At 66.2% G+C, this 57,528-nt stretch carries 48 protein-coding genes, 1 pseudogene and 1 CRISPR repeat array (1 of these 50 only partly in view); of the genes and pseudogenes, 18 read left to right on the top strand and 31 right to left on the bottom strand.

The window, feature by feature from the left end:
- The 5 genes and pseudogenes from cas3 to FHW97_RS13375 all read right to left on the bottom strand — a co-directional run.
- Positions 1-1,297, bottom strand: the 5' portion of a protein-coding gene (gene cas3, locus FHW97_RS13395) for a CRISPR-associated helicase Cas3' (RefSeq protein WP_253941804.1). The gene continues 536 nt to the left of window position 1, outside the view; only the first 1,297 of its 1,833 coding nucleotides appear in the window; it begins with the start codon at positions 1,295-1,297; its stop codon lies beyond the left edge, outside the window.
- Between the two features lie 105 nt (positions 1,298-1,402).
- Positions 1,403-2,056, bottom strand: a pseudogene (locus tag FHW97_RS22085) (CRISPR-associated endonuclease Cas3''); the annotation flags it as partial.
- 119 nt (positions 2,057-2,175) lie between these two features.
- A CRISPR array of direct repeats spans positions 2,176-2,509; the repeat unit is 29 nt; unit sequence GTTTCCCCCGCACGCGCGGGGATAGTCCC.
- Positions 2,510-2,632: 123 nt separating this feature from the next.
- Positions 2,633-2,971 carry a hypothetical protein gene (locus FHW97_RS13385; protein WP_168353190.1) on the bottom strand — a complete coding sequence of 113 codons (339 nt, stop codon included), beginning with the start codon at positions 2,969-2,971 and terminating at the stop codon, positions 2,633-2,635.
- 142 nt (positions 2,972-3,113) lie between these two features.
- Positions 3,114-4,130 (bottom strand): RNA 3'-terminal phosphate cyclase, encoded by a 1,017-nt coding sequence (gene rtcA / locus FHW97_RS13380; RefSeq protein ID WP_168353189.1) that lies wholly within the window; start codon positions 4,128-4,130, stop codon positions 3,114-3,116.
- Between the two features lie 35 nt (positions 4,131-4,165).
- A complete protein-coding gene (locus FHW97_RS13375) occupies positions 4,166-5,392 on the bottom strand; it encodes an RtcB family protein (protein ID WP_168353188.1) in 1,227 nt (408 codons plus the stop codon).
- 330 nt (positions 5,393-5,722) lie between these two features.
- On the opposite strand from FHW97_RS13375, the gene rtcR reads away from it, so the two are divergent.
- Complete coding sequence (rtcR, locus tag FHW97_RS13370) at positions 5,723-7,324, top strand: RNA repair transcriptional activator RtcR (protein WP_168353187.1); 1,602 nt, start codon at positions 5,723-5,725, stop codon at positions 7,322-7,324.
- Here the strand turns inward: rtcR and FHW97_RS13365 are convergent.
- Genes FHW97_RS13365 through FHW97_RS22225 form a run of 5 tightly spaced genes read right to left on the bottom strand, consistent with a single transcriptional unit; the run spans position 7,321 to position 10,444 of the window.
- On the bottom strand, positions 7,321-8,007 hold the full coding sequence (locus FHW97_RS13365) for a phytanoyl-CoA dioxygenase family protein (protein WP_369801291.1): 687 nt from the start codon (positions 8,005-8,007) through the stop codon (positions 7,321-7,323). The two genes, rtcR and FHW97_RS13365, sit on opposite strands and share 4 nt — an antisense overlap.
- The gene (locus FHW97_RS13360) at positions 7,995-8,537 is read right to left on the bottom strand and encodes an HD domain-containing protein (protein ID WP_197279250.1); all 543 of its coding nucleotides are present in this window, start codon (positions 8,535-8,537) and stop codon (positions 7,995-7,997) included. Before FHW97_RS13360 ends, FHW97_RS13365 begins: the two co-directional genes overlap by 13 nt.
- 55 nt (positions 8,538-8,592) lie before the next feature.
- The gene (gene prfH / locus FHW97_RS13355; protein WP_054132027.1) at positions 8,593-9,216 is read right to left on the bottom strand and encodes a peptide chain release factor H; all 624 of its coding nucleotides are present in this window, start codon (positions 9,214-9,216) and stop codon (positions 8,593-8,595) included.
- Entirely contained in the window at positions 9,213-10,313 is a 1,101-nt protein-coding gene (locus tag FHW97_RS13350) for an RNA ligase RtcB family protein (protein WP_168353186.1), read from the bottom strand. The genes prfH and FHW97_RS13350 overlap by 4 nt, the downstream gene beginning before the upstream one ends.
- Entirely contained in the window at positions 10,310-10,444 is a 135-nt protein-coding gene (locus FHW97_RS22225; RefSeq protein WP_255352208.1) for a hypothetical protein, read from the bottom strand. Before FHW97_RS22225 ends, FHW97_RS13350 begins: the two co-directional genes overlap by 4 nt.
- A gap of 185 nt (positions 10,445-10,629) precedes the next feature.
- Between FHW97_RS22225 and FHW97_RS13345 the strand changes: the two genes are divergently transcribed.
- A complete protein-coding gene (locus FHW97_RS13345) occupies positions 10,630-10,959 on the top strand; it encodes a low molecular weight protein tyrosine phosphatase family protein (RefSeq protein ID WP_022676330.1) in 330 nt (109 codons plus the stop codon).
- A gap of 86 nt (positions 10,960-11,045) precedes the next feature.
- On the opposite strand, the gene FHW97_RS13340 is transcribed toward FHW97_RS13345, so the two are convergent.
- A complete protein-coding gene (locus FHW97_RS13340) occupies positions 11,046-13,046 on the bottom strand; it encodes a DUF4153 domain-containing protein (protein WP_171799248.1) in 2,001 nt (666 codons plus the stop codon).
- A gap of 559 nt (positions 13,047-13,605) precedes the next feature.
- Here FHW97_RS13340 and FHW97_RS13335 point away from each other — a divergent pair.
- Both FHW97_RS13335 and FHW97_RS13330 read left to right on the top strand, forming a co-directional pair.
- Positions 13,606-14,052, top strand: a complete 447-nt coding sequence (locus FHW97_RS13335; protein WP_168353184.1) for a MarR family winged helix-turn-helix transcriptional regulator — start codon at positions 13,606-13,608, stop codon at positions 14,050-14,052.
- Positions 14,049-15,341: an MFS transporter gene (locus FHW97_RS13330; RefSeq protein WP_168353183.1), complete on the top strand. Its 1,293-nt coding sequence runs from the start codon at positions 14,049-14,051 to the stop codon at positions 15,339-15,341. The genes FHW97_RS13335 and FHW97_RS13330 overlap by 4 nt, the downstream gene beginning before the upstream one ends.
- A 39-nt stretch (positions 15,342-15,380) precedes the next feature.
- Here the strand turns inward: FHW97_RS13330 and FHW97_RS13325 are convergent, their stop codons facing one another.
- The gene (locus tag FHW97_RS13325) at positions 15,381-16,463 is read right to left on the bottom strand and encodes an NmrA family NAD(P)-binding protein (RefSeq protein WP_054132032.1); all 1,083 of its coding nucleotides are present in this window, start codon (positions 16,461-16,463) and stop codon (positions 15,381-15,383) included.
- A 98-nt stretch (positions 16,464-16,561) separates the two neighbouring features.
- Here FHW97_RS13325 and FHW97_RS13320 point away from each other — a divergent pair, with 98 nt between their 5' ends.
- Positions 16,562-17,104, top strand: a complete 543-nt coding sequence (locus tag FHW97_RS13320) for a helix-turn-helix domain-containing protein (protein WP_107718663.1) — start codon at positions 16,562-16,564, stop codon at positions 17,102-17,104.
- 47 nt (positions 17,105-17,151) lie between these two features.
- On the opposite strand, the gene FHW97_RS13315 is transcribed toward FHW97_RS13320, so the two are convergent.
- Positions 17,152-17,904, bottom strand: coding sequence for a FadR/GntR family transcriptional regulator (locus tag FHW97_RS13315; RefSeq protein ID WP_054132034.1), 753 nt, complete (start codon positions 17,902-17,904; stop codon positions 17,152-17,154).
- 105 nt (positions 17,905-18,009) lie between these two features.
- On the opposite strand from FHW97_RS13315, the gene manD reads away from it, so the two are divergent.
- From manD to FHW97_RS13295, 4 genes are all read left to right on the top strand, one after another.
- The gene (manD, locus tag FHW97_RS13310; RefSeq protein ID WP_168353182.1) at positions 18,010-19,218 is read left to right on the top strand and encodes a mannonate dehydratase; all 1,209 of its coding nucleotides are present in this window, start codon (positions 18,010-18,012) and stop codon (positions 19,216-19,218) included.
- Between the two features lie 91 nt (positions 19,219-19,309).
- Positions 19,310-21,949, top strand: coding sequence for a glycoside hydrolase family 2 TIM barrel-domain containing protein (locus tag FHW97_RS13305; protein ID WP_168353181.1), 2,640 nt, complete (start codon positions 19,310-19,312; stop codon positions 21,947-21,949).
- Positions 21,950-21,952: 3 nt separating this feature from the next.
- Positions 21,953-22,885 carry a sugar kinase gene (locus FHW97_RS13300; protein ID WP_168353180.1) on the top strand — a complete coding sequence of 311 codons (933 nt, stop codon included), beginning with the start codon at positions 21,953-21,955 and terminating at the stop codon, positions 22,883-22,885.
- A gap of 17 nt (positions 22,886-22,902) precedes the next feature.
- Entirely contained in the window at positions 22,903-24,132 is a 1,230-nt protein-coding gene (locus FHW97_RS13295) for an MFS transporter (RefSeq protein ID WP_168353179.1), read from the top strand.
- 64 nt (positions 24,133-24,196) lie between these two features.
- On the opposite strand, the gene FHW97_RS13290 is transcribed toward FHW97_RS13295, so the two are convergent.
- Together FHW97_RS13290 and glpD are read right to left on the bottom strand one after the other, a co-directional pair.
- Entirely contained in the window at positions 24,197-24,964 is a 768-nt protein-coding gene (locus FHW97_RS13290) for a DeoR/GlpR family DNA-binding transcription regulator (protein WP_022678048.1), read from the bottom strand.
- 53 nt (positions 24,965-25,017) lie between these two features.
- Positions 25,018-26,544 (bottom strand): glycerol-3-phosphate dehydrogenase, encoded by a 1,527-nt coding sequence (gene glpD, locus FHW97_RS13285; RefSeq protein WP_168353178.1) that lies wholly within the window; start codon positions 26,542-26,544, stop codon positions 25,018-25,020.
- A gap of 376 nt (positions 26,545-26,920) precedes the next feature.
- On the opposite strand from glpD, the gene FHW97_RS13280 reads away from it, so the two are divergent.
- The 3 genes from FHW97_RS13280 to FHW97_RS13270 all read left to right on the top strand — a co-directional run bounded on the left by FHW97_RS13280 (position 26,921) and on the right by FHW97_RS13270 (position 32,787).
- Positions 26,921-27,709, top strand: coding sequence for an MIP/aquaporin family protein (locus tag FHW97_RS13280; RefSeq protein ID WP_054132038.1), 789 nt, complete (start codon positions 26,921-26,923; stop codon positions 27,707-27,709).
- Positions 27,710-27,753: 44 nt separating this feature from the next.
- Complete coding sequence (gene glpK / locus FHW97_RS13275; protein ID WP_107718674.1) at positions 27,754-29,262, top strand: glycerol kinase GlpK; 1,509 nt, start codon at positions 27,754-27,756, stop codon at positions 29,260-29,262.
- A gap of 111 nt (positions 29,263-29,373) precedes the next feature.
- The gene (locus FHW97_RS13270; RefSeq protein WP_210427006.1) at positions 29,374-32,787 is read left to right on the top strand and encodes a S41 family peptidase; all 3,414 of its coding nucleotides are present in this window, start codon (positions 29,374-29,376) and stop codon (positions 32,785-32,787) included.
- 65 nt (positions 32,788-32,852) lie between these two features.
- On the opposite strand, the gene FHW97_RS13265 is transcribed toward FHW97_RS13270, so the two are convergent.
- Both FHW97_RS13265 and folE read right to left on the bottom strand, forming a co-directional pair.
- On the bottom strand, positions 32,853-33,812 hold the full coding sequence (locus FHW97_RS13265; protein ID WP_168353175.1) for an NAD(P)/FAD-dependent oxidoreductase: 960 nt from the start codon (positions 33,810-33,812) through the stop codon (positions 32,853-32,855).
- Positions 33,813-33,830: 18 nt separating this feature from the next.
- Entirely contained in the window at positions 33,831-34,517 is a 687-nt protein-coding gene (gene folE, locus FHW97_RS13260) for a GTP cyclohydrolase I FolE (protein ID WP_253941782.1), read from the bottom strand.
- A 150-nt stretch (positions 34,518-34,667) separates the two neighbouring features.
- Here folE and FHW97_RS13255 point away from each other — a divergent pair, with 150 nt between their 5' ends.
- Positions 34,668-35,273 (top strand): PAS domain-containing protein, encoded by a 606-nt coding sequence (locus FHW97_RS13255; RefSeq protein WP_022677006.1) that lies wholly within the window; start codon positions 34,668-34,670, stop codon positions 35,271-35,273.
- Positions 35,274-35,331: 58 nt separating this feature from the next.
- On the opposite strand, the gene FHW97_RS13250 is transcribed toward FHW97_RS13255, so the two are convergent.
- Both FHW97_RS13250 and FHW97_RS13245 read right to left on the bottom strand, forming a co-directional pair.
- Positions 35,332-35,685, bottom strand: a complete 354-nt coding sequence (locus FHW97_RS13250; protein WP_156306613.1) for an energy transducer TonB — start codon at positions 35,683-35,685, stop codon at positions 35,332-35,334.
- 152 nt (positions 35,686-35,837) lie between these two features.
- On the bottom strand, positions 35,838-37,748 hold the full coding sequence (locus FHW97_RS13245) for a methyl-accepting chemotaxis protein (RefSeq protein ID WP_168353174.1): 1,911 nt from the start codon (positions 37,746-37,748) through the stop codon (positions 35,838-35,840).
- A 160-nt stretch (positions 37,749-37,908) separates the two neighbouring features.
- On the opposite strand from FHW97_RS13245, the gene FHW97_RS13240 reads away from it, so the two are divergent.
- Positions 37,909-38,625 (top strand): peptidylprolyl isomerase, encoded by a 717-nt coding sequence (locus FHW97_RS13240; RefSeq protein ID WP_168353204.1) that lies wholly within the window; start codon positions 37,909-37,911, stop codon positions 38,623-38,625.
- Here FHW97_RS13240 and FHW97_RS13235 read toward each other — a convergent pair whose 3' ends face one another.
- Positions 38,626-40,410: a hypothetical protein gene (locus FHW97_RS13235; protein ID WP_168353173.1), complete on the bottom strand. Its 1,785-nt coding sequence runs from the start codon at positions 40,408-40,410 to the stop codon at positions 38,626-38,628.
- A gap of 257 nt (positions 40,411-40,667) precedes the next feature.
- Here FHW97_RS13235 and FHW97_RS13230 point away from each other — a divergent pair, with 257 nt between their 5' ends.
- The 3 genes from FHW97_RS13230 to FHW97_RS13220 all read left to right on the top strand — a co-directional run bounded on the left by FHW97_RS13230 (position 40,668) and on the right by FHW97_RS13220 (position 42,758).
- On the top strand, positions 40,668-41,936 hold the full coding sequence (locus FHW97_RS13230) for a hypothetical protein (RefSeq protein ID WP_168353172.1): 1,269 nt from the start codon (positions 40,668-40,670) through the stop codon (positions 41,934-41,936).
- A gap of 297 nt (positions 41,937-42,233) precedes the next feature.
- Complete coding sequence (locus FHW97_RS13225; protein ID WP_210427005.1) at positions 42,234-42,392, top strand: hypothetical protein; 159 nt, start codon at positions 42,234-42,236, stop codon at positions 42,390-42,392.
- Between the two features lie 120 nt (positions 42,393-42,512).
- Positions 42,513-42,758 (top strand): hypothetical protein, encoded by a 246-nt coding sequence (locus FHW97_RS13220; protein WP_022677013.1) that lies wholly within the window; start codon positions 42,513-42,515, stop codon positions 42,756-42,758.
- 13 nt (positions 42,759-42,771) lie between these two features.
- Here FHW97_RS13220 and FHW97_RS13215 read toward each other — a convergent pair whose 3' ends face one another.
- From FHW97_RS13215 to bioB, 4 genes are read right to left on the bottom strand one after another with little or no spacing between them, the layout of a single operon-like run.
- A complete protein-coding gene (locus FHW97_RS13215) occupies positions 42,772-44,040 on the bottom strand; it encodes an adenosylmethionine--8-amino-7-oxononanoate transaminase (RefSeq protein ID WP_168353171.1) in 1,269 nt (422 codons plus the stop codon).
- Positions 44,037-44,657: a dethiobiotin synthase gene (bioD, locus tag FHW97_RS13210; protein ID WP_168353170.1), complete on the bottom strand. Its 621-nt coding sequence runs from the start codon at positions 44,655-44,657 to the stop codon at positions 44,037-44,039. The genes FHW97_RS13215 and bioD overlap by 4 nt, the downstream gene beginning before the upstream one ends.
- On the bottom strand, positions 44,657-45,796 hold the full coding sequence (locus tag FHW97_RS13205; RefSeq protein WP_168353169.1) for an 8-amino-7-oxononanoate synthase: 1,140 nt from the start codon (positions 45,794-45,796) through the stop codon (positions 44,657-44,659). Before FHW97_RS13205 ends, bioD begins: the two co-directional genes overlap by 1 nt.
- A gap of 4 nt (positions 45,797-45,800) precedes the next feature.
- A complete protein-coding gene (bioB, locus tag FHW97_RS13200; RefSeq protein ID WP_168353168.1) occupies positions 45,801-46,862 on the bottom strand; it encodes a biotin synthase BioB in 1,062 nt (353 codons plus the stop codon).
- A 203-nt stretch (positions 46,863-47,065) separates the two neighbouring features.
- On the opposite strand from bioB, the gene FHW97_RS13195 reads away from it, so the two are divergent.
- Positions 47,066-48,373, top strand: coding sequence for a nucleotide sugar dehydrogenase (locus FHW97_RS13195; protein ID WP_370525405.1), 1,308 nt, complete (start codon positions 47,066-47,068; stop codon positions 48,371-48,373).
- Here FHW97_RS13195 and FHW97_RS13190 read toward each other — a convergent pair.
- The 7 genes from FHW97_RS13190 to FHW97_RS13165 all read right to left on the bottom strand — a co-directional run.
- Positions 48,327-49,742 (bottom strand): capsule biosynthesis protein, encoded by a 1,416-nt coding sequence (locus FHW97_RS13190; RefSeq protein ID WP_168353166.1) that lies wholly within the window; start codon positions 49,740-49,742, stop codon positions 48,327-48,329. The two genes, FHW97_RS13195 and FHW97_RS13190, sit on opposite strands and share 47 nt — an antisense overlap.
- 235 nt (positions 49,743-49,977) lie before the next feature.
- Positions 49,978-50,997, bottom strand: a complete 1,020-nt coding sequence (locus FHW97_RS22375; protein ID WP_210427004.1) for a glycosyltransferase — start codon at positions 50,995-50,997, stop codon at positions 49,978-49,980.
- Positions 50,994-51,989 carry a hypothetical protein gene (locus FHW97_RS21955; protein ID WP_210427003.1) on the bottom strand — a complete coding sequence of 332 codons (996 nt, stop codon included), beginning with the start codon at positions 51,987-51,989 and terminating at the stop codon, positions 50,994-50,996. The genes FHW97_RS22375 and FHW97_RS21955 overlap by 4 nt, the downstream gene beginning before the upstream one ends.
- On the bottom strand, positions 51,986-52,834 hold the full coding sequence (locus FHW97_RS13180; protein ID WP_168353164.1) for a hypothetical protein: 849 nt from the start codon (positions 52,832-52,834) through the stop codon (positions 51,986-51,988). The genes FHW97_RS21955 and FHW97_RS13180 overlap by 4 nt, the downstream gene beginning before the upstream one ends.
- Before the next feature lie 32 nt (positions 52,835-52,866).
- On the bottom strand, positions 52,867-53,898 hold the full coding sequence (locus tag FHW97_RS13175; protein ID WP_168353163.1) for a GSCFA domain-containing protein: 1,032 nt from the start codon (positions 53,896-53,898) through the stop codon (positions 52,867-52,869).
- A complete protein-coding gene (locus FHW97_RS13170; protein WP_168353162.1) occupies positions 53,898-54,944 on the bottom strand; it encodes a hypothetical protein in 1,047 nt (348 codons plus the stop codon). The genes FHW97_RS13175 and FHW97_RS13170 overlap by 1 nt, the downstream gene beginning before the upstream one ends.
- On the bottom strand, positions 54,941-57,528 hold a 2,588-nt coding region (locus FHW97_RS13165; protein WP_168353161.1), incomplete at its 5' end, for a glycosyltransferase. The genes FHW97_RS13170 and FHW97_RS13165, both read right to left, overlap by 4 nt.

Here is a 57,528-nt window from a genome sequence, read left to right as displayed (position 1 = left end):
GCCCATGTCGCTCGCGCAGGCGGCGCGCCATGAACCGCGCCAGATCGCGCTCTGCAGGCACCAGGATGCGCGCCTGCGCCCGCGCAAACGCGCCGCGGTCGGCGCGATCGTGCCGGTGCAGGCGGCCGATGCGCTGCAACAGCACGTCAATCGGGGCCAGGTCGGTCAGCAGCAGGTCGGCATCGATATCCAGGCTCTGTTCCAGCGTCTGGGTGCCGCACAGGATCTGCCCACGGCTCGCCCGGCCCTTGCCGAAGGCCGCCTCTACGGCGCGATCCAGCAGCCGGCGATCGTCGGGGGCAAACCGCCCGTGGTGCAGCGTGGCCACGCCATCGATGCCAAAGGCCAGATCGGGCGCGGCCGCTGCCACCGCCTGGGCCACGGCCACGGCGCCGGCCACGCTGTTGCGGATAACCAGCACACTGGCGCCTGCGCGCGCCGCGGCGATGGCCTGTGCGGCAATGGCGGCGGCATCGGTGATGATCGGCTGTGCGGTCCAGGCCACCACTTTGGCCCGCGCGTCTGCCTGGCGCACCGGGCGGGGTGCGGCCGCCATGCCCGACAGCGCGGGATAGGGCGCGGCTTGCGCCTCTGCCAGATCGGGCAGCGGCGGCGCGGGCGAAAACGGATCAAGCAGCCGCCCGCGCATTTCGGCCGAAAGCGTGGCTGATAGCAGCAGGGCGTGCCCGCCCAGCGCCAAATGGTTGCGCAGCACCGCGCGCAAGGTTTCGCCCATGAAGTGGTCTGAGGCATGCACTTCGTCCACCACCAGCAGGCTGCGCGCCAGCATGGTGGCGCGAAAATGGGCGTGGCGCAGCTGCAACCCGGCCATCAACGCCTGGTCGATCGTGCCCACGGCCACGCGCGCGGCCAGATAGCGTTTGGGCTGTTCGGCCGCCCAGCGCGCCTCGCTGGCGCCGCCATCGGGCCAGGTCACGGCAAAGCCCGGCAGCAAGCCCGCTTCGTCGGCCGCGCGCCGCCCATCCTGCATTCCGGCGCGGATATAGCCGGGCACTGCCAGCACCGCTTCCACCGTGCCGCCGGTCAGCCGTTGCAGCATGGCATTGACGCGGCCATGCAATTGCACCGCCGCCGATCGGATCGGCAGTGCGAAATAGAGCCCATCTACCGCCCCCGCCGCGCGCAGGGCCAGCCAGCGCCACAGTGCCGCCTCGGTCTTGCCCGAACCGGTTTCCGCCTCGATCACGGCAATCGCGCCCAGGTCTGTCGCATCGCTTTCGCTCTGTGCGCCGCGCGGGGGATAGCCGAACAGCGCCTCGAACGTGGCAGCGGGCATTGCGCAATCGCCCAACCCGCGCGTTTCAATGGCCCGCGGACCATGATCGCGGCGCAACGCTTCGCGCGCCGCATCATGCGGGCCGGCCACGGGAAACAGCGCGGTGTCTGATCCCAGCCAATCGGCCAGGGTTACCAATCCGCCCAGCAGCGCGACAAAGGCCGGTGCCGGCGGCAGCGGCGGTCCCGGCGCAAAGGCCAGAGGAAAGCGCGCCGCCACATCACCAAGCAACGCAGCCAGTTGCGCCAGCGGATCATAGCCGTCGCGCGCGGCCCATTCGCTCCGCATCCGGGCAATGATCGGCTGCTCTACCGCCAGGGCGCCTTCGCGTTTCGAATAGGCATTCAGCGGCGTGCCATGGTGCGCCATCACAGCGGCAAAGTGTTCGCCACAGCCTCAGTCGCGCAGCATGGCAACCAACGGCGCCACTTCGGGCCTTTGCCGCAAGTCGGTGCGCAGCAAGGGCGCTGTTTCGCGGGTGTGCCCAACCAGGCGCGCGCCGGGAAACTGCCGCAACCAGAAACCCCGGTTGGCCTTGCCCAGATCGTGCAGATAGGCCAGCACGCACAGCCGCGCGACATCGTGCGCGCCCAGTTCCCGCTCCGCCGCGCGGTTCAGCAAGCGTTGCCAATGCCCTTGCGCCACCAGTTGGGCAAACACTGCCGCCACATCGCCGCCGTGATCCGTCAGCGGCAGGGCTGACCGATGCGCCAGCTCATCAGCCAACTTGGCCCAGGCGCGTGGAATGGGGCTAGACATGCCCCCCACTTTGCCGCGAAACAACGCTACCCGCCACCCGCTTTTGCACAAGGGTCGACGGCACCGCTTGCACAATGCGTCGGCTCTTTCCCTTTGTGAACAGAATGTTGTATAGCAGGGTTTCCCCCGCACGCGCGGGGATAGTCCCCTTCTTCATGTGCTCGATCTGCTCGACCGGCAGTTTCCCCCGCACGCGCGGGGATAGTCCCAGCGCCGTGCAGGTCTTGCCGCCCCACTGCCCGTTTCCCCCGCACGCGCGGGGATAGTCCCACGGCCCCGACCTACACATTGCCCACGATTGCGTTTCCCCCGCACGCGCGGGGATAGTCCCGTGCCGGTATAGGTGCCATCGGTGCCGCCGCTGTTTCCCCCGCACGCGCGGGGATAGTCCCGTGAGCGCCTGATCCATGGCTGACCTTCAAACGTTTCCCCCGTACGCGCGGGGATAGTCCCAGCAATGGCGTTCCGTCGCCGACCAGATGCGTCCGAGGCTCCCAAGACTGGCGACTTTGATGGACGATGCCGAACCCGATGTCCTGGCATACATGACCACCCGTTTAGAGTTGGATATCCCTCTTACCGGCTGTCCAGCCGATCCAGCCAAGCTTGCGCCTGCTTGGGCTCGCCTACTGCATCCGACTTGACAGGCCCACGAGATGCGAGGAATTCCTGTTGAAGCGCGAAAGGCGGCATGCCGAGCTGCTCTCTCATTTGGTCGATCGCCTGACCGATTTCAGCCAAATTTTCGATGATCGGGGCTACAGCCTTGCGCGACCAGCGGTCTGCGTTGTGATCAAAAAGGCCCCATTTTCCTGCAGCCGTAACGCGCAAGGCATCAATCAGCGCTGCCATATATTCCGTTTCAAGTTCTGTACGACGAACGTCGAGGCGTTCCAACCTATCAGCCTTTGCCATCCTTTGATTGGTATATGGTCACGCCGCTGTCCGCAACGTTGGCGGCTGTCCCCATTCGTTGGCGCCGCGTTGAGGGATGAACCAACGACCTGTTCTGTTGCCGCGATCATTGCTCATTAAATGGCGGATAATAGGGCAATAGTCACTCAACTCCGACGCGATGACAGCCGCCTTCTTGCTGTTCGAGCCTGACGGTCCGGCCGGTGAAGCGCTGCGCAATGTCGATGGCGGTGACCAGATGCTGGCTGGGCTTGACCGTCGTGAACGTGCCGCCGCCTGCCAAGACGAATGGCAGGATGAGCTGATCGGCAAGATAGGGCCCGGCAAAGGCATCGCTTTCCAGATAGCCGCGCATCCGCGCCGCAGCGGTCTTGCCCAATCGCTCTGCCGTCACGCCCAATTGGCCAAAGCCGCTGACGATTTCGGTCACTTCTTGATAGCGGGCCTCCAGCATCAGGATCACGCCGGGGCCTTGATCGTCGGGCAGTTTGCGAATGGCAAAGTCCTCTGCATTCCAGCCGGGCAGATCCTTGCGGGCCCGATCGAGCATGCGCTGCGGGATTTCGCCGGCGAGACCGCAATAGGTCGCCTGCGCCCCCACGCAGAGCAAATCCCCGCGCCGGGTGCAGTCGACGGGCACCAGCGGCGCCGGCGCAATCTCCACCTCGATCCGCCCGCCGCCGCGCGGGTAAAAGCCATGGCGCACCAGGCGCGCGGAGACGCGCGGCCCCATGCTGTTGATGATCGGCAGAAAGCAGCGCTCGATAAAATCGAACGGCGGGGCCAGCATGTTGTGCGTGCCCCCTTCAAGTACCAGCCGCGACGGGCCATCGGCCAGAAGCAGCGGCATCAGCACCGTCTGCAGCACCAGCCCGGTGCTGCCCGCAGTTCCAACGGCAAAGCGATAGTCTCCGGCTCGCGCGGTGCCGGGACGGAACGTGAGGTCGGACGAGCCCACCGTCAGGCCGCTGCATTCGCTGCCAGAAATGGCCGCCGCAGCCTCAACCGCGGTCACATGCTGGCGCATCAGCCCCGGCTTGGAGCGCTTGGCGCGAATGTTGGTGATGCGGAAAGGCTGGCCAGTGACCAGCGACAGCGCGCACGAATTGCGCACCATCTGGCCACCGCCTTCGCCTTCGGATCCATCGATCGTAATCATCTGCTCTTCTCGATTGGGCGCTGTGTGAAGGGGAGTTACCCCTTCACGCAGACCACCTGCTTCAATGTGTGGACGATCTCGACCAGATCGGCCTGTGCCGCCATCACGGCCTCGATCGGCTTGTAGGCACGGGGTGTTTCATCGATCACCCCGACATCCTTGCGGCATTCGACGCCCTCGGTATCGGCGATGTGGTCGGCCAGGCTGACCAAGCGCTTGGCCGCTGTGCGGCTCATCACGCGGCCTGCGCCATGCGAACAACTGTCAAAACTCTCCGCATTGCCGAGGCCGCGCACGATGAAGCTTTTCGCCCCCATCGAACCGGGGATGATGCCCAGCACACCCTTGGCCGCCCGCACCGCGCCCTTGCGGGTGACCAGCACGTTCTCGCCGAAGTGGTTTTCGCGCGTCACATAGTTGTGGTGACAGTTCACCGCTTCCAGCTCGGCGTCGAACGGCTTGGCGATTTGGCCCCGCAGAGCGGATATCACATTGGCCATCATCATCCGCCGGTTGAGCGCCGCGAAATCCTGTGCCCAGCCCACCGCTTCGACATAGTCGTCGAAATGGTCGGTCCCTTCCGGAAAATAGGCAAGATTCTCGTCGGGCAGGTTGATGTGCCACTTGCGCATGTCCTGCTTGGCCAGTTCGATGAAAAAGCTGCCAATCGCATTGCCCACCCCGCGTGAGCCGGAATGGAGCATCACCCACACCCGTGCGTCCTGGTCGAGGCACAGTTCGATGAAGTGATTGCCGGTGCCCAGCGTACCCAGGTGCGTGAGGTTGTTGGTGTTCTTCAGCCGGGGATACTTGTCGCAGATCCGCGCAAAGCGTACCGCCAGGCCGGCCCAGGCCTCGACAATCGCGGCCGGCGGGTTGCCCCATGAACCGTGATCGCGCTGGCCACGCCCCACGCTGCGCCCATGCGGCACGGCCTGTTCGATGGCGCTGCGGATGCCTTCCAGATTGTCGGGCAGGTCATGTGCCATCAGTGAGGTACGCGCTGCCATCATGCCACAGCCGATGTCCACCCCCACCGCTGCCGGGATTACCGCGCCGCGCGTGGGGATGACCGAGCCGACCGTGGCACCGATGCCGACGTGCACGTCGGGCATGGCGGCGACATGCTTGAACAGGAACGGCATCTTGGCCGCGCGCGTCAATTGCGCGCGCGCTTCGTCTTCCACCGGCACGCCGCGTGTCCACATCTTGATCGGCACGCCGCCTGCGACATTCTGCACTTCATACGTAGTTTCAGCCATACCGGCCTCCCGCATTGTCATCGTGGTGCCGGCGGTGCGGCTCTGGCAAGTCGCAAGCCGTCCATGGCAAATTTCCTGTCAGGGGCGATCCGGGGGCGGCCGGCCCATTCCGACCGCCCCTGTTGCCGCTTACCTGTCGGGCTGTTCGACTGACCCGACGCCATCCACCTTGCAGATGGCGTGCCAATTTTGGGGGTGGCGTTGCCAAAGTCGTTCAAGGCACTGATTATATTATCAATTAAAATAAGGGTGCCGTTCGGGAGCGAAACCGATCATCCGATATACTCACCAATTTGTATCCTGACATATAAGCTGATATAAAATTCGCGCATGAGGCCCACCACCGTCATCAGCTTCCTCGGCTCCACGCTGGACGCTGCCAAATTCGGTCCATCGCGCTGGACGAAGTGGCGGCCGTCGGTAGGCCTGTGCATGCACGAGGATCTGCGCGTGGATCGCTTCGTGATGATCCACGGCACTTTGCACGGCCGCCTTGCGGACTATGTGACGCAGGACATTGCCTCGGTTTCGCCCGAGACGCGGGTGGAACGGCATGTTCTCGATTTCCAGGACGCCTGGGATTTCGAGGAGGTCTACGGCAAGCTGCTTGACCTTGCGCGCGAACTGGCCCTGGACCCGGACGCTGAGGACGTGCTGGTGCATATCACCACTGGCACCCATGTTGCGCAGATCTGCCTGTTCCTGCTGACTGAGGCGCATTATCTGCCCGGGCGCCTGCTCCAGACCCAGCCCCGGCGCGGCGCGCCCGATGCGGCAGGTACGTGGAGCGTGATTGATCTCGATCTCTCGCGCTACGACAGCATCGCCACGCGCTTTGCCAGCGAAAGCGCAGAGCGTTCGTCCTTCCTCAAATCGGGGATCGAGACGCGCAATCCTGCCTTCAATGCCATGATCGACGAGATCGAGCAGGTGGCCGGTCGCACGCGCGCGCCGATCCTGCTGATGGGACCAACCGGCGCGGGCAAAAGCCAGCTCGCCCGCCGCATCTTCGAACTCAAGAAGCTCAAGCGCCAGATGACGGGCAGCTTTGTTGAAGTGAACTGCGCTACCTTGCGTGGGGACAGCGCGATGTCGGCACTATTTGGCCACAAGAAGGGCGCGTTTACCGGCGCGGCGGCCGATCGTGCCGGACTTTTGCGGAGTGCCGATGGCGGGATGCTGTTCCTCGATGAAATCGGCGAACTGGGTCTCGACGAGCAGGCGATGATCCTGCGCGCGATCGAGGACAAGCGGTTCCTGCCCGTGGGCGCCGACAAGGAGGCGCAGAGCGAATTCCAGTTGATCGTCGGGACCAACCGCGATCTGGCGTCGTGCGTGGCGGCAGGCACTTTCCGCGAAGACCTCTACGCCCGCCTCAACCTCTGGACATTCGCGCTTCCCGGCCTGGCCGAACGGCGCGAGGATATCGCCCCCAACCTTGACTATGAACTCGACCGTCATGCCGAGCGCGAAGGCGAGCGGGTGACGTTCAACAAGGAAGCGCGCGCCGATTACCTTGCCTTCGCGCTGTCTCCCGCCGCGCGCTGGTCAGCCAATTTTCGCGATCTGGCCGCCAGCGTGACGCGCATGGCGACCTTTTCGCCCAAGGGACGGATCGATGTTGCGGCGGTGACCAAGGAAATCGAGCGGCTCAAGCGTCTTTGGGGCGATGGGGCCGCAGATGGCGATGGGCTGGAACGCTGGCTATCGCCATCTGCGTTGGCCGATCTCGACCCGTTTGACCGGGTGCAACTGGCGTATGTCGTGGCGACTTGCGCATCTGCCCGCTCCCTGTCCGAAGCCGGGCGGACACTCTTCGCCGCCTCGCGCGAGAAGCGGGCCAGCACCAATGACGCCGACCGGTTGCGCAAATATCTCGCGCGGTTCGGGCTGGGGTGGGACGATTTCAGGGATGGCAGGCAAGCCCACTAGACGCCCAGCCATTCCAGACCGTGCGGCAAGGCGTCCGCGCTGAAATCCACCTGGAGCACGCGGCGATGCGCGGGCTGGCTGGCCGCGTCAGAAGCATGAAGGATCGGCGTGGAATAAGCCCAGACGTCTCCCGCCCGGGCAAGGCACGCGACGATGCCACACGCGGCAACCACTTGAGCCACCGAACTTTCCGGCACGCGCCCGCAGCGGTGCGATCCCGGAGCAATCAACAGCGGGGCATTGCTTGCGGGCACATCGTCGAAATGAACGCGCAGTGTTACCATGCGTGACAGCAACTCCATGGGCGGCGCAACGTGATGCAAACCCGCTTTGACCGACCAGGGCCCGAAGCCTGCGACCTCGATCTTCTCCCGGACGCAGATGGTGCGGTCCTGGTGCCAGCCCAGCGACCAATTGGTGCTTGCGCTCTTGTCGAACAAAATGGCCCGCACAGGCGTGGCCGCAGCGCCAATGGCCTTGCATGCAATGGCGCCGATGGAGCTGTTCGGCGCCAAAAGTTGACGCAAGGCGGGCACACCATGAATGCGCACGCCAGCCTGATCAGGCGGCAGCCCAGCCATCGCCGCCGTCAAATCCTGCAAAATTGCCAAGGCTGCTTCTGGAAAGAGCTGCGCGCCGTGGTCGGTCAGACGCAGACGATCGAGCTTGTTCAAGTCAGCCACTTGGCCGTGCCCCGTTCCACTTCCGCCTGCGCCAGCCGCAACAGCGCCGGATCGCCTTCGGTCAGCACCTCCAGCAGGCTGGAAATCTCGCGCAGATAGACTCGCGCAAAGCCATCGCCGTGCTCCACGATCGAGCGCGTGTTGGAAATCACATCGGCCAGCTTGACGGTCTTCATCTCGGCAGGGGCCCGGGCCAGGTGCGCGCGGTCGATCGCCTTGCGGATCGCGCGATTACCGTCTTCTGGGCGGCTGGCGTCGGTAAGCCATGCCACCCCTTGCGCGATGTCCTCGCCAAATGCGGCGCGGACATCCTCGATGGTTGCCTCGGTATCCTCGATCACATCGTGAAGCAGGGCCGCCACAATCATTGTGGGCGTTCCACCAACGTCCGCCACCGTTCGTGCCACTTCCAGGCAATGCAGCACATAGGGCTCGCCGGTGTATTTGCGCTGCTGCTTGCCGTGCATGCGCGTGGCGAAAGCGCAGGCATCGAGAACCAGCGGCAATGCGGCAAGGTCTTGGGACAACAATCCGATATCTCCGGAAGATCGGTGGGTGAACGCGAGCCCACCCACCGATGCGAATTCAAGCCGATTTTAGCTGAAACCGTTCACCGGCATAGACCCGAACCGCATTGCCACGTTCAAGCTCCTGATGAACTTGCCATTGCACTCGGCGCCCCTCTTCTGTGGCCTGCTGGTGTCGCGCTTGCAGCATGATTGCCAGTTTCAGCCGCGCCAGCTTGCGGTTGGCGTGCTGCGAGCGCTGCTCCTGCGCCATGGCGACAAGGCCGGTTGGCCGGTGCGTTGCCCGCACGGCACTGTCGGTCTTGTTGACATGCTGGCCGCCCGGCCCACTGGCGCGCATCACCTGATAATCGATATCCTCCTCTTCCAGATCGATCATCTCTTCAGGCGTAGGTGCCAAGGATACGCCAACGAACCAGTTGCGCCGCTTGTGGGTAGGACGAAAGGGACTGTTGCCGATCCACTGGTTGGTACCGATACGCTGGGCGGCAAAGACCGCCGATCCCTCGCCAGCGATGCGCAGCAGGACGGACGCGGGCAACGCCTCCGCCCCATCCAGCAATGCGCATTCCAGCCCCGCCGCCTTGGCCTCCCGCGTAAAGGCGCGGGCCAGTCCTGCCACCACCCAGCAGCATTCCTGTGGGCCCTTGCCCGCCGTGATATGCAGGATCACCTCGTTCATGCTGCCCTCGTCTTGTAGCTGAGCAAGGGGCGCAGCTTGGCAATCACGCGGATCAACCCAACTTGTTCCAGATCGGCGATGACCATGCCGATATCCTTGTAGGCGTCGGGCGCTTCTTCGAAGATCAGGCGGCGATCCTCGCAGATCACCTGGCTGCCAAGCGCGGTGCGTTGCAGATCAGCCACCTTGAAGCGGCGCGAAAGGCGCGCGTGGGCATCCTTTCGGCTCCACTTGCGCCCCGCGCCATGGGCCAGCGAATGAAGCGCATGATCGGCTGCTTCCGCGATGGGTTCGACCAGATAGCTGAAATCGCCACGCGAGCCCGGGATGGTCACCAGCCCGCGATCGGCCGGCGCCGCCCCTTTGCGGTGCAGCCATCCGCCCCGATGCGGCGTCACGCTGTTGTGGCAGATATCCAGGATGCGACGGCCTCCAAACCCAAGGCTCTCGCAAAAGCGCCGGGCGATGATCCGGCGGTTGAGGATAGCCCATGCCAGCGCCGCGTCATGCTCTGCCAGATAGGCTTTCGCCTTGGCATGCCCAGCAGGAATGCCTTGGCGCGCGTCTGCTTGGCGATGCGCCTGCAGGATGGCTTGTCCCAACCCGCGCGAGCCACTGTGAACCATCATCCACACGCGATCATGACGCAGGCCCAGGTCGGCAAAGCGTGTCTCATCGGCAATGGCTTCGATGCGCTGGAATTCGACGAAGTGGTTGCCACCACCAATCGTGCCCAGCGCCGGACTGGCGATATGCGGCGGGAGTCCAACCTCGGCCAGAGACTCCGCATGATCGCCTGCCCAAGGCGCGTCGAGCCCATGCAACTTGCGTTCGATCGCACTGAGGCGAAACTTGCGCACGAGGCAGTCGGTTTCCCACAAGGCCATGCCGCAGCCGATGTCGCTACCGACGAGATGCGGCCAGACGTGGCTTGGCGACCAGAAGGCCGCGCCCACGGCAATGCCATTGCCGGCATGCAGATCGGGCAGGCCGACAATGCGCGCCATTCCGTCATAACGCGCGCACGCTTCGAGTTGATCGAGCGCCACGGGATCGAAACGCGCTGGATCCGTGGCAATCAGGGTTATGGCGCTCATTGCGCACCACCCCGGCCACGGTTTTGGCCAAAGCGAAAAGCAACAAGGATAACGATGTCGGTAAAATCAGCGGCGCGATGGCCGCGAAAAGCCATCAGGCGAAACGGTTCGCCTGCGATAGAATTGCCCATGCAATCTGTTCCTGAACACAGGGAAATAAGAAGTGATGTGTGGTGCGGGCGAATGCTGCGCGCATGGTCTTCTCCTTTCCTTGTTCAAAAACAGGCCGGTCTTGGCTGGCAGCGGCGATAGTTCGGATTGACCTGCTGGGCAAGTCATTCAACAATGGGCTGGCGATTTTTGTGCGGGGCGTTGCTTGAAAACCATTCTGTTCGTTTGCAGCCAGAACCGTCTCCGCAGCCCGACGGCAGAGCAAGTGTTCGCCCATTACCCTGGTTTGGAAGTGTCTTCTGCCGGCACCAATCATGATGCGGAAAACCCGCTGACCGCTGAACTGGTATCATGGGCCGATGTGATCGTCGTGATGGAAAAGCAGCACCGCGCCAAGCTGCAGCGGCGATTCCGCGGGGCTTTGCGCGGGCAGCGCGTGATCTGCCTGGATATTCCGGACGAATATGCCTTCATGCAGTCGGAGCTGGTGGAATTGCTCAAGGCCCGTATGGCGCGGCATCTGCCGCCCGCATGATCGTGAATGTATGGCTGCTTCCGACGCAAGTTATTGGGCTTGGCAAGGTCGGCTTTGTCAGCGTTCCTTCACCAAATTTGCTGTTCTTACAGTCCGCCCGGTTTGCCAAAAGCAGGGCCCATACCACTGGGCGCCGATGCATCGACGGGAACGGCGACGGTCGGTGTTGCGCGTGGCTGGGGGGCGGTCGGGCAAACGACTGTGTTCTCGACAGTAAAGGTCAAATGCTGACCACCGGCGATGATATCATCGTGCAAGGGCCTTGATGGAACAGCCTCCCCACGGCGCAACGCTTCACGCACCCCTGCACAGCCCACGGAGCTGAGCGCGCCAATTTTCGCCCATTTGCCATGGGCGTCTAGGCCGTACACTGGCGAGGAGCCGCCATACGTGTTCGCTTCTGCTTGGATGACGACTTGGGGCACGTCTCGTTTGGCGGTAGCCGGCTTGTCGGATGGCGCTGGCCCGTCGATGACCAGCAGCAACGGCGCACCAGAATCCTTGCCCGGCAGCACGATGACATCGCATGGTGCACCGTTTTTCATGCAATCCGGTCCGGCAAAATAATCCAACGAATCCGCCCATTTGGTCTTGCGGAAACCATCAGGTAGTCGGGCGCCCTTGGGATAGACCGAGGCATGGGTGAAGGCAGGCTCGGTCTGGGCAGGGTCGGGGGTGTCGCCGCCGTCGCTGTACGAAAAATGCTGGAGGACTTGCGCCTGTCTGGCACGCATCGCGATTTCCGGCGTACTGCTGCCCGCCAGCGCGGCAAGCGCATTCGTGCCATAGCCCCCAGAATTGAAGCGCAGGAACTGATAATCGAACTTCGCCGCCGCCAGCTTGCCCGAGGTCAATCGTGCAACCTGACTGTTGACCGAAATCCGCGCCGGATCAGCGATGGGGGTCAGTTTCAGCACCAGAACGGCCACAATCCCGAGGCTTGCGGCGATATTGACAGGTTCGATGCCCTTGAGCCACGGCCCCTTCAGCACCGCCGCGCGGGTGTAACCCGCCGCGTAAATCAACCCGATGGTCGCCGCCATCGCGGAGCGTAGTCGCATCGGCGTCCAGCCATACTGACCCACCCGCTGGGCAATGGCATAGGTGGCGAGCAGCGTCATCAATAGCATCATCGGCGGCGCGACGCGTCCTGCCCAACGGATCACCGCCGGGGTAGGCTGGTCGCCATCCTTGTAAGCCGCATTCAGCAGGACCAGCGTGACAACCACTGCCCACAGCAGGATCGATGCCGCAAACCGCGTGCCCCACAAGGGGGTGAGGCCGGTGAACACCAGCCCCAGCAGGAACCCCCAGCCCAGCACCACCACCAGCGGTAACAACCACGCCAGCAGCGTCAGCCCCAAATTGCGCATCCCGTGCAACAAGGCCGGGCGTACGTCGGTGATGTGCACCGAGGCGGCGAAAGCGAGCGCGAGTAACGGACACCGGAACCAGTTATGCTCGATCATATGCCCGAACCAGTCGAGATGGATGAGCCCGAACAGTGCCCGCCCCAGTTCGATGACGCCCCATACCAGCGCCGTAAAAATCAGCGACAGCAAGAACTGGAAGGCGCGCATCCAACTGTCTTCGAAATGGTCGGCATAGCGGGACCACAGGCTGGCACCGCGCGCCTTGTGCTCCAGCAACTGATTGACGATGAAAGTGCCGATCCCAGCGCAGAACATCAGCGTGAACGAGGGCCAAATGCGGTTGGTGGCGGCGCCCCAACCATTCTCGACAGGATCACGCCAGATATCGTAGCCCGCCAAGCTGGCCAACACCGCGCATGCGACTGCCAGATAGATGGCCAGGGGCCGTTTGGCCATGCGCCCGACTTCTGCCAGTGCGATCACCGGCAGGATTGCCACGATGAGGCAAAGCGCGGCAAACACGCCGGGATGCCGATAGGGCCACCATTGCATGACATCGGGCTGTTTGGTGTACCCTGAGGCCTTGGGCAAAAGTTCCAGCAATGCCCAAGCGCAGATGCCCTGCGCAAAACCGATGACCAGGCGCAGATTGAACAAAGAGAACAGTGACACTTGCGACGGTGGGCCTTCTTGCTCCTGCGCTTCACCGTTCATCTCGAAGCCTCTCATCCATTGCCCGAGGCATGGTGTAGCAAGTTACTTGGCACAGGCAATGTATGGTCACGCCTTCGCTGTGGCGCATCGAAGTGAGATTTGATCAGAGTGCAGGCTCACGGCATTGCCCGGTGAACTGGTACTTGGCATATGGACGAACGGTCGGTTTCGGCGGCAGGGTCAGAGGCTCTGAACGACCGCAATTAGGGCGATTACACCATGGATCGCGACACAGGTGCCGCCGAAAACATCTGCTTGTCGGCACTCGTGTAGCCGGGGCAGAGCAGTTAGCCACGCGAGCGGTTTTCAGGGCTGCTCAGGAAATCGCCAAATGGCTGAAAACAGCCATTTCTTGCCTCATGGAACATCACTGTTATTGTCGGTGGCAAGCAGCGGTCGATGATGCCGCGCGCTGTTTGCCTGTGATGACGATGCTTTTGCGGCCAAGGTGGCGGCACGGCGGCAGAATATTCGCGACCACGCGCTGTTGTTGGTCAGCGGGCAAGCCCCAGGCGGCTCGATCGTTGACCGAAATGCGTGCGACGGCTAAATGATGCATATGCATCATAATTCGCTTTCGATCGATGGCGTGGCTTGCGCCTGCAACGCGCTGCGCAAGGCCGCGCGCGCGATGACCCGCTTCTATGACGAGGTCATGGAAGGGTCTGCCCTGTCGCTCACCCAGTTTGCGGTCTTGCGGAATATCGCGCGGCACGAACCGGTGCCGCTGATGGACCTGGCCCACGTGCTGGTGATGGACCGGACCACGCTGTACCGCACGCTCAAGCCGCTGGAGCGGGAAGGGTGGATCGCTGTTGCCGAGGGCAAGGGGCGCGCCAAGCAGGCGCGCCTGACGGCGCAGGGACGCGACGCGGTGGCCAATTCGCAAGGCGCCTGGGAAGAGGCGCAGCGGCGCATGATCGGCGCGTTTGGCCCAGAGCGCTGGGCCGGCGTGGAAGCGGCGCTGGGTGACCTTGTCACGCTGGCGCAGGGAAGCCAGGCATGAGCCGCCTGCTGCACAAGACCGGGTTGGTGCCCGCGCGCCTTCACCTGATCCTGATCGTTGCGGCGACATTCCTGGCGCTTTTGGTCTCGGCCGGGCTGCGCGCCACGCCCGGCGTGCTGATGGTGCCTTTGCAGGTCAACTTCGGCTGGGACCGGGCAACGATCTCGTTCGCCGCCGCGATCGGCATCTTTCTCTATGGCCTGGTCGGCCCCTTTGCCGCGGCACTGATGGTTTCGTTCGGCATTCGCCGCACCATGCTGGCCGGGCTCACGCTGATGTCGCTCGCCACCTTTGCCAGTCTGTGGATGCGGCTGCCCTGGCACTATGTGCTGACCTGGGGGGTATTGTCGGGCATCGGCAGCGGCGCGGTTGCCTCGGTGCTGGGAGCGGCGGTGGTCAATCGCTGGTTCGCCACGCGGCAGGGGCTGGTCATGGGCCTGCTGAGTGCCAGTACAGCCACGGGCGCGCTGATTTTCCTGCCGCTGCTGGCCTGGCTTTCGCGTGACGGCGCGTGGCGGCCGGTGGTTCTGGCGGTCAGCCTGGTCTGCCTGGCGCTGGTGCCGCTGGTGGCCTTGGTCGTGCCCGAACATCCCGCCGACATCGGCACGCGCCGCTTTGGCGAAGGGCCCGACAGCCCGCCGCCGCCTGCGCCGCGCCAGGCCCGCACCGCCGGCTTGGCGCTCAGCGTGTTGTGGCGCGCGGCGCGGCAGCCGATGTTCTGGCTGCTGTTCGGCACGTTCTTTGTCTGTGGCCTGACCACCAATGGCCTGGTCGGCACGCACATGATCGCGTTCTGCGGGGACCATGGCATTGCCCCGGTGGCCGCAGCCGGGCTGTTGTCCACCATGGGTTTCTTCGACCTGTTCGGCACCACCGCGTCTGGCTGGCTGACCGATCGCTATAATCCGCGCGTGTTGCTGATCGTCTATTACGGGCTGCGCGGCCTCTCGCTGCTGGCGCTGCCGTTCCTCAGCTTCGATACCACCAGTCTGGCGGTCTTCGCCGTGTTCTATGGCCTGGATTGGATCGCCACGGTGCCGCCGACGGTGAAGCTCGCCAACGAGGCCTTTGGCGAACAGGAAGCGCCGATCGTATTTGGCTGGATCCAGACCGGGCACCAATTGGGCGCCGCTTTCGCCGCGTTTGGCGCCGGGGTGATCCGTCAGCAGAGCGGCAGCTATGCCCTGGCCTTCGTGGTCGCTGGCATCATGGGCGTGGTCGCCTCCTTGGTGCTGCTCGGCACCTTGCGCCGCGCGCACGCAGCGGCGGGCGCGCCGGTCCCCGCGTGAGGCCGGGGCGGCCCGAAACCTTCGGGCCGCCCGCAAGGCTCAGAGGATGCCGCGCCGGTGGTCTTCGCTCAGCTTGAGGATCGGGCGGCCAGGCAGGGTATCAGGCTGCACCCGCTGCCACAGACTTTCCCCGCCTGACGCTGCCGCCTGCTGCTCATGGCGGCAAATCCAGTCTTGCGCGCTTTTGATCCGGCCGGGGTGGATTTCATCGAGCAGGGCATAGTCGCGCGTGATGATCTCGTGCTTCCACGTGTTCCAGAAGCCGGTGAAGTTGTCGCGAAAGCTCATCGTGCTCTTGTCTTTGGGATCGGCGTTGTAGCCGGCGGGAAGCGCGGCGATCCCGCCGAAGCGCGCGAAATAGCTGTCCAGGTCCGTATCGACGTAGCGGGCCGGATGGCCGGTCACCTGCGTGAACGCGGCAGCCAGATCGGCATAGCGCACCGGCTCGATGCCGACGGCCAGGTCCATGCCGTTGGCCCGGTCGCGATGGTCGAACAGCCAGCGCACGTAGTGTCCGCAGTCTTCCAGCGCGACGTGGACAACGGCGCCCTGGCCCAGTGGCACGCGCCAGGTCAGCACGCCCTCTTCCACAGCCGGGGTCATCGGCGTCTGCGCCGAGAATGCCATTTCCATGTAGGGGCCGGTGGTGAACAGCGCGCTGCCCATGCGCCCGGCGTTGTCGCGGGTCTGCGCCAGGATCCATTCGCCCATGCGGCCTTTGCCGTCATAGTGGCCGGTGCGGAACATCGAGCGGTAGCCCGCCTGCTTGAGCGTGTAATCGAGATTGCCATAGACGAAGAAGCGCACACCTTCCTCGATTGCGATTTCGTAGGCGCGGATCGCCCAATAAGTCTCGGTCTTTTCGCCGGTGTTGAAGCCATCGATGTTGAGGAACACGCCCTGGCAAGCGCGCATCCCGGCGCGCAGCACGGCCTCATCGGCAAACGTGCCTTCCAGAAAATCGACTTGGTCCCATTGCGCCAAAGCGCGCGCCCGGGCCGAGTTCTTGTCACGAGTCAGCGCCAGAACCCTGTAGCGACCATCCTGTACCAGTCCGCGGACCACCGGAAGGCCCTGGGCGCCGGTGGCACCGACGACGAATATGCGGGAAATTTCATCCATGCGTGACTCCTGGGTTGCAAGGTAGAGAGCCGACTCTCATGATGAGAGCCTATTAACTCCAATAATAAGAGTCACGGAATTTTGGAAAGGCGCCGACGATGCGATCCAAGAGTTTTGACGGCATGGCCTGCTCGATTGCCGAAGTCATGGCAGCGGTGGGAGACCGCTGGGGCCTGCTGATCATGCGCGATGTGCTGATGGGGCTGACCCGCTATGACGATCTACGCCGCTCGACCGGGGCAACCAACGCGACCTTGTCGGACCGGCTCAAAAGCCTGGAAGAAGCCGGGCTGATCGAGAAGAGGCTCTACCAGGCGCGCCCGCCCCGCCATGACTATGTGCCCACGCTGCGTGGGCAGGATCTGGCCTTGCTGCTCCAGGCGATGGTGCAGATCGGGGATACGTGGCGCCGCCGTGCCGGGCAGGACGCGCCGCTGCGGATCGAGCAGGCCACGTCAGGGCGGCCCGTGCAACTGGTGCTTGCCGATGCCGAAACCGGGATGCCGACCGGCGCAACGCCGTTGCGCGTGGCGCCGGGACCCGGTGCTGACGAGGCCATGCAATGGCGTCTGGCCATGGGGGCCGAGACGCGGGCCATGCGGGTGGCTCCGGAAGGCCAAGCCGGCGGTGATTTGCTGTGAGGGGGCTCCCAATCTGAACCGCGGTCGCTACCCTAGAGTAGAGCAGTTTATGCCGTTGCCCGCGTGTACCGCTCCCGCTTGGCCTGCGTGGCGCGGCGTGCCTGGGCAAGGGCTTGCTCCTCGGTGGCAAATAGCAGGCCGTCGAGCACGGCGGCGAGGTGGGCACGCATGGCGGCGCGGGCCGCGTTGGCATCGCGGCTGCGCAAGGCATCGAGCACCGCGCAATGCTCTTCCACCACGGGCTTTACATTGGCGGTGCGTGCCTTGCTGTGCAGCAGGGCGGCTTCGGGCGAGGTCTGGCGCAAGTCCCACAGTTGCTCGATCGCATTGTAGATGGCCGAGTTGCGGGTCGCGCGGGCGATGGCCAGGTGGAATTCGCGATCGGCGCGTTCCGTTCCGGCGGGATCGTTGTTTTCCTGCGCAATATCATCGACCAGGCGCGCAACCTCGGTCAGCTCTTCATCGGTGATCTGGGTGGCGGCGAGCGCGGCCGCTTCGCCTTCGAACAACAGGCGCGCCTCGGTCAGCTCGAACGCCGAGACATCGAAACCCGGGCGATCGCCCTCGTTGGGCAGGCGCAGGACATAGGCCCCCGAACCCAGCCTGACTTCCACGAAGCCCTGCACTTCCAGCGCGATCATCGCCTCGCGCACGGTGGGCCGGCTTACGTCGAAGCGCAACGCCAGTTCGCGCTCTGCCGGAAGCCGGGTGCCCACCGGAAAGCGCCCCGCGGCCAGTTCCTCGACCAGCGATCGGGCCACGTCCTGGTACAGTCGCTCGCTGGTTTTGCCGTTCGTCATGACGCCTCGTTTTTTGGTAATGCCAATTTTCAAAACTTGACAGACCGAAATCGGTCGATCAATCGGTCTTACCACAATTGAATCGCTTTGTGAGGCCCAACGAACATGAAGATCACCGGTGCGCGCGTCATCGTCACCTGCCCGGGGCGCAACTTCGTGACGCTCAAGATCGAAACCGATCAGGGCGTCTATGGCATCGGTGATGGCACGCTCAACGGGCGCGAGCTTTCGGTGGTGGCCTATCTGGAAGAGCACGTCATTCCCTGCCTGATCGGCATGGACCCGCGCCGCATCGAGGATATCTGGCAGTATCTTTACCGTGGCGCCTATTGGCGGCGCGGCCCGGTGACGATGCGCGCGATTGCGGCGGTCGACATGGCGCTGTGGGATATCAAGGGCAAGATGGCCGGCATGCCGGTGTACCAGTTGCTCGGCGGGCGCAGCCGCGACGGGATCATGGTCTATGGTCATGCCAATGGCAGCGACATTGCCGAAACGGTCGAGGCGGTCGGCCACTATATCGACCTGGGCTACAAGGCGATCCGCGCCCAGACCGGGGTTCCCGGCATCAAGGATGCCTATGGCGTGGGCCGGGGCAAGCTCTATTACGAGCCGGCCGATGCTGCGCTGCCCTCGGTGACCGGGTGGGATACGCGCAAGGCGCTGAACTATGTGCCCAAGCTGTTCGAGGAACTGCGCAAGACCTACGGCTTTGACCACCACCTGCTGCACGATGGCCACCACCGCTACACCCCGCAGGAGGCGGCCAACCTTGGCAAGATGCTCGAGCCATACCAGCTGTTCTGGCTGGAGGATTGCACGCCTGCGGAAAACCAGGAGGCGTTCAAGCTGGTGCGCCAGCATACGGTGACGCCGCTTGCCGTGGGTGAAATCTTCAACACGATCTGGGACGCGAAGGACCTGATCCAGAACCAGTTGATCGATTACATCCGCGCGACCGTGGTCGGCGCCGGCGGCCTGACCCACCTGCGCCGCATTGCCGATCTTGCCAGCCTCTACCAGGTGCGCACGGGCTGCCATGGCGCCACCGACCTGTCGCCGGTGACGATGGGCTGCGCGCTGCACTTCGATACCTGGGTGCCCAACTTCGGCATCCAGGAATACATGCGCCACACGCCCGAGACCGACGCGGTCTTCCCGCATGACTACCACTTCGAGCGCGGCGAATTGTTCTGCGGCGAAACCCCGGGGCACGGCGTCGATATCGATGAAAAGCTGGCGGCCAAGTATCCCTACAAGCCCGCCTATCTTCCGGTCGCCCGCCTCGAAGACGGCACGATGTGGAACTGGTGACGGCCTGAAGCACCGCCGATAACAACGAACGAGAGGGTCTACCGTGAAGGCAAACTGGCTTGCAGGACTGGCAATTGGCGCGTTGCTTGCGGTGACGGCGCAGGCCAGGGACAGGGGTGCTGCGGCCGCGGCGACGCAGGCTGGCGCTGAGGCGCGCAGCGCCGTTGTCCTTGCCGATGGTTGGCGCTTTATCCAGGGTGACCCGGCCGGCGCGGCGCAACCGGCATTCGACGATGCCGCGTGGCAGCCCGTGCGGGTGCCGCATACCTGGAACCGGATCGGCTATTACGAGCCCCGGGTCGGAGTGGGGCCCAACACGGCGGGCACGGTCGCCAAGTATCAGGGCGTGGGCTGGTATCGCCTTCGTTTTCCCTCACCAGCACGGGCCAGCGGCGAGAAGGTGTGGCTGGAGTTCGATGCCGCAAGCCGCATTGCCGAAGTCTGGGTGAACGGCGTCAGGCTCGGTTCGCACGCCGGTGGGTTCAGCCGTTTTCGCTTTGATGCCACGTCGGCCCTGCGCCCGGGCGCCAGCAATATCGTGGCCGTGCGCGTGGACAACAGCGCTCCGGTCGCCGGCAGTGCCACGGCCGACGTTTTGCCCTTGAGCGGCGATTTCTTCGTGCGCGGCGGGCTCTATCGGCCGGTGCGCCTGATCGTCACCAATCCGCTGCATATCGACCTGCTCGACCACGGCGGGCCGGGTGTTTATGCGACGACGACCAGCATTTCCGCCGGCGCGGCGCAGGTCCGTGTCCGTACCCGCCTGGCCAACGACACCGGGCGCCTGGCCAACGGCGCCGTGGTGGCGCGCCTGGTCGATGCCCAGGGGCGCGTTGCGGCCCAGGCCCGCGCGGTCTTTCGCGTGCCGATGGCCCAGGTATCGGAACAGCAGCAGGACCTGGCGGTGGCCAGGCCGCATCTGTGGCAGGGCACCGCCGATCCCTACCTCTATCGCCTGATCGTCGACGTCGTCGATGGACGCGGCCGCGTGGTCGACACGGTCGCGCAACCTTTCGGGATCCGCCAGGTCAGCATCGATCCGCAACGCGGTTTCCTGCTCAACGGCAAGGTGCTGGCTCTGCACGGCGTGGGGTTGCACCAGGATACCGAAACGTCTGACTGGGCGATGAGCGAGGCGGATATCGCCAGGACGTTCGCCACCATCCGCGACATGGGGGCCAACACCATACGGCTTACCCATTACCAGCACGGCGAGACGATCCACACGCTGGCCGACCGCTATGGCCTGGTGCTGTGGGACGAGATTCCGCTGGTCACGCAATGGACCCAGGGTGAGGCGATCAACCCCACCACGGCACTGGTGGGCAATGCGCAGCAGCAGCTCGCGGAATTGATCCGCCAGAACTTCAATCATCCCGCGGTGGCGTTCTGGGGCGTGGCCAACGAGGTTGATTTCGGGCCCAATCGCCCGGATTTCCTGGGCAAGCCACCTGCGGCGATTGCCGATCCCAAGGCGCTGGTCCGTCTGCTCGACCAGCAGGCACGCCAGGACGACCCTTCGCGACCGACGGTCATGGCGGCGTGCTGCCAGGGTGATCCGGCTGCCCCCGATATCGTCGGTTTGACGCAAGCCACGGCGGTTAACCGGTATTACGGCTGGTATTATGGCAAGCCCGCAGGGATCGGCCCCTATCTTGATGGCCTTCGTGCCAAGTATCCCCATCAGCCGCTCGCCCTTTCCGAATATGGCGCCGGCGGCGCGCTGACCTACCAGACCGATGACCCCGCCGGTGGCCCGGCCGACATAGCCGGGCCGCGCCAACCGGAAGGGTATCAGGCCTGGGTCCACGAGCAGACCTGGCCCTTGCTGCGGGATCGGCCATGGCTGTTCGGGACGTGGCTGTGGAATGCGTTCGATTTCGGCTCGACCGTCCGGCGCGAGGGGGACTCGGTCGACGTCAACACCAAGGGCCTGGTCACCTATGATGGCACGATCCGCAAGGACGCGTTCTATTATTACCGGGCCAACTGGTCTGCCGCGCCCACCGTGCATATCACCGGGCGTCGCTATACCCAGCGCGCCTACCCGGTCACCGACGTGCGGGTCTATAGCAATGCACCGCGCACCGAACTGGCGCTCAACGGGCGCAGCCTGGGGGGGAAGACCGATTGCCCGAACCGGGTCTGTGTCTGGTCAGGCGTGGCGCTCGCCGCGGGCACCAATGTTCTGACAGCCACGGGGCAATTCGCGACGGGCGCGGTGGCGGATCGGATCGAATGGCAACTGGCCAGCGCCCAGGCCGGTGCATTCCGGATCGATGCGGGCGCCCTGGTCGCGGCGCATGCGCCCGATGCCGTGTTCGGATCGGATGCGTTCTTCAGCGGCGGAACGGCGCGGTCGGTGGATGTCTTCGCCCGTGGCCGCGCGCCCGTCCGCCCCGAGATTGCCGGCACGCGCAACCGCGATCTGGCTGCAACGTTCCGCGCCGGAGCGTTCAGCTATCGCATTCCCACCGGCCCCGGCGCGTTCACCGTGTCGCTGACCTTTGTCGAGCCTGCGGAACAACCGGGCAGCCGCATCTTTGACGTCGCGGCCAATGGCCAGGCCGTGCTCAAGGGTTTTGACATTGCCGGCGCCGCAGGTGGGCCGCTGGTCGAAGTGACGCGCTCGTTTCCGGTCACGGCGACAGACGGCGTGGTGACGATCGATTTCGTGCCGGTGAAGGGCGAGGCGGTCGTCTCTGCCATCACTGTCCTGCCGCGGCGCTGAACCATGGTGGAACCTGCCTTCGATGTGGTCTGCGTGGGTGAAGCCATGGTCGAACTTGCCGACGCAGGGGCCGGGCGTGGCTTTGGCCAGGGCGGCGACGCGCTCAATACCGCGTTGCATCTGGCACGCAGCGGATGGCGCACCGGCTTCCTGACGGCGCTGGGCAATGATCCCTTCAGCCAGGATCTGCGCACGGGATGGGTGGCCGAAGGGCTCGATGTCTCGCTGGTGCTGGCCCATCCCACCCGCGCCGTGGGCCTCTACGCCATCCGCACCGATGGCGATGGCGAGCGTTCGTTCCACTACTGGCGCGATGCCAGCGCTGCGCGCGACATGTTTGCCCTGCCGGGCATGGCAGCGGCCGTTGCCCTGGCCGAAGCGGCCCGCGTCCTGGTGTTTTCGCTGATTTCGCTTGCCATCCTGCCGGTCGAGGGGCGCCGCGCCTTGCTCGACCTGGCAGCAAGAGTCAGGGCGCGGGGCGGCCTTGTCGCGTTTGACGGCAACTATCGCCCGCGGCTGTGGCCCAGTGCCGGCGAAGCGGCGTCCTGGCGCGATGCCGCGATCGCGCGGGCCGATATCGGCTTTCCCACGCTGCAGGACGAGGACGATATCTCGCCCACCAACCTGGAGGCGTGCGCCAGCCACTGGCAGCGTCTGGGGTGCCAGGAAGTGATCGTCAAGCTGGGCGCGCGGGGGTGCCGGCTGCCCGATGGCACGATCCTGCCGCCGCCCCAGGTGGTGCGGCCAGTGGACACCAGCGGGGCGGGCGACGCCTTCAACGCCGGTTACCTGGCGGCAAGGCTGCAAGGCCTGGCGCCGCGCGACTGCGGCCTGGCCGGCCATCGCCTGGCCGCCGCCGTGGTTCAGCAGGCCGGTGCCATTCCGCAGCTGGACCGGGCGGCCTACGCGCCGCTGGCCCCGGCAACCCGCGCCTGAACCAGGGACATCGACACATGGCAAAAGGTCAGTTGCGCTGGTGGATGATCGGCTTGGTCACGCTGGGCACGATCATGAACTATCTTGCCCGCTCGACGCTGTCGGTGGCGGCGCCGACGCTGAAAGACAGCTTCGGCATGACGACCGAGCAATACAGCTGGGTCGTCCTGGCGTTCCAGGCCAGCTATACCGTGATGCAGACCGTGGCGGGCACGGTGCTTGATGTGCTTGGCACACGGCTGGGGTTCTTCATTTTCGCGCTTGGCTGGGCGCTGGCCAATATGGGGCACGCTTTCGCCACCGGCTGGCCCAGCCTGGCCGTGTTTCGCGCGGCCCTCGGCGCCACCGAAGCGGCGGCCATTCCCGCCGGTGCCAAGGTGGTTTCAGAGTGGTTTCCGGCGCAAAAGCGCCCGCTTGCCACCAGCTGCTTTCAAATGGGCACGAGCGTTGGCAGCATGGTCGCGCCGGCCTTGGTGGCGTTCTGCATCCTGTGGTGGGGTTGGCAGTCTGCCTTCCTGGTTACCGGGGCGCTCAGCCTGGCGTGGGCGCTGTTGTGGTGGTTCACCTATCGATCGCCACGCCCCGAGGAGCGGCCGTTGCATGATCCCGGCGCGGACGTTGCCACCGAGATGGTGTCATCGCGGTTCGATATCCTCAAATCCCGATCGTTCTGGGCGATTGCCCTGCCGCGCTTTCTGGCCGAACCGGCGTGGCAGACGTTCAACTTTTTCATCCCGCTCTACCTCGTCTCGGTATGGAAGCTGGATCTCAAGGCGATTGCGCTGTGGGCCTGGCTGCCCTTCCTGGCTGCCGATTTCGGATCGCTGGGCGCGGGCATCCTGCCGGGCTACCTCATGCGGCGTGGTGCCGGCGTGGTGGCCTCGCGCAAAGTGACCATGGCCGTGGGCGCGCTGTGCATGATCGGCCCGGCCTGCATCGGCCTTGCCGGTTCGCCGGGGCTGGCCATTGCGCTGTTCTGCGTCGGTGGTTTCGCCCACCAGATGCTCAACGGCGCGCTGATCACGCTGTGCGCCGATTTGTTCAATTCCCGCACCGTTGGCACGGTAAGCGGCATGGCGGGATCGATCGCGTGGATCGGTGGCATGCTGTTCACGCTCGCCATTGGCAAAAGCGCCGATGTCTTTGGCTACAACCCGCTGTTCGTCGCGCTGTCGCTCATGGACATGATTGGCGCGGCGCTGCTTTGGGTGCTGCTCAGCACCAAGCCAACGGTTTCAGCGGCATAGAGGCGCGCGGCTTATTTGGGCAACGTTGGTACGATCGCGATCGCGCTGGCGCCGCCCATTCCGCCTAAAGCGCGGTGACGATATCCACGTTGTGCCGCTGCACCAGGCGGGTGCGCTCGTCATCCGCGATCGTGTCGGTCACGAACAGGTCGATATCCGAGAGCGAGCCGATCCGCGCCGGGGCCTGGCGTTCGAACTTGGTTGCGTCGGCCACCAGCATGACCTTGCGCGCCTGGGCGATGATCGTCTGGCTGACGGTCACCTCGTTGATATCGAAATCCAGCAGATCGCCATCGGCATCGAGCGCGCTGGTGCCGATCACCGCATAATCGACCTTGAAGCCCTTGATGAAATCCACCGTCAGGCTGCCGATCACCGCGCGATCGTTGGCGCGCAGGCGGCCGCCGGCCACGATCACTTCGATCCGGCTGTTCTGGGCCAGGATATCGGCAACGTTGAGGTTGTTGGTCACCACCAGCAGGTGTTCGTGATCGAGCAGGTTGCGCGCCACTGCTTCTGTCGTGGTGCCGATGTTGAGGAACAGCGAGGCATTGTTGGGCAACAGCTCCGCCGCCTTGCGCCCGATCGCGTCCTTGGCATGGGCAGCGATCGCCCGGCGGGTGGAATAGCCGATGTTGTCGAGCCGGGATTCAAGCATGGCCCCGCCGCGCACGCGGGTGAGCAGGCGCCGGCTGGCCAGCAGATCGAGATCCTTGCGCACGGTTTGCTGGGTCACGCCCAGAACCTGGGCGAGTTCCTCCACCCCGGCAAAGCGCGCGCCTTGCAGGTATTCGACAAGGCTGCGGTGCCTGATCGCGGCAAGATCGGCCAAAACTGCTCCTCCAGGCCAGCGCGCCGCACCGTGCGGCCCGCTCGGGCGTGATCCTACCCTTGGCGCGCTTGCCACCATTGGGCAAGCCAGGCATCGATCCGGGGCAGGGCGTCGGGCGACAGGCGCAGCAGCAGTTTGCTGCGCCGGGCGACGACATCCTCGGCCGTCATCGCCCATTCGTGCTGTGCCAGATAGGCCAGTTCCGCGGCATGGAGCCCGCCGCCGAAATCCTCGCCCAGGTCAGCCAGGGTCTGCGCCGAGGCAAAGATCTGCCGTGCCCGCGTGCCATAGGCCCGCGCCCAGCGGGTGAGCAGGGGGCGCGGCAGGGCGGGGCGTTCCTGGCAGAAGCGATCGACCAGATCGGCAAAGCCATCGGCCGGAAAATCGCCCCCGGGCAGGGTCGCGCCCGCCGTCCAGGCATCGCGCGCCTGGGGAAAGGCGGGGCCCAGCTTTTCCAGGGCATGCTCGGCCAGCTTGCGATAGGTGGTGATCTTGCCGCCGAACACGCTGAGCAGCGGCGCCTGGCCATCGCGGTGATCGAGATCGAGCACATAGTCACGCGTGACGGCCGAGGCATTGCTGGCCTTGTCGTCATAGAGCGGGCGGATGCCGGAATAGGTCCAGACGATATCGTCCACGCCCACCGGCCGCGTGAAGTGGCGGCGCACCACGTCGAGCAGATAGTCGCGTTCGGCCGGGCTGATCGTGGCGCGGCCCGGCGCCTGGTCCCACACTTCGTCGGTCGTGCCGATCAGCGTGAAATCCTGCTCATAGGGAATGGCGAAGACCACGCGCCGGTCGCTGTTCTGGAGCAGGAAGGCGTGATCACCTTCATAGAGCCTGGGCACGACGATATGGCTGCCCTGGATCAGGCGCATGGCGCGATCCTGCGGCGCGCCGGCGATTCGGCCCAGCACTTCGGCCACCCAGGGCCCCGCCGCGTTGACCAGGCCGCGCGCCTGCACGCGGTGTTCCTGCCCATCGGCATCGCGGATCGTCGCCAGCCAGTGACTGCCCTCGCGATGGGCGGCCAGCAGGCGGGTGCGGGTCAGCACGGTGGCGCCGCGGGCGCTGGCATCCATGGCGTTGAGCACCACCAGCCGGCTGTCTTCCACCCAGCAGTCGGAATAGACAAACGCGCGGCCCTTGACCGCATCGGTCAGACCGTTGCCGAGATGATCGCGCGCCAGATCGGCCGAGCGGGTTGCCGGCAGGCGCTTGCGGCCGCCCAGGTGATCATAGAGCCACAGCCCCAGCCGCACCATCCAGGCCGGGCGCACCGCGCCGCGCTGGGGCAGCACGAACGACAGCGGCCAGATGATGTGCGGCGCCATGGCCCACAGCCGCTCGCGCTCCATCAACGCTTCGCGCACCAAGCGGAATTCGCCATATTCGAGATAGCGCAGCCCGCCATGCACCAGCTTGGTGCTGGCCGAAGAGGTGTGCGCGGCCAGGTCGTCCTGCTCCACCAGCAGCACCGAAAGGCCGCGCCCAGCGGCGTCACGCGCAATGCCGGCGCCGTTGATGCCGCCGCCAACGATCAGCAGGTCATAGGTCGAAAGGGACGGGTCGTGCGTCATGGTTGTGCCTTTGTCGCCTGCGTTGCGCAGGCCTTCGAGCGTCTGCGTTTACTGCACTACGCATTCGGAAGCGAGAGGTTTCGCGTAACTTCGCGCTATTTCACAAGCAAATCGCGCCATTTCGCGCTGCGGTGGCTGCGCCTAAGGATCGAGTGTGGCTAGTTGGTATTTATACAAACAACTGTAAAACATGAAATAATATAGAATTTCACGGTGCGCTCCACCGTGCGCGATAAAGCAGGATTCTCGCGCTGCCCTGCTGCAGGCGCGAAAGCGAACTTTCCCATTGACGCGCCCGCCAAAGCCGGTACCACCCTGGATCGGTAACGACGGGCAAAGCCAACAACCGCCCGATCACCCCGCACAGAGGATAGCCATGAGCCCGCGCAAACGCTTGATCGGAGAATTGTTGTCCGAATTCATCGCGGTGATGATCATCATCACGCTGGGCGATTCGGCGGCGGCGATGATCACGCTCTATGATCCCAGTCCCTATGCCACGGCCTATTGGGGGGTGTGCATCGCCTGGGGTCTGGCGGTCACGCTGGCGATCTATGTTACCGGTGCGGTTTCCGGCACCCATGCCAACCCGGCGGTGACGCTAGCCCTGGTGCTGTTTCGCGGGTTCGAGGCGCGCAAGGCGCCGCTTTATATCGTGGCGCAGATCGCGGGCGGGTTCGTCGGGGCGGCGCTGGTCTATCAACTGTTCCAACCGGTGATCGATCACTACAACACCCTGCACGGGGTGACGCGCATGGACGGTGGCGCCGCTGGCGTGTTCTTCACCCATCCCGGCCAGTTTATCACCCCGATGCATGCCTTCTGGGACGAGGTGATCCTCACCGCGATCCTGCTGCTGGGCATCTTTGCCATCACCGACCAGGCCAATACCCAGGCGCCCATGGCCAATTCCGGCGCGCTGGCGATCGGCCTGCTGGTGGCCTGCATCGGCGCCTGTGGTGGCTTTCTCGAAGCCTGGCCGCTCAACCCGGCGCGTGACTTTGGCCCGCGCCTGTTCTGCTTCTTTGCCGGATGGGGCCCGGCGGCCTTTCCCTCGCCCGACAACTATTGGTGGATTCCGATCGCGGCGCCGATCGTGGGCGGGATCGTGGGCGCTGGCCTCTACCAGGCCGCGATCCGCCCGTTCCTGCCGGCTTCGGCCTGACCCATTCCTTGCGCCGTGATGCGGCGCCACACAGGACAAGACCCATGACTCAACCCCGCCACATCCTTGCGATCGATCAGGGCACCACGTCCACCCGCTGCATCGTGTTCGATGCGCAGGCGCGGGCCTGCGCCACCAGCCAGCGCGAATTTGCCCAGCACTATCCCCAGGCCGGCTGGGTGGAGCACGATCCCGAAGACATCTGGCGCGATACGCTGGAAACCGCGCGCGAGGCGATCGCGCAAAGCGGGCTGGGCGCCGCCGCGATTGCCGGCATCGGCATCACCAACCAGCGCGAAACCGTGGTCATCTGGAACCGCGAAACCGGCCGGCCGATCCACAACGCGATTGTCTGGCAGGATCGCCGCACTGCCGCCGCCTGCCAGGCGCTCAAGGACCAGGGCGTGGAAGACATGGTGCGCAGCCGCACCGGCCTGCTGCTCGATCCCTATTTCTCGGGCACCAAGGTGGCATGGCTGCTCGACAACGTGCCCGGCGCGCGCGCCGATGCCGAGGCAGGCCGCCTGGCGATGGGCACGATCGACTGCTTCCTGCTGTGGCGGCTGACCGGCGGTGCGGTACACGCCACCGACATCACCAACGCCTCGCGCACGCTGCTGTTCGATATCCATCGCCAGCAGTGGGACGAGGAACTGTGCCAGTTGCTGCGCGTGCCGATGGCGATCCTGCCGCAGGTGACCGACAACAGCGGCATCTTTGGCCATACCGCGCCCGATCTGTTCGATGCGCAGATCCCGATTGCCGGCCTGGTGGGTGACCAGCAGGCGGCGCTGTTTGGCCAGGCCTGTTTCGAGCGGGGCATGGCCAAGTCCACCTATGGCACGGGCTGCTTCATGCTGCTCAACACGGGCGAGACGGCGCCGGTGTCGCGCAACCGCCTGCTCACCACGCCGGCCTATCGCCTCAACGGCAAGACCACGTATGCGCTGGAAGGCTCGATCTTTGTGGCGGGCGCTGCGATCAAGTGGCTGCGTGACGGGCTGGGCATCATCACCCACGCGCGTGAAACCAACGACATGGCCACCCAGGTGCCCGATAGCCACGGGGTCTATATGGTGCCGGCCTTCGTCGGCCTGGGCGCGCCGCACTGGGACCCGGACGCGCGCGGGGCGATCTATGGCCTGACGCTGGGCGCCACGCCCGCGCATCTGGCGCGCGCCGCGCTGGAGGCGGTGGCCTATCAATCATGGGATCTGCTCGAGGCGATGGCGCGCGACAGCGGCGCCGCGCCGGCGGCGATGCGGGTGGACGGCGGCATGACGGCCAACGACTGGCTGTGCCAGTTCCTGGCCGACATGCTGCAGGTGCCGGTGGAGCGCCCGGAAAACCTCGAGACGACCGCGCTGGGTGCGGCGTTCCACGCTGGCCTAGCCACCGGCGTGTGGAGCGGGCTCGACGATCTTTCCCGCACCTGGCGCGGCCGCGATGTGCAGCAACCGGCCATGCCGGCAGAGCGCCGCGCGCCGCTGATCGCCGGCTGGCGCGACGCCCTGCGCCGCACCTTGACGCATCCTGCGCCGGACGCGGCATGAGGATGGCCTAATTCGGCATCAACCATGCGTTGCGCCGCGTTTCGACAATTGTGAGGAATGTTTGCCTGCGCTAGCCTGCCCACCGGCCGCTTTCCGGCCCGTGGGGGAACCATGCGAGGCAAGCTTATCCTGCTGGCATCGGCGCTGCTGGCGTCGACCACTCTTGTCGTACCGGCCGCGCAGGCCGCCGCCGATCCGCTGCTGCTGCAACAGCCGACGCTCTCGGCCACGCAGATCGCGTTTGTCTATGGCGGCGAAATCTGGGTGGTGCCGCGCAGCGGTGGCCGGGCGACGCGGCTGGTCACCGGGCAAGGCGCCTTGTCGGGCCCGGTGTTCTCTCCCGATGGCAGCCAGATCGCGTTTACCGGCCGCTATGATGGCAATACCGATGTCTATGTCGTTCCGGCGCAAGGCGGTGAGCCGCGCCGGTTGACCTGGCATCCCGGTGCCGACGTGGCGCTGGGCTGGTCGGCCGATGGCAAGCAGGTGCTGTTCCGCTCCCCGCGCATGGCCGTGCGCGATGCGCACCAGATGTACCTGGTGCCCGCCAGTGGCGGGGCGCCCGCGCCGGTGCCCTTGCCCTCGGGCGAGGAAGGCGCGTTTTCGCCCGATGGCACGCGCATCGCCTATTCCCCGATCGAGCAGTGGCAGCCGGCGTGGAAGCAGTATCGCGGCGGGCAGACCGCGCGCATCTGGGTGGCGCGCCTGGCGGATTCGGCCGTCACGCCGATCCCGCGCCCCAACAGCAACGATCGCAACCCGCTGTGGATCGGGGACAAGGTTTATTTCCTGTCCGACCGCGATGGCCCGGTCACGCTCTACAGCTATGATCCGGCCAGCGGCGCGGTCGCGCGGCTGATCGACAATTCCGCCGGGTTCGACATGGCCGCGATCGGCGCTGGCCCCGGCGGGGTGGTGATCGATCATTTCGGCAAGCTGGAAATCTATGACATCGCCAGCGGCACGGTCAGTCCGGTGCCGGTCACCATCGATGCCGATCTGCCGCAGCGCCGCGCCCATTTCGAAGAGATCAAGGCCGACAGCGTCAGCCATGCGCTGTTGAGCGAAACCGGCAAGCGCGTGATCATGGAAGTGCGCGGCGAGGTGCTCTCTGCCCCGGCCGAAAAGGGCGACGTGCGCAACATTACGCGTTCGCCCGGCGTGGCCGATCGCGATCCCGCGCCATCGCCCGATGGCACCAAGATTGCGTGGTTTTCCGATGAATCCGGCGAATATGCGCTGCACATCGGCGCGGCTGATGGCCTGGGCACGGTGCGCAAGATCGCGCTGGGGACGCCGCCCTCGTTCTTCTACAACCCGCGCTGGTCGCCCGACAGCAAGAAGATCGTGTTCGAGGACAAGCGGCTGAACCTGTGGCTGATCGACCTTGCCGCCGGCGCGGCCGCAGCGCCGGTCAAGATCGATACCAACCTGTTCGATGCGCCCGGCAGCAGCTTTGACGCGGCGTGGTCGGCCGACAGCCAGTGGATCGTCTATACCCGCCAGCTGCCCAGCCATTTCCATGCCGCCTGGGTCCATTCGCTGGCCACCGGCAAGAACACCCAGGTGACCGACGGTTTGAGCGACGTGATCTCGCCCCGCTTCGACCACGGCGGCAAGTATCTCTACTTTGCCGCGACCACGGCGACCGGGCCGGCGGCCGGCTGGCTCGACATGTCGAGCATGGGGCGCGCGATCGATGGCGCGGCCTATGTCATGGTGCTGCGCAAGGACAGCGCATCGCCGATCGCGCCGGAAAGCGACGAGGAAAGCGCCGCCGATACCCTGCCGGGCCGCGACAAGCCGGGCAAGGCCAAGGCCAAGAAGACCGACGCTGGCGCCAGTGACGACAAGCCGGCCGATGCCAAGGACGAGGATGGCGGCAAGGACGGTGGCAGGGACGGGAAGGGCGGCAAGCCAACCCCGCCCGCCCCGGTGCGGATCGATTTCGAGGGGCTCGATCAGCGCATCCTGGCGCTGCCGATCCCGCGCGCCAATATCGTGGAACTGCAGGCCGGCAAGGATGGCGTGGTCTATACTCTGACCATCCCGCCCGCCGCGACCGATGCCGATTACCTGGAAGGCGACGAGGCCGGCCCGCCGCGCACGCTGTTCCGTTTCGACCTCAAGGAGCGCAAGAACAAGGAACTGGCGCAAGGCGTTGTCGCCAATACCTTCTCCCTTTCGGCAGATGGCAGCAAGATGCTGCTGCAGCGCAGCGGCACCTGGCTGGTGGCCGATGCCGACAAGGAAGTGAAGGACGGCGAAAGCGCCAAGCCGATCAAGTTCGACGATGTGCGCGTATGGGTCGATCCCCAGGCGGAATGGAAGCAGATTTATCACGAGGTGTGGCGGATCGAGCGCGACTTCCTCTACGATCCCAATCACCATGGGCTCGATCTGGCGCGGGCCGAGGGGCTCTATGCCCGCTTCCTGCCCGGCCTGGCCGCGCGGCAGGATCTCAACGTGCTGCTGGCGGAAATGACCGGGCACATCTCGGTTGGCCACACCTTCATCAACGGCGGTGACCTGCCCGAACAGCAAACCGCGCGCGGCGGCTTGCTCGGCGCCGATTACGAGGCGGTCGATGGACGCTGGCGCATTGCCCGCGTGCTGCCGGGCGAGAACTGGAATCCCAAGCTGGTCGCCCCGCTCAGCCAGCCCGGTGTTGACGTGCACGCCGGGGAGTTCATCCTGGCGGTCAACGGCCGCCCGGTCGATACCCAGACCGAGATCGATCGCGCGCTGGATGGCACGGCCGGCAAGCAGACCGTGCTGACCGTGGCGAGCACGGCGGCGGGCGCGGGATCGCGCCAGGTCACCGTGGTGCCGATCGCCAATGAAGGCGCGTTGCGCCTGCGCAGCTGGATGGAAGGCAACCGCCGCACGGTTGACCGGCTGTCGGGCGGCAAGCTGGCCTATGTCTATGTGCCCGATACGGCCGCTGGCGGCTTTGCCAACTTCAACCGCTATTACTATGCCCAGGTCGGCAAGCAGGGCGCGGTGATCGACGAGCGGTTCAATCATGGCGGCCAGATCGCCGACTATATAGTCGATCAGCTCAAGCGCACGCCGCAGATGATCAACCACACCCGCGAAGGGGCTGACCAGATCGAGCCGGCCGCGGCGATCTTTGGCCCCAAGGTGATGATCATCAACGAGATGTCAGGCTCGGGCGGCGATGCCTTGCCCTGGCTGTTCCACAAGGAAGGCGTCGGCCCATTGGTGGGCAAGCGCACCTGGGGCGGGCTGGTCGGCATCGGCGGCTATCCCCAGCTGATCGACGGCGGCAGTGTCACCGCGCCGCGCTGGGCGATCTATGGCACCACCGGTCAGTGGGAAGTGGAAGGGATCGGCATTCCGCCCGATGTCGAGGTGGAGCAGGACCCGGCGCTGATCCGGCAGGGCCATGATCCGCAGCTGGAACGCGCCGTGGCCGAGGCGATGGCCCTGCTCAAGGCCAATCCGCCGCAGCAGTTCCCCAAGCCGGCGCCGATCGTCAAGCATCCGGTGCTGCCGCAGTAAGCGGGGGCAAGGTTACTAAACCAAGAGGGGGCGAGCCTGGTTCGCCCCCTTTTTTGCGTGCCGGTTCAGGCCGCCTTGCGCGCCAGGATGCGGCCCGCCAGCGCATCGCCCGAAAGCCAGGCGCCCTGCACGGTCGGTTCGGTCAGCCAGTCGCCGCAGGCGCCCAGGCGCAGCATATCGTCCCACAGCGCGGTGCTGCCCGCGCCCACCGGCCGGGCAAAGCGCCAGCGATGCGCGCGCGCCACCAGCGGCTCGGGCGGAGCAATCCCGGCCAGATCGGCAAAGGCATCGGCGATCTGGCCGATGACCTCTTCCGGCGTTTGTTCGAGATGCTGGCGCGACCAATCCGCGCTGGCCTGGATGACCCAGCAATCGGGCGCGCCCTGGGCCGGGCCAGGCCGACCCGGCTTGGCCGAATTGCGCGCCACCCAGGCAAGCGGGCCATCGCCACGCCACACCGTCCAGTCCAGCGGCAAGGGTTCGGCCCAGGCCATCATCGCCGTCCAGCAGGCCTGGGATGCACTGCCGGCGGCGGCGCGGGCCATGGGAAAGGCGTGAAGCGAGAGCAGCGGCGCGGCCTGTTCGGCCGGCGTGGCCACGACCACGGCATCGAACGGGCCGCGCCGTTCGCCTTCGAGCACCAGCCACCAGTGGCGGCCATCATGGACCAGGCCCTTGACCAGGCATTCGAACGTCACGTCGTGACGCTGTGCCAGATCGGCCACCAGGGCATTCATCCCCGGCACGCCGACATAGGCATCGGGGCCCGCGTCCGGCCATGGCGCGGCCACGCCGCGCTCTGCCCATTGCGCCACCTGCCGGGCAAAGCCGGGCGTGGTGGCGGCGCAGAACTGCGCGCCATGATCGAACCGCGCCTGGCCCAGCGGCGTATCGATCCGCCGGGTGGACATGCGCCCGCCCGGCCCGCGCCCTTTGTCAAACGCACTGACCACGTGGCCGGCCCCCACCAGCCGGTCAGCGCAGGTCAGGCCAGCAAGCCCCGCCCCGATGATCCCGAAATGCAATGTCCCCTCCCGTCCGCGTCAGCCGCGGCCCATCAGCGACATCACCTCGCGGCGCGAGCTGGCGTCTTGCAGGAAGCAACCGAGCATGCGGCTGGTGACCATGCCCACGCCTGGCGTGCACACGCCGCGCCCGGTCATGCAGCCGTGCTGCGCCTCGATCACCACGGCCACGCCCTGGGGCTGCAAATGGTCCCAGATGCACTGCGCCACTTCGGCGGTCAGGCGCTCCTGCACCTGAAGGCGGCGGGCATAGCCGTGAAGCACGCGCGCCAGCTTGGAAATGCCGACCACGCGGTTGTTGGGCAGGTAGGCGATCGAGGCCTTGCCGGTGATCGGCGCCATGTGGTGTTCGCAGTGCGACTGGAACGGAATGTCGCGCAGCAACACGATCTCGTCATAGCCGCCCACTTCCTCGAACGTGCGGGTCAGGTGCACGCTGGGATCTTCGCGATAGCCCTGGCAATATTCCAGCCAGGCACGGCCAACGCGCGCCGGCGTATCGATCAGGCCTTCGCGGCTGGGATCTTCGCCAGCAAACCGCAGCAGCGTGCGGATCGCTTCCTGCACCGGCTCGGGCACGGCAGGCTTGGCCGCCGGGGCATGCTGGTGTGCGCTTCTGTCGTGGGCAGCGTGGTTGTGGCTGGCGTCATCGCAACCGTCGTGGCTGTCTTGCGCGGAGGCGAAATCGAGAGTCATCAGGTTCATGGCGGAATTCTCCGGCCCGGGGAGGCTGCGCGCAGATGCGCATCAGAGCAAGACCGGGCATGCACTTCGGACTTGCAGTTGGCAGCCGGCCGCTACAACATGGCCGAAAGGACACTGGAGCGAAGCGCGCGCCGTGCCACATGAGGAAACATGCTGATATCCGAGATGATAACGGCAAGCCCGGTCGCTGCGGTCATCAGCAACCCCCGCTTGCCTGATAACCCGATCGTGGAATGCAATGCCGCGTTCGAAGCACTGACCGGCTATGAGCGGGACGAGATCATCGGCCGCAACTGCCGCTTCTTGCGTGGGCCAGGCACCGAGCCTGACCTGACCGCAGAGCTGCGCGCCGGCATCCGCGAAGGCCGGCCGGTCTTGGTCGAGATCATCAACTACAAGAAGGACGGCACGCCGTTCCGCAATGCCGTGATGGTCGCGCCGATCTTCGACGCCCAGGGGGAACTGGAATATTTCCTTGGTTCTCAAGTGGATGTCAGCAAGGCAGCCGATCTTGAGGCCGGCAACACGGCTGGCGCTGCCCGCGCCCAGGCCGCGCGCGATGCCGTGGCGCTGCTCTCGCCACGCCAGCGTGAGATCCTGGTGCACATGGCCGCCGGCAAGCTCAACAAGCAGATCGCCTACGAACTCGGCCTGTCGGAACGGACGGTGAAGATGCACCGCTCGTCCGTGATCCGCACCCTGGGTGTGCGCACCAGCGCTGATGCCATCCGCGTGGCGGTAGAAGCCGGGCTCTGATCCCGATTGCTGGTGTTGACGAGAGGCTCGCCCTTAAGGGCAAGCCTCTCGTTCAGCATTACATCAGCCGCCAGGTGATGGGCACGGTCAGCGTGGTCGGCCCGCCGGGAGGGGCCGGCAGGTTGCCGGCGCGGCGCGGCAGGGCCAGCGCCTCGCGATCAAGCGTGGCCGAGCCAGAGCCGCCGACCAATTCGGTTTTCTCGATCGCGCCCACCGCGCTGATATAGACCTTCACCTTGGCGGTGCCTTCCTCGCCGCGCATCTGTGCGGTGGGCGGATAGGTCTGCTTGGAGGCGATGATGCGGGTGACCTGGCGATACCAGTCGGCGCTTTGCGCATGGGCGGCGCCGGCCAGGCCGGCAGCGAAACAGGCAACGGCAAGGGCCGCGGCGCGCACACGGGAATGATGCATCGGGGGTGTCCTTCGTTGTCGAACAGGGGTGACGAAACAAGGGGCGTTGCAGCCGCAAGGATTCGCCTCGCCTCCGCAACGCTGCCGTTATCCCCGGCGCGGGGTTAGCATCGCCATGCGCCGCCCCTGCGGACAATTACGCAGGCTGCGCGTCAGAACTCGCTCCAGTCATCCACCGCCAGGTTGCCTGCGGCCGCCCCCCGGCCGGGTGCCGGACGCGCGGGCGGGGCGGCCGGTTCTTCCGATGGCAGCGTCGCGAGAGCGAGTGAGGCCGGGCGCACGACAACTGGCGCTGGTGCGGCCGGCGGCATAGGCACCACGCGCGGCGCGGCCACGGGCGTGGCATCGCCACCGGCCAGACGAAAGCGGCCCAGCTGTTCCATCAGGCTGTCGGTCTCGCTCGACAGGGTGTGCGTGCTGGCGGTGCTTTCCTCCACCATCGCTGCATTGCGCTGGGTGAACGAATCCATGTCTGACACCATGCGCGAGATTTCGCCGATGCCGTCGGCCTGCTTTTCGGCCGCTTCGGCAATCTCCTCGACCAGGCCCGAGACCGCGTTCACTTCGCCCACGATCTGGCGCAGCGCTTCGCCACTGCCTTCGACCAGGGCCACGCCACCGGCGATCTGCTGTGAACTCGTGGTGATCAGGGTCTTGATATCTTTGGCCGCGTCGGCGCTGCGCTGGGCCAGGGCGCGCACTTCCGATGCCACCACGGCAAAGCCCTTGCCGGCATCCCCGGCGCGCGCCGCCTCTACCCCGGCGTTGAGCGCGAGCAGGTTGGTCTGGAACGCGATGCCGTCGATCACGGCAATGATCTCGGCCATCTGGCGCGAGCTGTCCTCGATCGATCGCATGGCCCCCACCGCATCGTGAGCAATGGTTTCCACCTGGCCTGCGGTATCGCGCGCCACGCGCAGGCGGCCGCTGGTCTGCCGCGCGTTGTCGGCCGTGATCTTTACCGTGCCGGTAAATTCGTTGAGCGTGCGCGCGGTCTGCGCCAGGGCATTGGCCTGCTGTTCCGATCGGGCCGAGAGGTCTGAGGAGGCGGCGGCGATCTCGTCGATGCCCAGCTTGATCGTGCGGCAGCCGGCCACGATGCGGCCCAGCACCTGGCTCATTTCACCCAGCGCGGCGTTGTAATCCAGGTGCAGCTTGCCCATCGCGCCATGGCCATTTTCCGCCACGCGGTGGGTCAGGTCTCCCTGCGCCAAGGCAGCAAGGCCGCCGCCGATCGCGCCAATGGTGACGTTGGCTTCTTCGGCGCGGGCCTGCTCTTCGCGCGCGCGCTGCACATCGCGGGCGAACAGCGCCTTGAACCCGTCGAGCGCGCGGGCCAACTGGCCCAGTTCGTCTGCGCGGGCCAGGCCCGGCACGTCGATCGTGATATCGCCGGCGGCCAGGCGATCGACGGCCGCGCTCATCCGCTTCACTGGGCGCGCCACCGTGGCCATCAGCACCACCAGCATGAATACCGCCACCACCAGCGCAGCGACGGCGGCCCCCACCATGAAGCGCTGGGCCGAGGTGTAGATCGTTGCGCTCTGTTCCGAAATCGCCCCGGCGCCCTTGGCGTTGAGGTCGATCAGCTGCAGCACCAGGTCTTCCAGCGCGTAATAGTGATCGAGCGATTCGGCATTAAGCGCGGCATGGGCGGCGGCAGGATCGCTTTGCGCCACGGTGATCAGGCGATCGGTATCGGCGGTGAAATCGCGCCAGCCCTTCTCGAACTGGTTGAGCAGCGCCTTTTGCTGCGGCGTGGCGATATCGCTGCGGTAATCGGCAATGGTCTTGTCGATTACCACTTGCGCGTTGCGCGCCAGCTTGGCCGAGCGCGGCCCGGGGGTATAGACCACCTCGGCCTGCTTGATGCGGTATTGCGAGAGATAGCTGTGCAGGTCGCCCAGCGATTGCGAGGCCGGCAGCCAGCGCTCGCGCATTTCGGTGGCGATCGCGTTCACCTCGCCAATGCGGTTGACGCCCACGACGCTGATCGCGGCCATCACCGCCAGCAGCACGGCAAAGGCTGACATCAGCTTGGCAGAGATATTGAAACGAAGCATGGCGGCTGGCTCCGGCGGTTTGCGGCAATCGCCGGAAAACTAGAGCGCGGGCCTTCACGGATCGGTAACCATACCCCTGTGGATCGTTGCTATCGCGGCGTTAACCATGCTGTGCATCGGGCCATTTACCGGCCCGGCCCTGATCGGGCAGGATGCCGGGATGAAGATCCGATTCGCCGTGATGGCGCTTGCCGCCGCAAATCTCGCCTGTGCCTCTGCTGCCCTCGCCGCCCCCGCACGCAAGGCCGGCCCGGCCAGGGTTGCACCCGCCCCGGCGCCGGTGCCCGATGTCGCGACCGTGGCCCTGGTGACCGACCAAGGCACCATCGTGGTCGAACTCGATGGCAAGCATGCCCCGATCAGCGTGGGCAACTTCCTGCATTACGTCGATGCCAAGCGCTATGACGGGATGACGTTCTATCGCGCCATGCACCTCCCATGGGGGCAGCAGCCCAATGGCCTGCTGCAGGGCGGCATCCGCGATGCGGCCAAGCTGTTCAAGCCGGTGGCCCATGAATCGACCAGCCAGACCGGTATCCTGCACAAGGCCGGCACGCTGTCGCTGGCGCGGCTGGCGCCGGGCACGGCCACGTCGGATTTTTCCATCCTGCTGTCAGACATGCCCGGCCTGGATGCCGATCCGGCCAATGCCGATCCCGATCGGCAGCTGGGCTATGCTGCGTTCGGCCACGTGGTTGCGGGCATGGATGTGGTGCGCAAGATCTGGGACATGCCGATTTCGCCGACGATGGGCGAAGGCGCGATGCGCGGGCAGATGCTGGCCCAGCCGGTGAAAGTGATCACCGCGCGGCGCGTGGCGAACCAGACGCCCGCGCCGACGCCTGCGCCAGCGCCAGCGCCCACAACGACACCCTGATCAATTGGGGCAGGCTACCGCCGCGCTCTGGCTGCGGCGAAACAGCACCACGCGATAGAAGAACGCGTCGCTGCCAAAGGCCTGGTTCGGCCCGGCAACGATGTCGAGCCGATCCCCCTTCGCCAGGTCCACCGGCACCGGGCCGGGTTGCAGGCCAGTGGTCAGCACGCCCTGCCACAGCGCCTTGCCGTTGCGCAGCACGGTGAGGTCGACCCCGTCCCCGCCCGGCGCCTTGGCAAAGCAGCCGCGCAGGTCCAGCGCCTGGGCTCCCGGCGCGGTATAGCGCCACACTGCACGCAATGGCGCAGCGGCATCGCCGGCCGGCGCGGCGCTGGTGGCGTTGATGCGCAGCGGCTTGCTGAACTTGTTGCCGAAATAGCCGGTCCAGGTATCGTCCAGCCAATCGAGCGCGGTGTCGCTGCCCGCGCGGTTGCGCACGAAATAGCGCCAGGCCGGCGTGCCCCAGCCCAGCAGGGTATCGGCCACCACGGCCGAGGCGCCCAGCGTATAGCCCGTGCCGACCAGCACGATCGGCTGATCGCCGATCATCGGCGTGGCCAGCGCCTGCCCCGTGGGGCCATAGGCCCGCGTGCCGCTGCCCAGTACCAGCCCGCGCGGGGCGCCCCAGATCACCGTGGTATCGCTGCCCAGGCGATAGGCGAACAGCAGCGGATCGCCCAGATCCAGCCGCACCGAACGCCCCTTGGGCAGAACGCTGGTCTGCAGAAAGCGGAACGCGCGGCCCTGGTCCTTGATCGCGGTGCCGGCAAACAGCCCCATGGTGGGAAACCCGCCCTGGTCGATCAGGGCATACCAGCTTGCCTGGCCCACGCCATTGGCGGCCAGCATCGTGGCCTGCTTGACCAGCTCGCCTGCCGCCGTGGCCTGGTCGCTGGCGGCGAGGCCAAATTCGGTGGCCCAGACCGGCACGCGCTGCCCGGCGCCGTCCATGGCGGCGGTCAGTTGCGCCAGTTCCACGTCCACCCCTTCGGCGCGGTTGCGATAGGGATGCACGGCAAGGCCATCCACCTGGGTCAGCAGCCCGGCGGCAAACAGCGGGCGCAGGAAGCCCGTGCCGATCATGTTGGTCGATCCACCCAGCAGCGCCGGGTTGCCGCCCAGCCGCGCATGGGCCGCTGCGGCAATCCGCACATAGGCGGCCACGCTGTCGATCCCAGCGGCAAAGACCATGGCGCGGCTGCCGTTGATCTCGTTGCCCAGCTCGATCGCGGCCAGGCAGCTGCCGAACTTGTCCTTCAGCGCGCCCAGATAGGCGGCAAACGCCGCGCGGCCCTGTTCGGAAGAGACCCACAGGCCGTTGTCATACAGCGGGTTGGCGGGAATTTCCGTCAGGATCAGGCGCCGCCCGGCCTGGCACGCCGCCATCAGGTTCTGCGCCGCCGCGCTGTCCAGCGCATAGCGCCCCTTGGCCGTCTCCCCCGCCGCCCAGGGCAGCGAATCGCGCAACAGCGGCGCTTGCGCCTGTGCCGCCAGATCGCCCACCCCGGCTGGCCAGCCCTGGCTGAAATGGGTTTGCGCACCCAGCAGCAGGGACACGCCCACGGCAGGCGCTGCTGCCTTGGCCGCGCTTGCCGTGGTAGGCGCAGGGACCACGCTGCCGGTGCTGGCAGCAAGTGTCACGGGCGCCGTGCTTGGCGTGGCACTCGTCGGAGAGGTGGCCTTGCCCGTGGTGATGATCACCGTCGCCGCCAGGGCAGGGGCAGCCACAATGCCGGCCGTGACCAGCAGCGACTGGCGAAACCGGGTGTTCTTAATAAGCGCCATCAGCGGCCGTCCTGCACGTTGCCAGCAACAGGCGGCAGGGATTCGCCGCCCGAGAGGCACAGTCTTGCCGCAATCGTTTAACATAGCCGCTCCAGACGCGGTTGACGCCGGCGCAGTCTTCTTTGCCAGGAACATATTGGCTATTAGGGGGAAATGCGTAGCGGAGCCGTGCTCCGAAACCCCCGTGCCGCGGTTGGCAGCGCCAGCCGCCCATGCCACAACCGGGCAGGTCTCTGCTGTCGAGGGAAGCGCTACCGATGAAAGCTCTCGTCCCGCTGGCTCTGCTCATCGCCGCGCCGGCCATGGCGCAATCGTCCGGGCCACCGCCCCAGGTCGACGCGGCCATGTCCCTGCTCGACCAGGGGCATTACCTTACGGCGCGCGACAAGCTGGCCAAGCTGGCGTTCGATCCGCAGGGGCGGGTGAAAGACGAATATGCCTATCAGATGTGGCAGCAAGAAAGCGTCATGGTGACTGGCGAACTCGACTTGGCAACGCTGGATCGGGCGCATTCAGCCCCATTTATCCAGCGCGACTGGATCGCGCGCGTTCAGCAGGCGGTTGCCCACGATGCGATTGCCGAAATCGTCAAGCGGGCGAAAGATACTCGCATCGTCATCCTGAACGAAGCGCATATCAGCCCGCGCGATCGCATGTTCGCCTTGCAGGTTGCCCGCGCCCTGCGCCCCTTGGGCTATGGCGTCCTGGCGGCGGAGGCGTTCTACAACGACCCGGCTGGAAAGATCATGGCGCGGCTCAGGCACGATGGCTTTGTCCGCCGTGGAACCGGCTTTTACACCCTTGACCCAGTCTATGCGCGGTTCGTCCGCGCCGCGCTCGCCATGGGGTATGCCCCTGCCGCCTATGAGCAGACCGAGGAACAATCTGCCGCCGCCCATCCTGCGGATCGGCAGGCCAACATCGTGGCGCGTGAACAGGCTCAGGCCGAAAATCTGGCGGCATTGATGGCACGCTTTCCGAGCCAGAAGGTGTTGATCTATGTCGGGCATAGCCATGTCGCCGAAGCCGCCATCGACGAGACCGGCGAAGGCAATCCCAAGATTGACTGGATGGCGGCGCGGCTCAAACGCATGACCGGTATCGATCCCTTGACGATCGATCAGGCTACGGTGACCGACCTTGATGCCGGCGCGCGCCCGGCGCAGGTGGCGGCAGCGCGCCTGTTGGGTGGGCGGCCTGGCATCTTGTTCGAACAGGGCAAGCCACTGGTGCTGGGCCAATATGCCGGCGCGGTGGACCTTCAGGTGATCCATCCTGCCCGGCGCTACCGCTTTGGCCGCCCGGCATGGCTTGCGGCCTCGGGCGCGAGACCGGTTCCGGTTCCTGCCGCGTTCAGGCCCCGGCATGGCCGCTGCCTTGTCCAGGCTTTCCCCGCTGGCGCGTCCGCTGATGCGGTGCCGCTGGATCAGGTGATGATCACGGCGGGGGAACGGGCACCGGCTTTGCTGTTGCCGGCAAGGCCGATGCGGTTTTTCAGGCAGTGCGTGCAGTTGGGAGGAAAGTAAAATCTGCCATCGCGAATAAATTACCACTGAATATTATCTGTAATAGGTATTTATAATTCTGAAATGGCGAGGGAGTGAATGATATTATGCAAATTGACTTTGAATTATATCATTGCTGAATTTTGAAATTTTCACTTGATTTTTTTGTAGAAATTCTGCATAGGCTGCGCATCGCCCCCCGTCATGATGCAAAATCTTGGATGCAATCGGCGCCTGAGAGACCATCGTGCTCCCGCATCTGGCAGGAGAACGGCCGTGGACCTCAATCATCTTCTTTTTCAGCATCAGGTTGCGGTGATGGATGCCCAGACGCGGCAGGACCATCGCGCCGGCAGCCGCTATGATCTCGTGCGGCATTATGAAACCCGCATTGCGCGGCTGCGCCAGAAGCTGGGCGTGGCAGCCTATCCGGAATGGTGCACGCTGCCTGCGGCCGGGTCAGCCGCTGCCGCCTGAGGCAGGCTGACGGGACAGCACGTCACCCATTTTTCGGCCCCGCTTCCTTCCGCCTGTGCACCACGCACGGGCGAGTGATCAACCGGCGCCCCCCGCCTCCCCCCTGCACGAGGTTTTCCCATGACAACCATCACCACCACGCGCGCGCTCAACCTGTCGATCGACGAGGGCGATGCCGCCAAGCGGTGCAAGGCCAATGCCCTGCGCATCAGTTCGATCGAGCCGCTCAAGTCTGGCGGCACGCATCTGGTGTTCGTGACGATCGAGGATGCCGACAAGGCCCGCATCCTGTTCAAGTCATCGCTGGCCACCGGCCGCGTCGTGCGTTTCCCGTTCATGGGTGCATCGACGCGCCACCTCTATTGATTTCAACGCCTGGCTAGATGGGGCGCTCGGGGCGCGGCAGGGCGGCCAGCCCTTCCTCCACCACATCGCCCACGCGCGCCAGGTCTGCCGCGCTGATGCAATAGGGCGGCAGGACATAGACGGTATTGCCCAGAGGGCGCAGCAGCACGCCGTGATCGCGGGCAAAGGCCATCAGGTGTGGCGCCAGGGCGGAAAGATAGCCGCCATCGGGCGTGGCGAAATCCACGGCGATGATCGTGCCGCAGCGGCGGGGATGTTGCGCGCCGGGCAGCGCGGCCAGGCGATCGAGCAGGGCCTGCTGGTTCTGCCCCAGGGCATCGATGCGCGCCTGCACCGGCTCTTCACGCCACATCGCCAGGTTTTCCACCGCCGCTGCGCAGGCGATCGGGTTCGCGGTGTAGCTGGACGAGTGGTAGAACAGCTTGGCCCGGTCGGTTGACCAGTGCGCGGCAAAGATCGGCTCTTGCGCCACGGTGACCGCCAGCGGCATCGATCCGCCGGTCAGGCCCTTGGCCAGGCACAGGATATCGGGCACCACGCCGGCCTGGTTGCACGCCAGCATCGTGCCAGTGCGGCCAAACCCGGTCATCACCTCGTCGGCAATGAACAGCACGCCATGGCGGCGGCACACCTCGGCCATCGCGGCCAGCACGGCGGGCGGATAGAACAGCATGCCGCCCGCGCCGAGCACCAGCGGCTCCACGATCAGCGCAGCCGGGTTTTCGCGGCACGCGGCTTCCAGGGCTTCGATCGTGTTGGCGCCATCGCCGATTGGAAAGGGGATCGTGCCCACATCGAACAGCAACGGCGCATAGGCCGCGTTATAAACCCCGCGTTCCCCCACCGACATCGTGCCGATGGTATCGCCGTGATAGGAATGCTCCATCACCAGGATGCGGTGGCGCGCTTCGCCACGGTTGGCCCAGAAGCCCAGCGCCATTTTCAGCGCCACTTCCACGCACGTGCTGCCGCTGTCGGAAAAGAACACGCGGGTCAGCGCCTCGGGCAGCATGGCGACAAGGCCGCGCGCCACGTCTTCGGCGGGCTGGTGTGTCCACCCGGCAAAGATCACCTGGTCGAGCCGCTCGGTCTGGGCGCGGATTGCGGCCATGATGCGCGGGTTGTTGTGGCCATGCGTGGTCACCCACCACGACGAGATCGCATCGATCACGCGGCTGCCGTCTTCCAGGATCAGCGCCGCCCCTTCGCCGCGTGCCACCTTGGGAATGGGCAGTCCCAGCCCGTGCTGCCAGAACGGATGCCAGACGGGCGAGCCGGTCATGCGAAATCCTCCAGCGCAAAGCCGCGGGCAAAGGCGGCGGCCAGGGTTTCCGGGGTAAGCGGATCGAGCGGGTCGAGCCGGCCCAGGCGGCGCACCTTGCCCATCGCGGCGATGGTCTGTTCGTTATCTGCGTTCTCGGCGCCGACGAAGGCGATGCCGTGGATCGGCACGCCGCGCGCGCGCAGGGCTTCGAGCGTCAGCAGGCTGTGGTTGATCGTGCCCAGCGCCGTGCGCGCCACCACGATCACCGGCAGGTTCCACCAGGCAAACAGATCGGCATAGAGCGTGCCGCGCGTGATCGGCACCAGCGCGCCGCCGGCGCCTTCCACCACCAGGCGTTCATGATCGGGCGGCGAAAGCCGCGCCGGATCGATCTGCAGTCCGTCCAGCTCTGCCGCGCGGTGGGGCGAAAGCGGCTGCGTCAGCCGATAGGCTTCGGGCAGGATCAGTTCGGGCGGCAATTGTGCCAGCGCGGCCACGGCATCGCGGTCTGCCCCGTCATCCAGGCCGGATTGCACCGGCTTCCAGTAATGCGCGCGCAGGGCGCCGGCGAGGGCGGCACTGAACACGGTCTTGCCGATGCCGGTATCGGTTCCGGTCACGACATAACGGGGCATTACAGGATCTCCTCAAGCATGGCGGCCAGCGCATCGACATCGGCCGGGGCGGCATTGAGCGTCAGGGATATGCGCAGGCGGCTGGTGCCGGCCGGCACAGTGGGCGGGCGAATGCCGCGCACATCGAACCCGGCGGCCTGCAGCCGTGCGGCCACAGCCATGGTGCGTGCGTCATCGCCCAGGATCAGCGGCATGACCTGGCTGCCACTGACGCTAGCCCCCAGCGGGCCGAGCCGGCGCGCGGCATGGTCGATCAGCGCGGAAAGCGCGGCGCGGCGCTCGGGCTCGTCGGCGCAGATGCGCAAGGCCTCGCGCACGGCGCTGGCCATCAGCGGGCTGGGCGCGGTGGAAAAGATGAATGGGCGGCCCCGGTTCACCAGGAAATCGCGCACCACGTGCGGGCCGCACACCAGCGCTCCTTCGCAGCCCAGGGCCTTGCCGCAGGTGCGCAGCACGATAACATCGGCGCGCCCGTCAAGATGCGCGGCCAGGCCACGCCCATCGGGGCCGAATACGCCGGTGGCGTGCGCCTCGTCGATCACCAGGATCGCGCCATGGCGCTGCGCCACGGTGGCAAGATCATCCAGCGGGGCGCGGTCACCGTCCATCGAATAGAGACTTTCGACGCACAGCCACAGCCGGCCCTTATGGCCAGCCGCGCGCCAATCGCGCGCCAAGCTTTCAAACGCATCGGCATCATTGTGCGCGGCCATGGCGGTCTGCGCGCGCGTCAAGCGCAAGCCCTCATGAACCGAGGCGTGGATCAGTTCGTCCACGATCACCAGGTCATCGCGCTGGGGCAGGGTGGCAATCAACGCCACGTTGCCGGCATAGCCGGCGCTGAACCACAGCGTGCTTTCGCAGCCGAAAAAGGCGGCGGCTTCTGCCTCCAGCGCCTGGTGCTCAGGATCGTTGCCGCGCAGCAGGCGCGATCCGCCCGATCCCACCGCTACGCCGCGTGCCAAGGCATCGGCCACGGCGGCGCGCAGGCGCGGGGCTTGCGCCAGCCCCAGGTAATCGTTGCTGGCGAAATCCACGCCAGCGCGCGGGGTCAGCGTGCGCAGGCGCGCGCGCGCCTGCAACCCCGCCAGATCGGCGGACTGGGCCTGCCACAAATCCGTGGCGTTCACGCTGTCCACGCGATCAGGCCGCGCAGCCGCCCGAACAGCCGCCAACGGCCTTCATCGCGCGCAGCGGCTCTTCGCCTTCCATGGGCTTGAGGCCCAGGCGCGCAAACATCGCCGCGTCGCTATCATCGCCGGCATTGGGCGCGGTCAGCAGCTTGTCGCCGGTGAAGATCGAGTTTGCACCAGCCAGGAAGCACAGCGCCTGGGTCGCCTCGCTCATGCTCTCGCGGCCGGCCGACAGGCGCACCATCGACAGCGGCATGGTGATGCGCGCCACCGCAACGGTGCGCACGAATTCGATGTCGTCGATCTTGGCCAGCGGCGTATCGGCTAGCATGTCGCCCAGCACGGTGCCCTTGACCGGCACCAGCGCGTTGACCGGCACGCTTTCCGGGTGCTGTTCCAACGTGGCCAGGGCGTGGACGAAGCCCACGCGATCGGCGCGGGTTTCGCCCATGCCGACAATGCCGCCCGAACAGACGTTGATCCCCGCCTCGCGCACCACGCTCAGGGTATCGAGGCGGTCCTGGAACGTGCGGGTGGTGATCACCTCGTTATAGCGTTCGGGCGAGGTGTCGATGTTGTGATTGTAGTAATCCAGGCCCGCCTCGGCCAGCTTGCCAGCCTGATCGGGGGTCAGCATGCCCAGCGTCATGCAGGTTTCGAGCCCCATGTCGCGCACGCCCTTCACCATCTGCACGATGGCGTCCATGTCGCGGTCCTTGGGGTTGCGCCAGGCCGCGCCCATGCAGAACCGCTTGGACCCGGCATCGCGCGCTTGGGCGGCCGATTGCAGCACGGCTTGCACGTCCATCAGCTTGCTCGCCGCTACGCCGCTATCGGCCTTGACGCTTTGCGAGCAATAGCCGCAATCTTCCGGGCAGCCGCCGGTCTTGATGGACAGCAGCGTGCACAGCTGCACTTCACCGGCGCGGTGATGGTCGCGGTGCACGGCGGCGGCGCGGAACACCAGCTCGGTAAACGGCAGGTCGAACAATGCGGCGATTTCCTCGCGGCTCCAGTCGGTGCGCACCGTCGGATTGGTGACGGGGGCTTCGAGCGTGGCAAGGTCGGACATCGGGCGACTCCGTTGTGGCGGGACGGGATGAAAGCGGTTTAATCGTGCCCTTAGTCAAAGAGCGCGGACAGGGGAAGGCCCACCGTTGCACGGGGTGAACGCGCGCTTTGCTGTCCTTTGGGTAGGGCAGGGGCCATTTGCGGATTGGTAACGCCATGGGATTATGGCCAAAGGCAATTGGCATCAGCAGGAATGGAACAGGCGTGCAGGGCAACGGGGTGTTTTCGCAGACGGGCGGTCCCAGGATCGGTGTGGTCGGGCTGGGTTATGTGGGCCTGCCCCTGGCGATTGCCTTTGCCCGCAAGTTTGCCGTGGTGGGTTTTGACGTCAGCGCCCATCGCATCGCCACCTTGCGCGCCCATCATGACTATACTGGCGAGGTTTCGGCCGAGGATCTGGCTGCATCCACGCTGGTGGTGACCGACGATGCCGCGGCGCTGGCGGATTGCCCGGTGATCATCGTGACTGTGCCCACGCCGGTGGACGAAAGCCGCCGCCCCGATTTCACCCCGGTGCGCATGGCCTGCGAAACGCTGGGCAAGGTGATCCGTCCGGGCACCGTGATCGTGTTCGAATCGACCGTCTATCCCGGCGCCACCGAGGAAGTCTGCGCCCCCACGATCGAGCGGGTTTCGGGCCTGAAGGCCGGCGTCGATTTCAAGCTGGGGTACAGCCCCGAGCGGATCAATCCGGGCGACAAGGAGCATCCGTTCGAAAAGATCGTCAAGGTCGTGGCCGGCGAAGACGCCGAAACGCTGGACCTGCTCGCCGATCTCTATGGCGCGGTGGTGGAAGCGGGCATTCACAAGGCCAGCTCGATCAAGGTGGCCGAAGCCGCCAAGGTGATCGAGAACACCCAGCGCGATATCAACATCGCCCTGATGAACGAGATTTCCAAGATCTGCGATCTGGTCGGCATCCGCACCAGCGAAGTGCTGGCGGCCGCTGGCACCAAGTGGAATTTCCTGCGCTTCTATCCCGGCCTGGTCGGCGGCCACTGCATCGGCGTCGATCCCTATTACCTCACGGCCAAGGCCGAACAGCTGGGCTATCACCCGCAGGTGATCCTGGCGGGGCGGCGCATCAACGATGGCATGGGCGCCTATATCGCGCAGCGCACGGTCAAGATGCTGGCCGGGGCGGGATGCGCGCTCAAGTCGGCGCGGGTTGGCATCCTCGGGCTGACGTTCAAGGAGAACGTGCCCGATATCCGCAATTCCAAGGTGGAGGATATCTGGCGCGAGCTGGCCGATTTCGGCATCGCCCCGCTGGTGCACGATCCCCTGGCAGAGCCGGCCGCAGCGGCGCACGAATTTGGCATCACGCTCAGTTCGCTCGATGATTTTGCCGATCTCGACGCGGTGATCTATGCCGTGTCGCACCGCGAATATGCGGCGCTGGGCGGCGCGGCGATTGCCGCGATGCTTCGCCCCGGCGGGGTGTTGATCGACGTGAAATCCGCGCTTACGCCACAAGCGCTGCCGGCTGGGGTGCAGTACTGGAGCCTGTAAGCGGCACGGGCGCCCAAGCCGCCGGGCTGCCTGGCATATGCGTGGGAATCGGTGGGGGCGCCATGGCGAGGCCAGTGGCGCTGCCGCGCACCACGCGGCGGTAAAAGCTGCCGTTGAGCAGCGCCCGCGTCATGATCGTGCGTTCCAGCGCCAGCCACAAGGCGCGGTTCGGCGCCGCCTGCGGTGCTTCGTGCCAGAACCGGTGCAGCGGGCCCTGATAGGTCAACCCCGGCATGTCGTAAAAGGCGCGGCCCACGGTTTTGGTCGCGCGCCCCGCGCCCAGTGCGCTCAACCCCACGGTGCTGTTGATGGTGATCACCCCCCGGCAATGCTGCAACAGCAGCAGGGTGGGCTGATCGTGCAGGCAGAGCACCCGTTCGGCGCAACCATGCCGCTCTGCCTCGCCTGCCACGAGAGCGCGATAGTCGCGATACCCTCGATCCATCGGATGGTGCTTGATCACCAGCAGGCAATCGGGCGGCGCATGGCGTGCGAACGAGGCAATGGTGGACGCGATGAACCCGGCCACGCCGCCGGTATCGGCATGGTGCAGCACCTGCGAATCGTTGTGCACCTGCAAGGGCAACAGGAACCAGCGCCCGCTCTCGGCCCCGGTCAGCCGTGGCAGCAGCGCGCGCTGCGCCCGGGCGCGCAGCGGCTTGCGCCAGGCAGAGCGCAGCCAGGGCAGCGCCTGCACGAGTTCGAGCGGGCGATGGTGGATATAGTGGGGAAAGCGCCAGGCAAAGAGCGCCCCGGCCGCGAAATAGAGCATGGCCCACAGCGCCATGCGCCAGAACGTGGGCGGGACCGGCACCACCGGCGCCGTGCCTTGCGGCCTTGGCCAGGACGGCCCGGCTGGCGTCGCGCCAACCAGCGCCTGGGCATCACGGGGCAGGGTGCTGTTGGCGTTGACCCCACCCCATTCGAACGTGAGATGGTTGGGCCGCAGATAGCCTTCCTCGAACACGCCCACGGGCACGCCGTGGCGCTGGCACACCGTGCGCGCGGCCTGGTGCACCGGGCGGCAATCACCGAACAGCATCACGCAATCGATCTGCCAGGCGGCCAGGTGCCGCTCCAGCCAGGCCGGCCATGCCGCCATCGGCCCGCGCCAGGTGTGGCCGCCGGGAAAAAACATCTGATCCCCGGCATGGAAGTTCACTTTCCACACTTGGGCCCCGGCGCGGCGCAGATCGCGCGCGAGACGGGAAAAGAACGGCCCGACTGGACCCTGCAACAGCAAGATGCGCTTGCCGGCAAAGCTCGCCCATCCCCCGTCTGCCGCATGGCCACGCCCGCCAGCGCTTGTGGCAATCCGGGCATTGCGGCTTTCGCTGCCTTCGTGCACCGTGCGTCTCCGCTCCATCATGGTCGTGCCAACCGGATGATGGGTGATCGCGATCGCGCCGTGTCACCAGCGCGGAAACAACCGTTTCGCAGGCAGTAAACGCCCTATTTCTCGGGGGCGATCACATGGCAGCGTCTGGCAGATCGCGCGGCGCGGCAACGCGCCAGTGCGATGGGAACCGGGCCGCTCGCCCGCCTGGCAAAGCCTGTTCGATATGGAGCCATTCCGCCGGCCGTTTGCCGCTGGCGTTGCAGGATCAGACCCCGGCCACCGCCGCCACTTCGGCCAGGCGGCGGTCCCAGGTGTGGTGCGCGGCGACATGCGCCGCGCCGGCGCGGGCGCGTTCCAGGTCATCGCGCTGCGGGCCGTGGCGCAACCGGGCAAACAGGTCTTGCGCCTGCGCGCCATCGCGCACCACGTGGCAGTACCGGGCAAACAGCGTGTCCACCGATCGTGCGGCAGACGTAACGGCAATGCCGCCACAGGCCAGGATCTCCACCAGCCGGCGCGAGAACATCGTGGCCGAATCCGTCACCGTGTTGACGTTGAGCGAGACCAGGTTTTCCTTGTAGATGCGCGCGGTTTCGGCATGCGCCACGGCCGGATGCACGGTCAAACCGGCGCTGGCGGGATAGCGATAGATCGGCGATGGCCGCGCCGAATTGCGGTCATAGACCGTCAGCCCCAGGCCACTGTTGACCGCAGCGGCAAAGACCATGTCCTGCCAGGCGCGGCGCGCCGGGTGCACATGGGTGGAATAGCTGCCGACGAAATTGGCCTGGCGGCGGGCAAAGGCAAACCCGGTAAAGCGGTGATAGGCCGGCTGCACCGGAAACGGCAGGACATGGACCGAAGCACCCGCGCCCATCACCGAACGATAGCGCGCCAGGCAGTTGGCATCGACGGTAAAGACATGATCGAACAGCCGCGCACTGGCGATGAAACGGTCGAAATGAACCCCGTCTTCCTTGTTCCAGAACACCGTGGGAATGCCCATGTCGCGGGCGATGCGGACCAGCACGCGCAGCCGCCGGTTGGAGCGCAACCAATGGTCGGGATAGCTGGCCACGCGATATTGCCAGGTCTGCGCCCATCCGGCCCAGGTGCTTTCCACCAGCAACATGTCGGGCCGTGCGGCGGCGAGCAGGCGGTGAAAGCCATAGGCCGTGGCCAGTGCCGGCACATCGATCACCTGGCATTCCGGCGCCAGGCAGGCGCGCGTCAACTCATCGGCCACCAGCGCGATCTTGAGCCGGGCAAAGGGCGCGAGGATCACGGCAGTGCCTGCCCGCCATCGAGCAGAAAGCGCGGCGCCGTGGCGCTGCCCGGCGGGCACCACGATAGCGCCACGCGCGATCCGCGCACGATCACGCGGCGGTCTGCCGGCAGGTTGCCGAAATCGTTGCCGGTTACGCGAATGCCGGTGGAGGGGCATTCCCCGCCCGCCTTGGTGCAGGCATCGGTGCGCGTCATGTCGCAGAACCACTCCTCGATGGCCGGCGCGCCATCGGCATCGCGGAAATGGTTGGCGCGGATCGTGGCCCCGCCCGAGGCATCGCGCAGCTTGATCGCGCTGCCGCAGAAATCCTGAAAGGTGTTGCCCTCTATCTGTGCGCCGGTGGAATGGCTGGCCAGATAGATCGCGTGGAGGCCGCCGCATTTATCGCGCGGGGCATTGCGGATGGTGTGGAAGAACACCCCGCGCACCACGGTATCGCGCGCATTGACCAGGCGGATCGCGGCGGTCGACAGGGCCAGGCCTGGCGCGGAGCCCGTGTCCGTGCCGATCTGCGCCAGCACCAGGTTTTCCAGCACGGTGCCCCGGTTGAACGCGGCCGGATCGTTGCGATTGCCGTTGAGGCTGATCGCCGTGGCATAGTGCGCGATACGCAAGGCGCGCACCGTCAACCCGCTGTCGCGCCCCTCCGCGCCGCGAAAGTGCAGCCAAGTGTCGCTGCCATCGCCCACGAACGCTGGATAGGTGGCCGGATCGGCGCTGGTCCCGGCCAGGGTCAACGGGCCATGCAGGCGCCGCCCGTCGATATCGGCGCTTTGCCCGCGATAGACGCCGGGCAGCACGATCACGCGGGTTTCCTCGCCCGCGGGTGCCTGCTGCGCACGGGCGATGGCCGCGCCCAGCGTGGCGAGCGGTGTCTTGGCGCTGCGGCCATCGGCCGCATCGTTGCCATCGGGCGCCAGATAGAGCGTGGCCCCGTGCGCAGCGATCGGGGCCAGCAAGGCCAAGGCGACAAGCCCGGGGCGGATCATGCCGCCACCGCCTCTGCCACCGGCAGGCGCAGCGCCAGCGCGGTGCCGAACCGCGCATTGTAGGCGGCAATCGCCTGGTCCAACCTTGGCGCATGGCGCCCCATCGCCGCGTGGTCGGCCATGTCCAGCGCCGTCGCCCGCGCGCTGCCGGTGGCGCGCGCCGTGGCGTTGCGGTTGTCTGTCGTGGTGGCGATCCGCGCCAGGTCTTCGGGCGAAGGCGCCAGGCCCAGCGGCGCAAACAGCTGGCGGCCCAGCCAGGCAGGCTTGTCTGCCGCCGCGATGAAGGCATCGAGATCGAGCGGGCTGATCCGGGTGTCGAGGCCCTCGGCGGCTGGCGCATCGGCAATCGCCCGCGCCTGGTCCAGGCTGTCGCAATAGCGCGCCACGAACTGGTCCATGTCGTCGGAAAACCACGGCATGGCCTTGAGCGAGAGCCAGCAATCGGCCGGGTTGCGGATGCAGTGCAACCACACCAGCCGGGCAAATGCCGGCTGCACGATGGCGCTGATCGCGGCGCTCTGCCGCTCCATCTGCGGGCATTTGAAGCCGTGCAGATCGGCCCCTGGTTTGCTGATCCGCCGCGCCTTGGACAGCAGCGTGAACAGGTCGATCACGCCCTGCGCGCGCTTTTGCCGGTAATAATTGGCGGCATACCCCGTGGCATAGGCGCGATCACCGGCGGCCAGCGTGGCGCGAATGGTCTGGACCAGGCCACTGCGGATCTCGCCCTGCAGGCACAGGCGCGGATGGGCATTGAGGAAATCGGCAAACTGGCGCGTGCCGCAGCGGGGCATGCCGCACAGCACGGTAAAGGTTTCAAGCGGCAGGCGCTGGGATGGGGGCACGGGCGTCATGGTCCTTGGCCAAGAGCGGGGCGTCACAGGGTCTCGGTAATGCGGCCTTCCTCGCAGATGGCCTCCGGCTCGGCTGCGGGAACGTGGCCCTGAACGGCAAAGGCGCTGGCCAGCGGGCCGATGAAGAAATGCCGCATGACCAGATCCACCCCCATGGCGTTCACCGTGCGCAGATCGGGGTTGAAGAACATGCCCCGGCTGGGGTGCCCGGTGATGATCTCATAGCTGGGGAAATAGCTGATATCGTCATGATCGGCGGCGAGATCACCCGCCACGGCGCGCAGCACCGATTTGGAATAGACCGTGGCCGGCAGCACATGGTCCTGGCTGGACGTGGCCATCAGCGGCACGGGCGAAACCGTCAGCAGCATGCGCACGGCGGGGTTCACCTCTTTCACCAGGGCCCAGAACGCGGCCATGTCGGCCAAGACCTCGTGATGGCGCAGATTGCGAAAGGCGTGGGCCGCCGGATCAAAACTGCCCGCCAGCGTGCCGGGCGCCGTGGGGTAGACCGTGCCATCGGCCAGGCTTTCCCAGCATTCGGTCAGGCCCAGGGTGAACACCATGACATCCATGGTTTCCAGCAAGGTGCGCACCGCGCCCAGATGCAGGCGTCGCGCCAGCAGCACGGTATCGGCGGTGGCGTGCCCGGCAGGATCGACGGCAGGGCGCAGCGCGTCATAAAAGCGGCCCTCGCGCTCCCACACCACCTCGGCCGGGCGCCGGCGGCCCAGCGCCTCTTGCGCCAGTTGCAGCATCTGCCGCGCGGTATAGACGTTGCCATAGCGGCACGAAAACACGCCATAGCCAAAGCGGCGCGCTTCATCCGCATCGGCAAAGACCGGCGGCGGCGGCTCGCAATCGAGGAAGTGCGCGCCGCACGCGGCCAGGGCATGGCCGATATGCTGGGCAAAGCAGCTGCCGGCCGTGGCGATGCGGTCTTCGGGCGAGAGCGCGATCGGGTCCCACAGTTCGGCAATGTCTGCCAAGTGGCGCTCGGCCACGGCGCTCGTCCAAAAGGCACGCGGCGGCAGGCCGCGATAGGGGTTGCGCATCAGGCAGGTTCCTTGGCTGGTGCAGGTAGTGAGGGGGCAGGCGTGACGGCATCGGCGCCGGTGAACTGGTGCCGCAGCCAGGCTTCCAGCCGCGTGCCGGCGGCCTGTGCGGCGGCATCCACCTGGCCGGGCTTGGCCTTGGCCGATCCGCGGCGCAGCACTGTGGGCGGGGCTGCACGCTGGCGCAGCGCATGCCAGGTATCGAGCAGGTCGGCCGGCGTGGCGGTGGGGCTGATCACGGCCGCGCGCAACCAGTCGGCATAGGCATCGCGCGGCAGGCTGTGGCCGTGAACACCATGGAATTCGCTGTGGAACAGCACGCGATCGGCCTCGGTCAGCCCAGCAATGGCCGCCGCAAACGGCAGCATGTGCGTGCGCCGGTGGTGCCGGTCGCCCAGCGATTGGATATAGACCACCAGATTGCGAAAGCCCGCGCCATAGAGCGCGGTGCAATCGGCCATGGTCACCCCGTCGAGCGCAGCATTGCTGGCCAGGCCTGGCCAGCACGCCGTGCGATAGGCGCTCACCAGCGGGGCGTGATAGCGGGCGATGCGCGTTTGCGGGTTGCCCACCACGGCAATCGATCCGGGCATGGCGTGGGATTGCGCCAGGGCGGCAAACCCGCCGCCCGACGTGCCGAAAAAGATCGTGCGTTCGATGCCCCAGGCCTTGGCCATTTCGGCAAAGGCGCGGGCAAGCAGCGCAGGCGTGTCGAAATTCTGGTGCCCGGCATACCAGGCGATGGCGAAATCGCCCGGCACCTGCAACGAAGGATCGCTGACCGCCACCTGTATGCAATCGGCCAGATCGGGATTGAAGCCATTGAACACGCCGCGGTGGCGTCGCGCCGGATCGGCCGCGCCGTGCAGGCTCACCACCATGCGCGTCGCCTGCGGAACAAGGCGCACACGGAATGCGATCGGCACCGTATCCAGGCCGCGCAGGGCCAGAAGTGTGTGGGTGCGCACGTTGAAGCGATTGTCACCGGGGCGCAGCGTGGCGAGCTTGCGGCGCAGGCTGCGGACAAAGGCGCTCATGTTGGTCATTGCGCCGCCTCCAGCAGCAGCGGCGCCTGGTCCAGGGCGAGAAGCGGGTGCAACAGGCGCGCTGCGCGCTCACCCACTCCGCGCCAGGTGCGCTCCGCCGCAACCCACGCGCGGCCCTGGCGGCCGAGGCGGGCGCGCAAGCCAGGATCAGCGATCAGCCGCGCCAGCGTCCCCGCCAAGGCAGGCACATCGCCCTTGGCAAAGGCCAGGCCGGTGTGCCCATCGGCGATCATGTCGGCCAGCGCGCGCACATCGGAAACCACCACCGCCTTTTCCATCGCCAGCGCTTCCAAGGGTTTCATCGGCGACACCATTTCGCACACCGGCCAGGGCTTGCGCGGGAACGGGCAGATATCGATCAGCGAATACCAGCTTTCCACTGCCTCATGCGGCACCCGGCCGGGCATGATCAGCCAGTCGGCAAAGCCGCCGTTCTCGGCCATGGCGGCAATGGCTGCGCCAATCGGCCCGTCCATGGTGCTGCTGGTATTCTCGCTGCCCACCAGCAGCAGGCGGAAAACGTGGCCCTGGGCCTTGAGCAGCGCGCAGGCAGCGGCAAGATCGTCCAGCCCTTCGTAATCCACGAAAGTGCCGATGTAGCCGATCACCGGCACGTCCGCAGGAATGCCCAACTGGCGGGCCAGCGCAGCATCGCGTGGGCGTGGGGCAAAGCGCGCCGGATCGCAGGAATTGGGCAGCAGCGCGATGCGGCCCGGTGCCACGCCGCGTGCCGCCAGTTCCTCGGCCATCGGCTCGGTCAGCGTGAACACCTGGTCTGCCGCCTGGGCAATCGCGGCCTCCAGCCGTTCCTGCACCTGATACGCCGGCGTCGCGCGATAGCTTTCCTCGCGTGACATTTTGGTCACTTCCCAAAAACCCCGCACTTCATAGGCAAAGGGAATGCCCAGCCGTCGCGCCGCGATCAGCGCGGGCAACGCCACGAGATGGTTCGATGCCGCCATCACCAGTGCCGGGCGCAGCGCGCGATAGCGTTCTTCCAGCGCGCGGGCAGCGGCGGGAATATAGTGCACATAGCGCAGATCGGTGCGGGCCGGCGTGGGCGTGCGCAGATAGGGCACGCCGTCGATCACGTCAGCCTCGGGCACGGCGCTGTCGGCAAGGCCTGCCAGCGCATCCTGGGGAAAGCCCGGCCGGGTCATCGCCACCACATCGCAACCTGCCGCGATCAGTCCGCCCGCCAGGCCATGGGTGCGCGTGGCATAGCCGCCGGTGGCATAGGGCAGGCTGTTGTGCAGCATGTAGCAGATCCGCCCCGGCACCGGCGCCAGCAGCCTTGGCCCGCGCGGGGCGATCAACTGGAGCAGGTCCAGCTGCCCGGCCAGGCCCTGGCCCAGTCGCTCGATCCGGGCCTGCGCGGCAGGATTGGCCCGCGCATCGGGATGGTGGCGCATTTCCAGCATCCAGCGCGCGCAGTGGTCAAACGCCCCCGCGCGCTGCGCGGCGGCATAGGCGCCGGCGAGGGTGCTCAGGCCCCGGTCGATCGCCACGGCTTCCTGCGCGGCGCGGCATTCTGCGGCAAGCTGGCCCGCTTCGCCCGCCGCCTTGCCCAGGCGCAGCCACTCGCGCGCGGCCTGTGCCGGATCGGCAAACGGCGTGGCGGCCATGGCGGCGTGCACGCTGGCCAGATCTGCGTCGCCCAATGCGGCGATCAGCCGAGGCGCATCGGCCACGATCCAGCCACTGTCGCCCGCTTCGGCCAGGTCCGCCGCCTCATCCTGCGCATCGATATCGCGGCTGGGCAGCGTCTGCGTGATGGCTTGTGTGATGCTGGCCCAGTCGCGGTGGGCGGTGGCATGGTCGCGGGCGGCCTGGCCCATGCGGTGGGCCATGCCGGGATCACGGGCCAGGGTGGCGATGGCCTGCGCCAGGTCTACGGCATCGCCGGGGGCGAAGAACAGCGCAGTTTCGCCCTCCTGCGCCTCGGCACGGAACACCGGGAGATCGGGCACCACGGCGGGCAGGCCCAGGGCCATGGCGTCGACCAGCTTGATCGGCGGCACCAGTTCGGTCACCGCGCTGCGGCGGCGTGGCAGGCAGGCGATGTGGCAGGCGGCCATGCGTGCCCGCGCGGCATCGGGTTCGAGGCGCCCGGTGAAACTGACGGCCTGCGCCAGGCCCAGGCGCGCGGCCTGCTCTTCCAGGCTGTCGCGCAAGGGGCCATCGCCCATGATCACCAGATCGATGCGCAAGCCCTGCGCATGTAGCATGGCCAGGGCATCGAGCAGCAGGTCCAGCCCTTCATAGGCGACGAGCGCGCCGGCATAGCCGATCGTGGTGGTGGCGTGGCGCGCGGCGGCAATCCCGGCAAAGGCGGGGGCATCGATGCCGTTGGGCAGCAAGGCCAGGCGCGCAGGATCGAGGCCCCATTGCCCGATGACATGATCGGCCAGCGGCGCCGAGATGGCAAAGACGCGATCGGCATGGCGCGCCACGAAGGCTTCCAGCTCAAGGCCCAGGGCATGGCGCTCGGTGCCGGCAAAGCCGGGTACATTGGCCGCGCGGCTCATTTCCCACAGGCCGCGCAGTTCATAGTGGAAGGGAATGCCCAGACGCCGCGCCGCGA

The sequence above is a fragment of the Novosphingobium sp. SG754 genome (assembly GCF_013149315.1).
GTDB classification, from domain to species: Bacteria; Pseudomonadota; Alphaproteobacteria; order Sphingomonadales; family Sphingomonadaceae; genus Novosphingobium; species Novosphingobium capsulatum.
This window is presented reverse-complemented; position numbering and strand designations above follow the sequence as displayed.

Excerpts from the sequence above, each read along its gene's own strand:
- FHW97_RS13385 (WP_168353190.1), bottom strand. The coding sequence starts at position 2,971 with ATGGCAAAGGCTGATAGGTTGGAACGCCTCGACGTTCGTCGTACAGAA.
- rtcA (WP_168353189.1), bottom strand. The coding sequence starts at position 4,130 with ATGATTACGATCGATGGATCCGAAGGCGAAGGCGGTGGCCAGATGGTG.
- FHW97_RS13375 (WP_168353188.1), bottom strand. The coding sequence starts at position 5,392 with ATGGCTGAAACTACGTATGAAGTGCAGAATGTCGCAGGCGGCGTGCCG.
- rtcR (WP_168353187.1), top strand. The coding sequence starts at position 5,723 with ATGAGGCCCACCACCGTCATCAGCTTCCTCGGCTCCACGCTGGACGCT.
- prfH (WP_054132027.1), bottom strand. The coding sequence starts at position 9,216 with ATGAACGAGGTGATCCTGCATATCACGGCGGGCAAGGGCCCACAGGAA.
- FHW97_RS13350 (WP_168353186.1), bottom strand. The coding sequence starts at position 10,313 with ATGAGCGCCATAACCCTGATTGCCACGGATCCAGCGCGTTTCGATCCC.
- FHW97_RS22225 (WP_255352208.1), bottom strand. The coding sequence starts at position 10,444 with ATGGGCAATTCTATCGCAGGCGAACCGTTTCGCCTGATGGCTTTTCGC.
- FHW97_RS13340 (WP_171799248.1), bottom strand. The coding sequence starts at position 13,046 with ATGAACGGTGAAGCGCAGGAGCAAGAAGGCCCACCGTCGCAAGTGTCA.
- FHW97_RS13335 (WP_168353184.1), top strand. The coding sequence starts at position 13,606 with ATGCATCATAATTCGCTTTCGATCGATGGCGTGGCTTGCGCCTGCAAC.
- FHW97_RS13330 (WP_168353183.1), top strand. The coding sequence starts at position 14,049 with ATGAGCCGCCTGCTGCACAAGACCGGGTTGGTGCCCGCGCGCCTTCAC.
- FHW97_RS13325 (WP_054132032.1), bottom strand. The coding sequence starts at position 16,463 with ATGGATGAAATTTCCCGCATATTCGTCGTCGGTGCCACCGGCGCCCAG.
- FHW97_RS13320 (WP_107718663.1), top strand. The coding sequence starts at position 16,562 with ATGCGATCCAAGAGTTTTGACGGCATGGCCTGCTCGATTGCCGAAGTC.
- FHW97_RS13315 (WP_054132034.1), bottom strand. The coding sequence starts at position 17,904 with ATGACGAACGGCAAAACCAGCGAGCGACTGTACCAGGACGTGGCCCGA.
- manD (WP_168353182.1), top strand. The coding sequence starts at position 18,010 with ATGAAGATCACCGGTGCGCGCGTCATCGTCACCTGCCCGGGGCGCAAC.
- FHW97_RS13300 (WP_168353180.1), top strand. The coding sequence starts at position 21,953 with ATGGTGGAACCTGCCTTCGATGTGGTCTGCGTGGGTGAAGCCATGGTC.
- FHW97_RS13295 (WP_168353179.1), top strand. The coding sequence starts at position 22,903 with ATGGCAAAAGGTCAGTTGCGCTGGTGGATGATCGGCTTGGTCACGCTG.
- glpD (WP_168353178.1), bottom strand. The coding sequence starts at position 26,544 with ATGACGCACGACCCGTCCCTTTCGACCTATGACCTGCTGATCGTTGGC.
- FHW97_RS13280 (WP_054132038.1), top strand. The coding sequence starts at position 26,921 with ATGAGCCCGCGCAAACGCTTGATCGGAGAATTGTTGTCCGAATTCATC.
- glpK (WP_107718674.1), top strand. The coding sequence starts at position 27,754 with ATGACTCAACCCCGCCACATCCTTGCGATCGATCAGGGCACCACGTCC.
- FHW97_RS13270 (WP_210427006.1), top strand. The coding sequence starts at position 29,374 with ATGCGAGGCAAGCTTATCCTGCTGGCATCGGCGCTGCTGGCGTCGACC.
- folE (WP_253941782.1), bottom strand. The coding sequence starts at position 34,517 with ATGAACCTGATGACTCTCGATTTCGCCTCCGCGCAAGACAGCCACGAC.
- FHW97_RS13255 (WP_022677006.1), top strand. The coding sequence starts at position 34,668 with ATGCTGATATCCGAGATGATAACGGCAAGCCCGGTCGCTGCGGTCATC.
- FHW97_RS13250 (WP_156306613.1), bottom strand. The coding sequence starts at position 35,685 with ATGCATCATTCCCGTGTGCGCGCCGCGGCCCTTGCCGTTGCCTGTTTC.
- FHW97_RS13245 (WP_168353174.1), bottom strand. The coding sequence starts at position 37,748 with ATGCTTCGTTTCAATATCTCTGCCAAGCTGATGTCAGCCTTTGCCGTG.
- FHW97_RS13240 (WP_168353204.1), top strand. The coding sequence starts at position 37,909 with ATGAAGATCCGATTCGCCGTGATGGCGCTTGCCGCCGCAAATCTCGCC.
- FHW97_RS13235 (WP_168353173.1), bottom strand. The coding sequence starts at position 40,410 with ATGGCGCTTATTAAGAACACCCGGTTTCGCCAGTCGCTGCTGGTCACG.
- FHW97_RS13230 (WP_168353172.1), top strand. The coding sequence starts at position 40,668 with ATGAAAGCTCTCGTCCCGCTGGCTCTGCTCATCGCCGCGCCGGCCATG.
- FHW97_RS13225 (WP_210427005.1), top strand. The coding sequence starts at position 42,234 with ATGGATGCCCAGACGCGGCAGGACCATCGCGCCGGCAGCCGCTATGAT.
- FHW97_RS13220 (WP_022677013.1), top strand. The coding sequence starts at position 42,513 with ATGACAACCATCACCACCACGCGCGCGCTCAACCTGTCGATCGACGAG.
- FHW97_RS13215 (WP_168353171.1), bottom strand. The coding sequence starts at position 44,040 with ATGACCGGCTCGCCCGTCTGGCATCCGTTCTGGCAGCACGGGCTGGGA.
- bioD (WP_168353170.1), bottom strand. The coding sequence starts at position 44,657 with ATGCCCCGTTATGTCGTGACCGGAACCGATACCGGCATCGGCAAGACC.
- bioB (WP_168353168.1), bottom strand. The coding sequence starts at position 46,862 with ATGTCCGACCTTGCCACGCTCGAAGCCCCCGTCACCAATCCGACGGTG.
- FHW97_RS13190 (WP_168353166.1), bottom strand. The coding sequence starts at position 49,742 with ATGATGGAGCGGAGACGCACGGTGCACGAAGGCAGCGAAAGCCGCAAT.
- FHW97_RS21955 (WP_210427003.1), bottom strand. The coding sequence starts at position 51,989 with ATGATCCGCCCCGGGCTTGTCGCCTTGGCCTTGCTGGCCCCGATCGCT.
- FHW97_RS13175 (WP_168353163.1), bottom strand. The coding sequence starts at position 53,898 with ATGCGCAACCCCTATCGCGGCCTGCCGCCGCGTGCCTTTTGGACGAGC.
- FHW97_RS13170 (WP_168353162.1), bottom strand. The coding sequence starts at position 54,944 with ATGACCAACATGAGCGCCTTTGTCCGCAGCCTGCGCCGCAAGCTCGCC.